This window comes from Mesorhizobium sp. BR-1-1-10 (genome assembly GCF_020165595.1).
Lineage (GTDB): Bacteria > Pseudomonadota > Alphaproteobacteria > Rhizobiales > Rhizobiaceae > Mesorhizobium > Mesorhizobium australicum.
In genome coordinates, this window is record NZ_JAIUIL010000007.1 from 395880 (window position 1) to 453134 (window position 57255).

The following is a 57255-nucleotide window of genomic DNA, read 5'->3' on the forward strand; positions in this document are numbered from 1 at the left end:
CCGTCCCGGCGTCGAACAGAACCTGCAATGGCTTGCCCAGAAACACGGTGGCCGCCTTACGGTCGAGACCATCGATGTGCGGGACGCCAATGCCTTGGCGCCGGCCCTGATGAGATGCAAGGCGATTTTCCATCTGGCCGCGCAGACGGCCGTCACCACGAGCCTGGTCCGGCCGGACGAGGATTTCGACATCAATCTTCGCGGAACGTTCAACGTGCTGGAAGCGGCGCGGCTGAGCGGCGAGCGCATCCCGGTGATTTTCGCCAGCACCAACAAGGTTTACGGCAGCCTCCCCGACGTCGCGGTTCGCGCGGACGACGACCGCTACATACCTTGCGATAGCGCGATCCAGGCCGGCGGGATCGACGAGGCTCGCGGCCTCGATTTCTGCACACCCTATGGCTGCTCCAAGGGCGCGGCGGACCAATATGTGCTCGATTATGCCAAGTCCTACGGCATGCCGACGGCGGTGCTGCGGATGAGCTGCATCTACGGACCGCGCCAGTTTGGAACCGAGGACCAGGGTTGGGTAGCGCACTTCCTGCTCAGCGCCCTGACGGGACGGGAAATCACCATCTACGGCGACGGCAGGCAGGTGCGCGACATCCTGCACGTCTCCGATGCGGTCGCCGCCTACAGGGCCGTGCTGGACGAGATCGAGATCACCAAGGGCCAGGCATTCAATCTTGGCGGCGGACCTGAAAACGCGCTCAGCCTGCGTATGCTGTTGAGCGAGATCGGCGGCCTGACCGGTCGCGAGCTCTCGGTCCGCCATGATGGGGAACGGACCGGCGACCAGCCCTTCTTCGTCGCCGATACCCGCAAGATCGAAACCGCGCTTGGCTGGAAGGCGCAGGTTGCGTGGCGTGAGGGCATTCGCGATCTCGCCGACTGGCTGCAGCGCCACCGGCTCGAGCCCCGCCCCGAAGCCGTGAGGTACGTCGCATGAGAATAGCCCTGGTCAACCCGTCCTGGACATATGACGACAGCATCTATTTCGGCTGCCGCCAACCGCATCTGCCCCTGGAACTCGGCTATTCGAAAGCCCTGCTCGAGGCGGCCGGCCATGAGGTGCTCATGCTGGACGGACAATTGCAGAAACTCGATAATTCCGGGCTCTGCGAACGCGTGGTTGATTTCGCGCCGGCAATGACGGTTGTCAGCACCGCGCCAACCTATCTGTTCTGGCGCTGCGCACCGCCGGAATTGCGGGTGCCGGCCGATTTCCTCAATCGCCTGGCCGGGCGTGGCGGACGCACGGTCGCGGTCGGGCCACATGGTTCGGCGACGCCGGCGCCGACCTTGCGCAAGCTGGGCGTCGACATTGTCGTGCGCGGCGAATGCGAGGAAGTCGTCGCGGAACTTGCACGACGCGACGATTGGAGCGCGGTACCCTCAACCGCCTATCTGCGGGATGCCAAGCTGGTTTCGAACGGCGGCGTCCATTCCAGTTCGTTTGTCGATCACCCGCCGCTGGAATGGCCATCCGACTGGATTGCCGCCCATTCACACCACCATCACCGGTTCGATGACCAACAGCTTGGATTCGGCGCCGAGGTCGAGGCGTCGCGCGGCTGTCCCTACAATTGCAGCTTCTGCGCCAAGATCGATTTCCGCGATGCCTATCGCCGCCGCAACCACGAAGCGGTGGTGACTGAAATCGATGGGCTGATCGCCCAAGGTGTCGGCTACATCTACTTCATCGACGAAATCTTCCTGCCCCAAAAAGCGTTGCTGGAGGCGTTGGTCGGCCGCGATGTGAAATTCGGCGTCCAGACCCGCATCGATCTCTGGAAACCCGAGCTGCTGGAACTGCTGGGCGCGGCTGGCTGCGTATCCATCGAAGCCGGCCTCGAAAGCCTGACGGTGGAAGGGCGGGCCATGCTGGCGAAGCGCTGCCGGCTGGGCACCGAGGAGCTTGCCGCGCTGCTGGTCAAGGCCAGACGCCACGTTCCCTTCGTCCAGGCCAATCTGATCGGCGTCGTCGAGGACGATCCTGCCCTTGTCGATCACTGGCGCGCCCACCTGATCGACAATGGCGTGTGGGCCAATGAACCCGTACCGCTTTATCCATATCCGAGTTCGCCCAGCTATCGCGAGCTTTGGGGCGAACCCGACGACCTCGCCTGGGAGCGCGCCCATGATCATTACCTCGCATCGTTCCAGAAGTTCAGCGACATCCAGGAAAAGCGCCCGCGCCCGCTGGCGGAACTGGAGGCGGCATGTTGCGGACACTGACGCCACGCAAGCGCCGCATCCTGATGACCGTCGACGCCATGGGCGGAGTATGGCGCTATGCGCTTGATCTCGGCCGGGAACTGGTCAATGGCGGCGACAGCGTTGTGTTCGCCGGCCTGGGGCCGCAACCATCAAGGCAACAGGCCGAAGAGGCACGCTCCTTCGCGACGCTCATCTGGCTGAATACGCCACTGGACTGGATGACCCGCAGCGCCGGCGAGCTCGACCGTCTGCCGCTGGAATTGCGTGCGCCGATACGCGACTACGCCATCGACCTTGTCCATCTCAACGGACCGACGCAGGCGGTGGGGTTGGACGCGCCTTGCCCAGTCATAGTCGTCTCGCATTCATGCGTGACGACATGGTTCCATTCCGTCAAGGGACAGGCGTTGGATAGCGCATGGAGCTGGCAGAAAGAGCGCAACAGGCGCGGCTTCGACAGGGCCGACGCAGTCATCGCCCCAAGCCGCAGCCATGCCGAGATGCTCGAGACCTGCTATGGCCCGATCGCACGCCTTCACGTCGTCGGAAATGCCGCACGCCCCGTCCCGACAGCAGAAACCCGCCAGCCGCTCGTCTTCGCCGCCGCCCGCTGGTGGGACGAGGGAAAGAATGTGGTGGTGGTCGACCAGGCCGCCTCGTTGACGCAATGGCCTCTCTTTACAGCCGGTTCGCTTCACGGCCCGAACGGCGAGCGCGCCACCGTCAACCATGCCGTTCCTCTCGGAGCACTGCCGCATGGCGAGGTGCGCTCCCTGATGGCCCGCGCCGGTATTTTCGTGTCTCCGTCGCTCTACGAACCGTTCGGTCTGGCGGCTCTGGAAGCGGCCATGTCGGCAACGCCCCTGGTGCTCTCGGACATCCCGACCTATCGCGAGTTATGGGACGGGGCCGCGATGTTCTTTGACGGTCGCGACCCGCATGATCTCGCTGCCTGCATCAATCGTCTTTCCAGCGATGCGGGGCATAGGCGGGAGCTCGGCCACGCCGCCCTCCGCCGAAGCCGCAGGTTCACCCTGGGGAGACAGGCAGCGGCCATGCGCGATGTCTACGAAAAGGCGGCGCTGGCCGTGGCGGAGCGCTGATCATGCGCTTCTTGTTCTACACCCACTCGCTCGTCTCCGACTGGAACCACGGCAATGCCCATTTCCTTCGCGGCGTCATGCGCGAACTGGTGGCGCGCCGGCATCAGGCCATCGCTCTGGAGCCGGCGGACGGCTGGAGCCGATCGAACCTACTGGCCGAGAGGGGATCCTTCGCGATCGAACGTTTTCGCAAGGATTTCCCCGAATTGATGCCGGTGACCTACGATGCCGGGTTCGACCATGAAGCCTGGATCGCCGAGGCCGACGTGGTGATCGTCCACGAATGGACCGACCCGGAGCTTGTCGCTCGCATCGGCCGTGCCCGGGCCGATGGCGGCAAATTCACCTTGCTGTTTCACGACACCCATCACCGCGCCGTGTCGGCCACCGAGGCAATCTCGGCGCTCCGCCTGGAACATTATGATGGCGTTCTCGCCTTTGGCGAAGCGCTGCGCGAGAGCTATCTGCGCGCCGGGTGGGGCAAGCGTGTCTTCACCTGGCATGAAGCGGCGGACGATCGGCTGTTCAAACCGCACCCGGAAATCCACGCGACGTCCGACCTGGTCTGGATCGGAAACTGGGGCGATGACGAGCGGACGGCCGAAATCCAGGAATTCCTGATCGAACCCGTGCGCGATCTCGGTCTTCAGGCCACTGTTCACGGGGTTCGCTATCCCGAGCCGGCACTTGCCGATCTGGCAGCCGCCGGTCTGCGCTACGAAGGGTGGATCGCCAATGCCGACGTGCCGAAGGTGTTCGCCGCGCATCGTGTCACCGTGCACATCCCGCGGCGTCCTTATCGTGAAGGCTTGCCCGGAATTCCGACGATCCGCATGTTCGAGGCACTTGCCTGCGGCATCCCGCTGATTTCAGCGCCTTGGTCCGACGTCGAGCAGCTTTTCAGGCCCGGCATCGACTTCCTGTTTGCCGAGGATGGATCGCAAATGCGGCAACACCTCCAGGCGGTGTTGGCCGATCCCGATTTTGCGGCCTCCCTGGTGACCTCGGGTCTTGAGACCATCCGCTCGCGGCACACCTGCCGTCACCGCGTCGACGAGTTGTTCGACGTGCTCTGGCAATGCACGACCCTGCACACCGCCGAGCTGACCGCCGCAAAGGAAGCCGCAGCATGAAGATCGCATTCTATGGATCGAGCCTCTTGTCGTCCTACTGGAACGGCGCCGCGACCTATTACCGAGGATTGCTGAAGGCGCTTTCGCAACTGGGCTACGAAATCACCTTCTACGAACCTGACGTTTATGACCGGCAGAAGAACCGTGACATCGAGGCGCCGGACTGGTGCTCTGTCGTCGTCTACGAGGCAACCCACCATGCCCTGATGCAGGTGGCGGCGCGTGCCGCCGAGGCCGATATCGTCGTCAAGGCGAGTGGCGTCGGCTTCGAGGACGAGGCGCTGCTTCGCGCCGTGCTCGACCACGCCCGCAGTGATGCGCTCATCGTATTCTGGGATGTCGACGCGCCGGCGACGCTCGCCCAGCTGCGCGACGAGCCGGACCACCCGCTGCATCGTGCGCTGCAAGAAATCGACCTTGTGCTGACCTATGGCGGCGGCGATCCCGTAGTCTGGGCCTATCGTGCCATGGGCGCGAACGAGTGCGTGCCAATCTACAATGCGCTCGATCCCGAAACGCACCACCCGGTCGCCAGCAATGCGCGTTTTGCCTGCGATCTGGCGTTTCTCGGAAACAGGCTGCCGGATCGTGAAGCGCGTGTGGGATCGTTCTTCCTCGATCCTGCGAGCCAGCTGCCGGAACAACGTTTTCTGCTCGGCGGATCTGGGTGGGGCGACAAGCCGCTCCCCGCCAATGTCGGCTGGCTCGGCCATGTCGGCACCCGCGATCACAACGCCTTCAATGTCACGCCGAAGGCGGTGCTGAACATCAGCCGCGACAGCATGGCCGCGAACGGTTTTTCACCCGCCACGCGTGTCTTCGAGGCGGCCGGCGCCGGCGCTTGCCTGATCACCGATGCCTGGCTCGGCGTCGAGCTGTTCCTGAAGCCCGACGAGGAGATCCTTGTGGCGCGCGACGGCGGCGATGTCGCCGAAATCATGCAGGCGCTGACCCCAGTTCGGGCAAAGGCGATCGGCCAGGCCGCACTTCGACGCGTTCTCGCCGATCATACCTACGCATTGCGGGCGGCCGTGGCTGATGCGGTCTTCAAACGGCATTTGACGCACGGGACCGTGGAGGCAGCCGAATGACCAGGCAGTTGGACATCGTCTTTCTCGGCCTGTCGCTTTCCTCGTCCTGGGGAAACGGCCATGCCACCACTTTTCGAGGTCTGTTGAAAGGCCTCCACCAACTCGGCCATCGCGTAACTTTTCTGGAGCGCGATGTGCCATGGTACGCCAATCACCGCGATTTGCGCGATCCGGATTTCTGCGCCTTGCGCTACTACGAAACCGTGCAGGAACTGCAACGCGACTACGCGCGGTGTCTGCAACAGGCCGATGTCGTGGTGATCGGCTCCTTCGTACCGGAAGGGCGCGCGGTGATCGACACCGTCGCTTCACTTTGCAAAGGACAACTCTGCTTTTACGACATCGACACGCCGGTGACCCTGGCGAAGCTGTCGGCGGACGATTGCGACTATCTGAGCTGGCGCCAAATCCCCTACTTCGACATCTATTTCTCTTTTGCCGGCGGCCCGATGCTTGCCGATCTGACGCAGACCTTCGGCGCACGCCGCGCCGAGCCGCTCTACTGTTCGGTCGATCCGGAACGGCATCACCGCACCGCCGATCCGATCGGCTGGGATCTCGGTTATCTCGGCACCTACAGCGCCGACCGGCAAGCCACACTCAACGCGCTTCTGCTCGAGCCTGCACGGCGCATGCCGGATCGGCGTTTCGTCGTGGCCGGCTCGCAATATCCGTCCGACATCGACTGGCCCGACAATGTCGAGCGCATCGAACACTTGCCGCCGGCCGATCATGCCGCATTCTATAGCCGTCAGCGCTACACCCTGAACGTCACACGCAGTTCCATGATTGCCGCGGGATGGTCCCCCAGCGTGCGCCTTTTCGAAGCCGCGGCTTGCGGCACGCCGATCATCAGCGACCGCTGGCCAGGCCTCGACAGCTTCTTTCCCGCATCGACGATCCACACGGCCAGGATGGCGGACGAGGTCGTCGCGATCCTGTCCCGGGAATCGGCTCGTACACGTCTCGCGATGGCCGACCGGGCACGCGAACTCGTCCTTGCCTCCCACACCGGTGCGGCCAGGGCTCGCGAATTCATCACGGCGCTTACGCAAAAGGGGGCGGTGGTCCTCGATCTCGATATCGGAAGTGCAGCATGACTGGCAGACAGGAGAAAATCGCGATGCGACAAACAAAAAAAGCGCAAAGGGCAAAGACGGTGCTCGTCGCCGGTGGCGCGGGCTTCCTCGGTTCGCATCTTTGCGAAGCATTGTTACGCGATGGCTGGCGTGTGATCTGCGCCGACAATTTTCTTACCGGTCGCATGGAGAACATCAACGCGATCATGGACCAGCCGGGTTTCCGGTTGATCGAGCAGGATATCTGCCGTCCATTGGAGCTTGGCGAGCCGGTGGATCGCATTTTCAACATGGCCTGCGCCGCCTCGCCGCCGCGTTACCAGGCCGATCCGATCCACACCACGCGAACCTGCGTCATCGGAACGTTGAACCTGCTCGAACTCGCCGCCCGCAACGACGCGCGATTGCTGCAGGCCTCCACGAGTGAAGTGTATGGCGATCCGGAGCAACATCCGCAGAGGGAAGATTATGTCGGCCATGTGAACTGCACCGGCCCACGCGCCTGCTACGACGAAGGCAAACGCACCGCCGAAACACTTTGCTTCGACTATCTGCGAGCCGGCAAGGCCGACGTTCGTGTCGCGCGTATCTTCAACACCTACGGGCCGAGAATGGATCCGGCGGACGGCCGCATCGTCTCGAACCTGATCATGCAGGCGCTCGAGAAGCGCCCGCTGACGATTTTCGGCGACGGCATGCAGACGCGATCCTTCTGCTACGTCTCCGATCTGATCGATGGGTTGATGGGCCTTATGGATATCAATCCCAATCCGGGCAAGCCCGTCAATCTGGGCAACCCCGGCGAATTCACCATCGTGCGACTGGCGGCATTGGTGAAGGCCATGACCGGCACCAAATCGGACATGACGTTCCTGCCGCTGCCGCAGGACGATCCTCGACGCCGGCAGCCCGACATCTCGCGCGCAAAAGCGCTGCTCGGCTGGACGCCAAGAGTGCCTCTCAACGAGGGGCTCGCGCGGACGATCAGCTATTTCGCCATGCTTGAAGGCGGCTCGATCGGCGCTCAAATGGCAGGACGGTCCACAAGGGCGAGACCCACGTCAGGCGGGCTGCAGAACCTCCCTGCCTGATGCCGGACCGCGGTCACATCTTCGCATCGATTCCCGCGGGAACATCCAGGCAAGCTTTTGGTTTGACAGGAGGACCACATATGGAGGACCTCCTCATGCACCCCAAGCGATCTCGGACCGATATCGACAAGATGGCGGAACGAGAGACGGCTGCGTATTTGCGGCGAGCCTCAATCACCTATCTGGAGTGCTGTGTCAGCCTGATGATGACGCATCTGCAGCGGGAGGAGGTGGCCAGTATTCTCGAGCAGGAAGCAGACATGCTGCGCAGGCTGGATTGACGCAGACTAATCGGCCCTGGCCTGGCCCAGGAACCGTGTCAGCCCTGCCTCATATCGGTTTGCCGTCTCCTCCAGCCTTGCTCTTTCCCAGCCATTCTCGGATTGGGCGGCCATGCTCCACAGCCCGAGCTGAAACGCCAAATAGCAAGGTTTGAAATAATCGATGAGCCTGGCGTCGATGCGGCTATCCATGCCGCCGATCAACGTCGTCGCCTCGGCTTCGGACAAGTCATGTTCTACGCAGGCGCCGGCAATATCCCATTCTATCGGCTGGCAGCCGATCAGATCGTGTCCTCGGCAATGGTCGACTGCATCCGTCTTAATCAGCGTACCATCGGAACCGACCAGAAACTCCCAGGGGTGAAGCCTGCCGTCGATCTCGACCCGTTCCAACACCTTTGCGGGCGTCTGCTTCGAGAACCAGGTCCGCAGTCTAGCCGCCTGGCTTTCGCCCAAAGCTTCGGAAGCATTGTGAACCGCCATCTCCGCGAGGGCGAGCAATGATGCGCCGGCTTCGCAGGTCCGCAGATTGGTCGCACGCCAGGCCAGATAGCGTGTGAACGCCGCGACAAGTCTCTGCCTGGACAGCGGCAGCTGATCCATCGTGGTTCCGTCGGTCCACCGTTCGACCAGAAAACCGTGGCAGACCCCGATGACTTGCGGTCCGAATCCGGCTTGATGCAACATCCTGGCGGCTTGCATCTTGCGCAGCCCGGTTTCGCCGAGGCCGACAAATTTGACAAGCCAGCGGTCTTGACCCGCGGAGGCCAGGAACTTTCGCCGTTCGGTGCCGCGTGTGCTCGGTGGCCAGCGCTTTTCGTCGGCGTAGTGAAGAGAGCGCCACGCGCCCCCGGATATTTCGGTCAAGCGCAATTTCGGACTGCCGACCGCCTCGGCTACCCAATCGCGCAGCGTTGGACTTTGCGAGCTTTCGGGAAAGGTGCGTTCGAACGTTATCGCCACATGTTTGCGGCAGCGCACCCATGTCTCCCGAATATCCGGCGACGCTTCGGCGCCCGGATCGCCCGAATGGCTGGGGAACAGGTGAATGCGGTCCGTATCGATGCCCTGTTTTCTCAGCCACGCGACGACGGCGTGGACCGAACTTCCCGACAGGCCGGGACCTTCGTCGACGACCGCGAAACGAGCCGACGGCTCGTTCCTCCAGGCCGCGACCAAACGCGGATCGGCATTGAGGCGCCGATCGAAAGGATGCCCGATCGGGCGCACGCTAATGGGCGCCGGCGCACCGATCGCGGCCGCCACCATGGCCGCGAGCCCCAGGCCGATGCTGCGGATGCCGATCACGCATGTGTTCGCATCGAGACCTGATACCTGCGCCGCGCCGAGATAACTCTCTGGATAAAGCGCATAATGCGCGTAGCCCTCGGACGAGCCGGTCAAAACCTCTGCCTTGCAATCGAGTGCGGTCAGCATTTGGAGAAGTCGCGGGTCGATGCCACCGTCCACAGCGAACCCGCTTCGCCACGACCTCGCCACCTCTGCCGCAAGCCCGACCAGTAGCCTGGCGCCTTGCCGTTGCGAAGGCGAATTGGTGTCGACGCCCCGGGCCTTGAAGTCGACATCCGCGAGCCCTTGGACCAGTTCCGACACGCTGACGAACAGCCCGACCAATGCGGCATGGCGCCGGATGCCGCAAGGCATGCGATCGAGGCCTTGGGCCATTTCGATCGCCGCCTCCTGAAGCTGTCGTGCATTCTCGGTCCGCTTGTGGTCGCCGTAGACGATCATTGGTCGATTTCCGGTGCTTGCCGTGCGGGCAACGCGGCGCGCGCGGCTTCGATCCATGCTGCTTCGCGCAATTTTTGACCAAGCCAAGGAACATTCCGGCACGGTGGCGGTTCGGCGCAAGGAACTTACCTTTGAACAGCATAGGGCGGCAGTTTCGTGGGATCGAAAAAAGTTCGTGTTGGTATCGTTGGAGTGGGCAATTGCGCGTCCTCCCTGGTGCAGGGCCTCGCCTATTATCGTCATGCCAAAAGCAACGAACCGATCCCGGGGCTCATGCATGCCGATCTCGGTGGCTATCACGTCGACGACATCGAAATTGTCTGTGCGTTCGATGTCGCCAGAAGCAAGGTCGGCCGTGACGTCGCGGATGCGATCTACGCTCCCCCCAACAACACGTTCCGCTTTGCCGACGCGCCGACGACCGGCGTTCTCGTCGAACGCGGGCCGACGCTTGACGGGATCGGCAAATATCTGCGCGACGAAATCGAAGAAGCGCCCGGACCGGTTGCCAATGTCAGCGAGATCCTGCGCGACAGCGGAGCCGATGTGTTGGTCTCCTACCTGCCGGTGGGTTCGGAAGAGGCGACGCACTTCTACGCTGAATGCGCGCTCGAGGCCGGCTGTGCCTTCGTCAATTGCATACCGGTCTTCATCGCCTCGCGTCCGGAATGGCGCCGGCGCTTCGAGCAACGCGGGCTGCCGCTGGTCGGCGACGACATCAAGAGCCAGGTCGGCGCCACCATCGTGCACCGGTTGCTGGCCAATCTCTTTCGCGAGCGCGGCGTGCGCATCGATCGCACCTATCAGCTGAATTTCGGCGGCAACACCGATTTTCTCAACATGCTCGAACGCGAGCGGCTGGAATCGAAGAAGATCTCCAAGACGCAATCGGTAACCAGCCAGCTCGATGTTCCCCTGGAGCCGGGCAACATCCATGTCGGCCCCAGCGACCACGTGCCTTGGCTCACCGACCGCAAATGGGCCTACATCCGCGTCGAAGGCACGACCTTCGGCGGCGTGCCGCTGAATGCCGAGCTCAAGCTGGAAGTGTGGGATTCGCCCAATTCAGCCGGCGTGGTGATCGATGCGGTGCGCTGCGCCAAGCTCGCGCTCGACCGCGGCATTGCCGGGGCGCTGACGGGTCCTTGCAGCTATTTCATGAAATCGCCACCCGAACAGTTCACCGACGCCGAAGCGCGCCAGCGCACGCTCGCTTTCATCGCCGGTAAGGACGAGCCATTGCTGGATGCCGCGGAATGACGACGACGTTCTTTTTGATCCGCCATGCGGCGCACGACAATGTCGGCTCGTACCTTGCGGGCCGCATGGCCGGCGTATGTCTCGGCGAGGCCGGCAAGGCTCAAGCCGAGCAGCTTGGCGGCCGCATGGCCCGTGAGACGATTGCAGCCATTCTATGCAGCCCGCGCGAGCGCACGCAGGAGACGGCGGTTCCGATCGCTCTCGCTTGCGGTGTCGGCGAAATCGCGATCCGCGCCGAACTCGACGAGATCGACTTCGGCGACTGGTCGGGGAAGACTTTCGACGAATTGAACGGCGATGCCAGTTGGCGCGCGTGGAACGATCAGCGGCAGGAGGCCAGGACACCGAGCGGCGAAACCATGCTGGATGTCCAGCAGCGCATCGTCTCGCTGATGAACGGCGTCCGCGAGCAGCATCAGAACCAATGTGTCGCCCTGATCAGCCACGCCGATGTGATCAAGGCCGCCGTCTGCAAGGTGCTTGGCTTGCCGGTAGGCGACTGCTTTCGCTTCGACATCGATCCCGCCTCGATCACGACGATCGTATCGGGCGACTGGGGCTCGAAGCTCCTGCGATTGAACGAAGCTGCCTGACGAGGAAATTCCCCATGCGGATGGTCATTTTCGGTCTTACCGTCACGTCTTCATGGGGAAACGGCCATGCCACGCTGTGGCGTGGGCTGATCCGCGCCCTCGCCCGGCTGGGCTGGTCGATCACCTTTTTCGAACGCGACACCCCCTATTATGCCGGGACCCGCGATCTGGATCAGCTCGATGGAGGCAACGTCGTCATCTATCCGGACTGGGAGGACATCCGCCGCGTCGCGGAACGGGCGATGAAGCAAGCGGATGTCGTGGTCGTCACCTCTTATTGTCCGGACGCCGTCGAGGCTTCGCGCCTCGCGCAGCAGGCATGCCGCGGACTGCGTGTCTTTTACGATCTCGATACTCCAGTCACGCTTGCCCGCGTCGAACAAGGTGAGCGTCCGCCCTATTTCGGACCTGAAGGCCTTGCCGACTACGATCTCGTCCTGAGCTACACCGGCGGCCCGGCGATCGAGGCGCTGAAGGCGGTGCTGGGCGCGCGCCAGGTGATGCCGCTCTATGGGCATGTCGATCCGGATCAGCACCGGCCGGCAGAGAAGCGGGCCGAATTCGCCGGTGATCTGTCCTATCTCGGAACCTACGCGGCGGATCGCCAGGCCGGCGTCGAAAAGCTTCTGGTTCGCCCGGCCGCGCGCCTGCCCGACCAGCGCTTTATCATCGGCGGCGCACAATATCCGCAGGAATTCCCATGGAGCGACAACATCTTCTTCGTCAGGCATCTGCCACCCGCCGACCATCCGGCGTTCTTCTCCTCGTCGCGGCTGACACTGAACGTCACCCGCGAAGCGATGGCGCAAAAGGGCTGGTGCCCCTCGGGACGGCTCTTCGAAGCGGCCGCGTGTGGAGCTGCCATCGTCACCGACGCATGGCCAGGCCTCGCGGAATTTTTCGAACCCGGCCGCGAAGTGCTGTTGGCGCGCGATACGGAAGATGTGGTCGCGGCACTGCAATTGCCGGAGTTCGAACTCGACGGCATTCGAAGGCGAGCCCGCGAGCGGGTCTTGGGCGAGCACACTTCCGCCAAACGCGCAGCGGAACTGGACAAAATCCTGGCCGATGCCTTGCGAAACCCAGTCGGCGAACCGATGAAGGAAGCAGTCTGATGTTGGGCATCGTGCCCGCTGCCGGACGCGGCAGCCGCATTCAACCGCTCGGCTTCTCGAAGGAGTTGCTGCCGGTCGGCAGCAGGATCGACGGACAGACCGAACGTCCCTGCGCCGTGAGCGAGTATCTGGTACGGCGCATGGTCCAGGCCGGCGTCGACAAGATTTGCTTCATCATCGGATCGGGCAAATCCGACATCCTCGAATATTATGCCGCCGGCTACGGTGAGGCGGCAGCGCTCTTCGTGGTGCAGCCTCAACCCGTCGGTCTCTGCGATGCGATTTTCCGGGCAGCGCCCCTCGTCGCGCCCGACGAGGTCGTCCTCGTCGGGCTTCCAGATACGATCTGGTTTCCCGAGGACGGCTTCTGTCGCTTGCCTGACGATCAGCTTTCTTTTCTGCTCTTCCCGGTGGATAGCCCGGAATTCTTCGACGCCGTCGTTACCGATGATGAGGAGCGGGTGATCGAAATCCAGGTCAAGCGGCAGGACGCCGCCACGAACTGGGTTTGGGGTGCGTTCAAGATGCCCGGCCATATCCTGCATCGGCTTGCGGCACTCTGGCGCGAGCGGGATGGTCGTGACGAATATATCGGCACGTTGATCAACGCCTACCTTGCGGGCGGGGGTGTGGCCTATGGTGTCAAGGCAGGGTCCGCTTATGTCGATGTCGGTACATTCAATGGGTATCGCACAGCTCTGCGGTTGCTTGAAAACGGCGTCCCGTCAGCTCATCACCAGCCCGCAACGATCATGCCCGGCGCGCATTCGCATGTGCCTGTCGTTCCGGGTGAAGGAGCCTGAACATGTTGCATTCCCATGCCGAAATCCGCCGGCGCATCGACGCGCTCGGCCCGTGGTTCCACAATATGGACCTGGCCGGCGTCGAAACCGCGCCCGACCACTTTCTCGGCAACTACCCGCTGATCAAATGGCGCAAATTCGCCGATGCCATACCCGCTGATCTGACCGGCAAGACCGTGCTGGATATTGGCTGCAATGCCGGCTTCTACTCGATCGAGATGAAACGGCGAGGCGCCGCCCGTGTCCTCGGGATCGATTTCGACGAGGCCTATCTGGCCCAGGCCCGCTTTGCCGCCGAGATCGCGGACTGTGATATCGAATTCCAGAAGCTGTCGGTCTACGACGTCGGTGCCCTGCGCGAGACATTCGATGTCGTGCTCTTCATGGGAGTGCTTTACCATCTGCGCCACCCCTTGCTCGCGCTCGACCTGATCCGTGAGCACGTCGCCGTCGACCTGATGATCTTTCAGTCCATGCAGCGCGGCAGCAAGGACCTGCCCGCATTGGAAGAGAACTATCATTTCTGGACGCATGATTTGTTCGACCAGCCGGAATTTCCCAAGCTGCATTTCATCGAACACCGCTATGCCGACGATCCGACCAACTGGTGGATACCGAACCGGGCCTGCACCGAAGCGATGCTGCGCAGCGCCGGTTTCGAGATCGTTCTGCATCCCGAGCAGGAGGTCTATTTCTGCCGCGCTGCCGGCGATCCGGCCGGCGGCGGCGCGATATATCCGTCGAAAGGAAAGCTCCATGATTGAAGCCGCGATGATCTGGAACGAGCCCAACAACAAATCGCATTGGGACCCCGAGCTCGACCCCGATTGGAGCCGCTTTGCCAGGATGGCAGTCCTGTCGGCGGACGCGATCGCATCCGAGAACCCGGCTCTGACAAAAGTGCTTGGCGGCATCTCGCCGATAGACCCCGGCTTTATCACGCGCATGAAGGAATTCGGCGTGCTGGACCATGTCGACGCCGTCGCTGTTCACGGCTTTCCCCTCGACTGGAACCTGTGGCAAATTCAGGAATGGCCGCAGAAGATCGGTGAGATCGCGACCGTCACCGACCTCCCCATCTGGGTCAGCGAGGTCGGCGTATCGACCTTCGGGGCCGAGGAAATACAGGTCTGGGGGCTCAAGCGCACCGCCGAATTGCTGCTCGGCAACGCACCGCGAATCCAGTGGTACAGCCTCTATGACCTTCCGCGCGAATGGGAAGCAACGACGCGGCATCGCGAGGCGGAGGGATCGTCCTATTACCGCCATTTCCACATGGGGCTGCTGCGCCAGGACGGTACGCCAAAACCGGCGTTGGAAGAATTCCTACGCTACACACCCGCAATGGGCCTGGTGCAGTGGTTTCATTTCGAGGACCCGCGGCTGGACGATGCCGTCGCCTGGATGAAGCGGCTCGGCGTGACCAATATGCGCACGGGGCTTTCCTGGGCCGATAGCTTCAGGCCGAATGCGTTGGACTGGTTCGACCGACAGATGGAAGCACTCGCCGCTTTCGACGTCACGGTCACCTTCTGCTTCACGCCCGAGCATCGCGGAATGATGCCTCACCACACCAGCCCTCCGCTGGTGCCCGAGGAATTCGCCGAGTTCTGTGCAACGATGATCCGCCGCTACGCGCCCGGCATGATGTCCGCCTCGCTCCCGACGCAGCGGGCCTCGGCTGCGTGAGGCTCTCATGCGACCCGGTCCGCGATCATCGGAGGCACTGACCGAAGTCAAGGCTCTCGGCCCCTTCGAGATCGGCGCCAGGTCGTGCGCAACCGCCCTCGTCCACCCCGCACCATGGCTCGGCCGGCCATGACGCTCACCGTCCTCAATGTCGCCTATCCCCTCGCGCCTGTCGGACCGGATGCGGTCGGGGGTGCCGAACAGGTCCTGTCGATGCTCGATCGGGCACTGGTCGGCGCGGGTCATCGGTCTATCGTCGTCGGCTGCCGGGGCTCCAGCGCGAGCGGCACGCTTGTGGAAACACCGGCGGAAGGCGGCGTGCTCGACGAGGCGGCGAAGAGCCGCGCGCAGCAGGCTCATCGGACCGCGATCGCGGCTGCCCGCGCCAGGTGGCCGATCGATTTGGTTCATCTGCATGGCATCGATTTCGATGCCTATCTGCCCGACGATGGCCCGACCTTGGTGACCCTTCACCTGCCGCTGGACTGGTATCCGGCCAGGGCCTTGCAGCCGACGCGCGACGACCTGTGGCTTCATGCAGTCTCGGCCGCCCAGCAGAAAACCGCGCCACCCGGCGCCAGACTGGCGCCGCCAATTCCGAATGGAGTTGACATAGAGGCGCTCAGCCTGCCGCAGCCGAAGCGCGACTTCGCACTGGTCCTGAGCCGTATCTGCCCGGAAAAGGGCATCCACCTGGCGCTGGACGCGGCCAAGCAGGCAGGTGTACCGCTGGTTGTCGGCGGTAAGGTCTATCCCTATGAAACGCACACGCGGTACTTTCGCGACGAGGTCCAACCTCGCCTCGATGGCCGCCGCCGCTTTCTTGGTCCGCTCGGTTTCACCGCCAAGCGGCGCTTTCTCAACGCAGCACGCTGTCTGGTCATCCCGAGCCTTGCCGCCGAGACCAGTTCCCTTGTCGCCATGGAGGCGCTGGCCTGCGGCACACCGGTGATCGCCTTTCCGAATGGTGCGCTTCCGGACGTGATCGAGCACGGCAAGACCGGTTTTCTCGTCAATACGGTCGACGAGATGGCACAAGCCATCGTTGCGGCGTCAAGCCTGGACGCCGAGACATGCCGCGCCGAGGCGCGACGGCGGTTCTCGCTGGAGCGAATGATCTCGTCTTACATGGATGCCTATCAAGCATTGGCACGACTTGGCACCGATGCCGGGCGCCTCGCCGTCACACCGTGAGCGAGTCTGTGTTGCGCGGCGAGATCATCGATGATCCGGCGCAATTCGATACGCTTGCGGCGGATTGGTGGGGACTGTGGGAGCAGAGTTCCTCGGCGACGCCGTTTCAATCTCCTGCGTGGCTGGTGCCATGGTGGCGCACATTCGGGCCCGGCGACCTGGCGACGGTCGCGGTCTGGCGCGGAAGCGAACTGATAGGGCTGGCGCCGCTTTATCTGGAGCACGGGACCGCCGGCTCGAAACTTCTTCCGGTCGGCATTTCGCTCAGCGACTATCTGGATATCCTGTGTGTTCCCGGTGTCGAAAACCAGGTCGCGGCCATTGTTGCCGAAAAGATCCTCTCGGTCGGCTGGTCGCAGTGGATCCTGTCGGATTTGCCGGAAGGCGGCGCCGGTCTTGCGATTGCGCATCCCGATCTGAAGGCGGGGCAGCCAGCCACTCATGGTGCTTGCCCCGTGCTCGCCATCGCCGGAGACGATACCCTTGCAGGCTGTGTACCCTCCCGGCGCCGGCGCCAGTTGCGACGGGCGCGGCAGGCCGCATCCAGACGCGGCCGGATCGCGTTGTCGTCGGCACGAGGCGATCCTCAAACCTTCCTCGATCAGTTGATCCGCCTGCACGACGCGCGCTGGGCCGGACACGGAGGTGGCGTGTTGGCCGACGCGGCTGCAGAGGAATTTCACAGGCGCTCACTTCCCTTGCTCGACGCTCGCGGCCTGGTCCGATGCTGGCTTTTGGCAATCGATGGCAGGACGGTCGGGGCCTATTACGGCTTCCACCATCGCGGTCGTGCCTATGCTTATCTCGGGGGCTTCGACCCCGCCTATGCCGAAGAGAGCCCAGGGGCGATCCTGATCGGCCACGCGATCGCGGAATCGATCCGCGAAGGTGCGCGCGAGTTCGATTTCCTGCGCGGCCAGGAAGCCTACAAATATGGCTGGGGCGCCATCGACAGGTGGACGATGCGCCGGGTCTGGACGCGGAGTTGATGACATGCCTGCAACCAAGCCAAAATCCGCTCCGCGCCGCACTACGATCAGATCGGCTGTTGAAGACTGCATGGCGGATGGTGTCTGCGCCGAAGCAGTCGTCGCCAGGCTGGCGCTTCACCTGCAGACGGGGATCAGGGCGGCGGACCTGGCAAAGATCGTGCTGGATATCGTTCCGTCGAATGCGCGAGACGCGGAAAGGCTGCAAGAGGTAGCCGGGTTGCTTCGCCGCAAGCCAGATATCTTTGCCACATTGCGAGCGACGGGAGCGGCCGTTCGGCACACACGCGACGACGGGGAGACCGGTGCCGCCGTCGTCACGCGGCTGGCCTCGAGCTTCGATGCGGCGGCAGCGATTTCGGAGACAGCAAGTGTCCAGCTCGCATCCCTAGGGGATGAGGAAAGGCTCTCGGCCACGACCGACGAAGTCGTCGCCTGGCTCAAGCAGCAGGACTTCTCCGGAACCCGCCGGGATATTCTGGACATTGGTTGTGGCATCGGCCGTTTCGAGCATGCGCTTTCCAACTCTTTCAACCGCATGATCGGCATCGATATATCCTCGCGGATGATCTCCATCGCCTCCGAACGGTGCGCCGCGCTGGGCAATGTCGAGTTGCGGCAAACCTCCGGTCTCGATTTGAGCGAATTCGACGACGGCAGTTTCGATTGCGTGCTGGCGGTCGACAGCTTTCCTTATCTGGTTCTGGCGGGCATGGCCGAGGGGCATTTCGATGAGATCGCACGCGTTCTGAAACGGCCTGGCTGGCTCGCCTTGCTGAACTATTCCTATCGCGGATCGCTTTCGTGGGACCGCGCTGATGTCGGCCGCCTGGCGGAAGCTCACCAAATGCGGGTCGTCATCAATGGCGAGAAGCCGTTTCGGTCATGGGATGGCGAGGCTTTCCTACTTGCTCGAGGCGGCGGAACATTACTGCGCGCCGCCAGTTCGGACGTCGAACCAGAGGCGCCGAAGATCGGCACCGACCCGAAGGAGGAAATCATGGCACCCGGCGCCAAGAAACATCGGCCGCGTGAAGCAGCACGGCGATGAGCGCGGGCTGGACCGCAATCTCGTCAAGTCCGATCAATATCAGGATCATGCCGCCGACCAGGCGCCGAAGAACGCCGTCACCCCATGTCCTTTGCCTGCAGCGTAAGCCAAGGAAATAAAGCTGTGCAAGGATTGGCGGCAACCCTGCCGGCGACGGACATCGCCTTGTAATGTCCGGCGTTTGTCACCACACTAAAGTCAGGGACTGCTGGTTATCAAGAGAATATGGATGTCTCATTCGAGCGACGATACCGCGGACCCGCAATTCGGTCTGGCCATGGATCAGGAGATCACTTCTCTCCTGGACGCCATAGAACAGGAAAAAATTCCAGACCGGCTAACCAGGCTGGCCATGGAGTTGCAAAACGCGCTGGTTGAGAAACGTCGACGTGACGTGCAGAACTGATTATCTGCGGCTGTCACCCTCCATATCGAGTTGACCATCCGATAGATGATTTCGTCTTTCAATCAGTGTCTGCAACGAACTCTCCCCAAGCAACTCAAGAATATTGGCGCGGGCACGGTTCAGCCGACTTTTTACCGTCCCCACCGCGCAGCCGCATATCTCGGCCGTTTCTTCATAACTCACCCCCAGAACGCCAATCAGCATCAGAACCTCGCGTTGGTGTTCCGGTAACTTTTGTATGGCGGCGTGGACTTCCTTGCTTTGAACGCTCCATTCCTGGGTGGCTTCCGAAATCGGTCGGGACGACGCGCAGTCGAGCAGGCCTGGCGCTTCCCGGGCAGCGATCTTGACCCGGGTGTAGTACGTGTTGCGCATGATGGTGAAGAGCCACGACTTCATGCGTGTGCCGGGTTCGAACTTGTCGATGTTGGCGAGACCCTTGGTCAGTGTCTCCTGTACCAGATCGTCGGCATCGTCGGGGACGCGGCAGAAGGTACGCGCGAAAGCCCGCATGGCGGGTATGAGCTCAACGATGGAAACTTCATTGGTTTCTTGGTCGGCCAAAATGTAGCCTCCGGATGACAATGGTCCAGCTCCCAGAAGAAGAGTGTATGAACGCAGCCCCTGCTAAATGCATGGAAGTTTGGTTCGTTCCTCGCGCTGAAGACAACTCTTCAGAAATTCCGCGCAGCGGGGGCATCTTACCCAATCGGCCCATGCCGTCGCCGCGATAGGGATGGCGCCTTGGGCGATGCACGCGCGCGCAGCGGTTCTTTCACGGGAACAAAGCCGCGCACCGGCAGTTTGACCTCCTGAGTACTTCCACCCCCCTCCGGCATCAAAACGAGGTATGTCATGGCCAAATCCGCCCGTCGCTCCGCTCGCCAATCGGCAAGTGGACAGGAACCGGATAGCGCGCGCGGAAACGGCGGGGAATTGCACCAGATCGCCGGGGGTGAGACGCCCACTCTGACCACGGCGCTCGGAACACCCGTCTCCGACGATCAAAACACATTGCGGATCGGCGAACGCGGACCAGCGCTGATCGAGGACTCTCATTTTCGGGAGAAGATTTTCCACTTCGACCACGAACGCATTCCCGAGAGGGTCGTCCATGCCCGCGGCTACGGCGCGCATGGTTACTTCGAAACCTACGAGTCTCTGGCCAAATACACGCGTGCCGATATTTTCCAGAGGGCCGGCGAAAAGACACCGGCTTTCGTGCGCTTCTCGACGGTTGCCGGTAACAAGGGCTCGTTCGATCTCGCCCGCGACGTCCGCGGCTTCGCGGTCAAGCTCTACACCAGGGAAGGCAATTGGGATCTGGTCGGCAACAATATCCCGGTCTTCTTCATCCAGGACGCGATCAAGTTTCCCGACCTGATCCATGCCGCCAAACAGGAGCCGGACCGGGCCTTTCCTCAAGCCCAGACCGCTCACGATAATTTCTGGGACTTCATCAGCCTGATGCCGGAATCGATGCACATGGTGATGTGGATCATGTCGGATCGCGCGATCCCGCGCTCCTTCCGCTTCATGCAGGGCTTTGGCGTCCACACGTTCCGCCTGGTCAACGCGAAAGACGAATCCACCTTCGTCAAATTCATTTGGAAGCCAAAGCTCGGCATGCAATCGGTGGTCTGGAATGAGGCGGTCAAGATCAATGGCGCCGATCCAGACTTTCACCGTCGCGATCTATGGGACGCCATCCAGTCCGGCAATTTCCCGGAATGGGAGTTGACGGTGCAATTGTTCGATCAGGCGTTTGCCGACAGCTTCGACTTCGACATTCTGGACGCAACCAAGATCATTCCTGAAGAGGTGCTCGAACCAATCCCGGTCGGGCGGCTGGTGCTTGACCGGATGCCGGATAATTTCTTCGCGGAGACCGAGCAGGTTGCCTTCATGACGCAGAATGTGCCGCCCGGAATTGACTTCTCCAACGATCCGCTTCTGCAGGGCCGCAACTTCTCCTATCTCGATACCCAGTTGAAACGGCTGGGCAGCCCGAACTTTACCCATCTCCCGATCAATGCGCCGAAGTGCCCGTTCGCCCATTTCCAACAGGACGGACACATGGCTATGCGCAATCCGGTCGGTCGCGCCAACTATGAACCGAATTCATGGGGGCTGGGACCGCGCGAGGATCCGCAACGCGGCTTTCGTTCCTTCGCTGATGCCGAGGAAGGGCAGAAGGTGCGTCTGCGCGCGGAAAGCTTCGCCGATCACTACAGCCAGGCCCGGCAATTCTTCAACAGCCAGACACCGCCGGAGCAGCGCCACATCGCCATGGCGCTGACCTTCGAATTGAGCAAGGTCCAGGCACCGGCGATCCGCGAACGCATGGTTTCGCATCTGCTGAACATCGACGAAACCTTGGCGACCACCGTCGCCGACAAGCTCGGCATTCGGAATATGCCCGACCCTGCGGAGGCAGCCGTTCCGACGCGCGACGACCTGCCGCCTTCGCCGGCGCTCAGCATCATCGAGAACGGGCCTGACAGTTTCAAGGGCCGCAAAGTCGGCGTCTTGCTTAGCAATGGAACCGACACCGCGCTGTTCGAAGAGCTCCGTTCCGCCATCGAAACGGAGGGCGCGGTGATGGAGGTGATCGCGCCCAAGGTGGGCGGCGTCGACGCGGCTGACGGCAGCCACATCGAGGCCAGGCACATGATCGACGGCGGCCCGTCTGTGTTGTTCGACGCCGTGGTGCTGCTCCTTTCCGAGGAGGGTGCCGAGATGCTGCTCGACGAGGCGGCCGCGAGGGACTTCGTGTCAGATGCCTTCGCCCATTGCAAATTCATCGGCTTCACAGCGGCAGCCCAACCTCTCCTGGCCAAGGCGGGCGTGGCGCCCGATGCCGATGAGGGACTGATCGGGCTTGATACCGCAGGTTCCGTGAAGACGTTTATAGAGGCGTGCCGCAAACTGCGGCTGTGGGCACGGGAGACCGCCGTCAAGCTTTGATGCGGAGAGCCATGCGCTGTCACACCGGCGCATGGCTGCAAGGCCGGTATGCAGCATGCCAAGGCCCTATGGTTGGCGGGCCTCTCTGGCGGCCTGTTCTCGCTGCTGTTTCAGGACCTCGTCGGTCCCGACCAGCTTCTTTGCTCCGCCTGGAATTGCCGTGGACACCACCGCCGGAGGGTCGCTTGCCGGAAAAGAATCCTCCAACCCGGCCTGCAGTTGATCCTCGAGCGTCTGCGGTTCTTCGGAGCGGCCAGGCGTCCTGCGTGTATCCATCTTCTCCAGCGACTGTTTCTTCTTTGGTGACTCATTGGCTTCGCGGATCAAGGCATAAAGCTGCTCGATCGCGAATTCCTTGATCGTTTCGAAATCGGGCCGATCGTCCTTCGTCGCCTCTATCTGATCGACCATGGCCTTCTCGAACCGCCCAAGGCTTTCACCGCCGCAGGCATGGGAAAGGCGCAGCAATGCCTCGTGCAGCATCATCGGGGTGAAGTAAGCCGACGCTTCAAGCTTGAGTTGCCGCAGACGATCCGGAGTGGCAGCCTGGAATTTTGACATGGACGGTGTCCTTTCTCTCACGAGCGTGTCAACGACAGTTGATCGCCGATGTTCCACCACGCCTGAACATACTTCATGTCCAGCGACCTACCGGAACCAGCTTGCCGGCCTCCGGAACCGTCCATAATCTTGCGTGACTGGTCTTGATGAGCCGGTTCTCCCGCAAGGCGCCGGCGGCCGTTTTCCAACATGTCACGATTTCTTGTGATGAAGGATGCAGGTCCGGCACGCGCCTGCCAACCCGATCGAGCGGACGGCGTTGCCTGACGCCATCGCGGCTCATCGGCGCCCCCGCAGCAAGAACACCGCCCGATCAGTCGCCCCCAGGGAGAAGAACGACTTCGGGCGGCGCTCCGAGCCGGTGGCTCATTTGTTGCAGTTCTGCATGTTCGACGTCGTGTTGCCGCTGGCGGTGTTGTTGTCGATGTCGTTGCCCGCGGCATCCTTGCAGCGGTCGGTCATGCCGTTCGACTTGGTTGTCGAGTTTGTCGTGCTCGGGTCGGCGGGCGTGGTCGTCGCACCGGAGCCTGTGCCGACGCCAGTGCCGGTCGTGGTCCCATTGCCGCCACTGGTGGCGCCGGACGTCGAGCCTGAACCGGTGCCGTTCGACTGTGCCATTGCCGACGTGGCCAGAGCGACCGTAAGCACGGTGGCGGAGAGAAGTTTGGTGATCATCGGAGCATCTCCTTTGGTTGTGTACTGCTTCCACCAAACCTGTCTTTCCCGGATATGTTCCGAGTGAAACGCTCTTCAGCAAAATTCTCATGGATGGGTTCTTGTGCCGATGCGAACGCTTTCGGCCCGCCTGGGTTTGCTTGCAGGGGTCGGCGATGGATCTGTCAGCTGACGGGAACGGCAGGGTCCGTTCGGACGGGATCACCAGCCCCAAACGATCTTCCCATGCACATGGCGACGATGGATTAGTTGAGCTGGCCGAGGATACCAGAGCTGTTGGCCAGGACAAAACTCCAGTAGATCTGGAGCGCTATCGTGCAGATCGCGGCCGCCGAAATCGGCACGCCGAAAGGCACCACACCCCTCTGATCGAGATGCTGGACGTAGACGCGGAAGGCACTTTGAGGCAGCAGGAGCGGGTTTTTCACGACCAGGGCCGTGGCGAGCGCGAATACCAGCAGCAGCAGCGAAAATACCGTCAGGCCACTACCGCCGATCAGAAGCGGCACGACCGCCAGCAGCTTGACGTCGCCGGCGCCGATCTTGCGCAGCAACCAGAATGGGAAGAGCGCCAGAAACAGCAACAGGGCGGCCACCGCGCTTAAGCCCATATCCCACCAGGAGCGGGATTGAAGCGACAAAAGCAGGAGCGATCCAAGCCCCAGGCAGAGCAGCAGCAGCACGTCGCGGTTGGATATTTTCTGGGTGGTGAAGTCGAGCCAGGCAATCCGTGCGAGCAGGGCCGCGGCCAGGATCTTGAGCACTATCGCTTCGGTCAGCAGCACGTTCAGCGCTCGATGTTCTGCACGCTGGACGAGAGCAGCTTCAGATTGTTGGCGACGGTCGGATCGTTGGGCGCCAACTCGTAGGCTTTCAGGAAATTGCCGCGCGCGTCCTGCAGCTTGCCGCGCAGCAGATCGGAATAGCCGACATTGTTGTAATATTCAGGCGACGGCCCCATCAGCTTGAACGCGCGGCCATAGGCGCGGTCGGCAAGGTCGAAGCGGTGGATGCGGTCGCATGAAGCGGCCAAACCCATCCAGGCGCCGCCGTCATTGGGCGCCAGCTGCGTCGCTTTGAAGAACAACGCGCCGGAATTGCCGTAGTTCTCGGCGCGGAACTGGTTCTTGGCCTCCGCGACGGCCTGGTCCGAGGCATAATATTCGACGTCGCTGACGGTCTTCAATCCGTCGAAGGCGTCGCCAAACGACGTCACATCGCCTTTCGAGGGTTCGTTGGTGCGCACGACCCCACCAGTGGTGTCCGCACCGTTTGTCTGGCAGCCGGCAAGCGCCGCCAACAACATACTGGCAGCGACGACGGTTGCGAGGCGCGTTGGCCCTGTCATTTTTATCCCCCAAGAGTCCTGCGACTCTATTTTAGAATCAAAGCATATACCCATTTAGAAGAAAATGCCCTTCATCCGAATTATCACCGGCAACATGATGACCATCATGACGACCGGGAAGATGCACAATCCCAACGGGATCATCATTTTGACGGGAAGAGAATTGGCCCGTTCCTCGGCACTCAGGATTCGTTGCCCACGCATCTCCGCACTATAAACACGCAAAGCGTCGGTGAGGCTGGTGCCAAGTTCCTCAGACTGCCGGAACAGCACGGCCAGCGCCCTCGCCTCATCGAGGCCAATGCGGTCCGAGAGTTCGCGCAACGCCTCTCGCAGCGGCTTGCCAGCGCGCAGTTGCAAATTCATGATCGACAGCTGTATTCCCAGCCATTTGTGGGTCGCGGCCATTTCATGGCTGACACGTTCGACTGCCCCCTCCAGGCTCATGCCGGCATCGGCGCAAGTGATCATCATGTCCATGAAGTCGGGGAAGGCTCGACGATAGATCTGTTTCTGGCTGTTTTCGAAACGGTCGAGCAGAATGGAGGGAACCACCATGCAGGCGAGGCCGAAAAGGGCAGAACCGGCAAGAGTGATGAAACCTGACAGGTGCGGCGGCAGAACCCGCGACAGGATTGCATACATCGCCAGAAAACCAACGCATACCGCGACAAGGCGGGACAGCGTATAAATCAGCGGTGCGCTCGATTTGTAGAAGCCGGCGCGAAACAGCTTCGCTTCCAAGGCATTTGGCTCTTTCCGCTCCTTCTCGACCGACTTGAAGTAGGCATCGACCGGCCGTTGCGCGGCAAGCTTGGCAAGCTGGTCTTGTCCGAGCATCGACCGGCGGTCTGTAATCCCTTCGCCCATCAGGCTCTGCGCGACGAGCTTTCGTGTCTGCAGAGCCGGCAGGAAGACAAGCGCACCAAACAGGAAGAAGGACACCGCCGCCACAAAGACGGCAATGGACACCAACAAGCCCAGGTCCTGAATGTTCGAAAACAATTTCTTTCGTCGCCCCCAGTCAAAAATCGAAAGTAACCATCCGGTACATGATGAAGTCGCCGAGCAACGCCCACAACCCAAAAAGCAGGAATATCGGGAAGACGAGCGGGTTGCCCCAGACGCCGCCGTAATAGGCCGGAGCAAGGATTTGGAGTGTGAAGAACATCGCAATAGGAAACAAGGAGATGATCCACGCCGAGACGCGACCTTCGGCCGAAAGCGCCTTGATTTTCATTCGCAATTTCTGCCGTTCACGCATAACCGAGGAAAGATTGGCCAGAATTTCGGTCAAATTGCCGCCCGTCTTGGCCTGGATCGACAGCGATACCGACAGCAGCTGAAGACCCTCGAAGCCGACACGCTGCGAAAGCTTTCGCACCGCCTGCTCGATGCTGAGACCAAAGGTAATTTCGTCGGAGACGATGCCGAACTCGGTGCCGAGCGGATCGGGCATTTCGCGCGCGACCAGACCGATCGCGACCGAAGCCGGGTGACCGGCGCGCAGCGAACGAACGATCATGTCGAGCGCATCCGGCAGCTGTTTGGCAAATTTCCGGATTCGTTTGTTGCGGGCGCGCCTTAGGACGAGAAGCGGCAGGACAAGCCCCAAGACCAGAAAGACGAGAAACGACGCCAAAGTGGAAAAATTGAAGAACGCCAGCAGCAACGCGACCGCCAGCCCTGCAAGCAGAAATGTTGCGGCGAAGGTCAACGGATTTCCGGTGATACCGGACTGGGTATAGAGCCTGTTCAACCAGACCATACCGAAAAGAAAATCGCCCGAGTCCGTGAGCCCGCGCTCTCGCAGCAATCCCTGTAACGTCTGTTCGGCCGGGACGTCGCCAGCGAGCCGCTTCAATCGGCGGTTAACTGCTAGGGACCGGGAGCGGCGGCCGGCAAATGAAAGATACAGGGCTTCGCCGGCGAGAATGACCGAAGCTGCCGCCAGCATGTAGATGAAGTACAGCAGAGCTTCACCGGTCGGCATCAGAGGGCGACCTGCGGGTTGAAGGCGTCCTTGGCAAAATGATGGCCAAGCGTCGCGGCCTCCGGAGCGAAACGCGGACGGACACCCGTTGCGCGGAAGTCTCCGACGACCTTGCCCTCGGCTGTGACCTCACGGCGAACGAAATGATAGATTTCCTGTAGCTGCACGACATTGCCCTCCATGCCGGTCAGTTCCGATATGGAGGTGACACGCCGGCCGCCGTCGGAAAGACGCTGTGTCTGCACGATGATGTCGATGGCGGAGGCAATCTGCGCGCGGATTGAATCATGCGTCATCGGCATGCCGGCCATGCCGACCATCTGCTCGAGCCGCGAGATCGCGTCGCGCGGCGTATTGGCATGAATTGTGGTCATCGAGCCCTCATGGCCGGTGTTCATCGCCTGCAGCATGTCGAAAGCTTCCTCGCCGCGCACCTCGCCGACGATGATGCGGTCCGGCCGCATGCGCAGCGCGTTCTTCAGCAATTCGCGCTGGCGCACTTCGCCCCTCCCCTCGACGTTGGGTGGCCGCGTCTCCAGCCGGCCGACATGCGGCTGCTGCAATTGCAGTTCGGCCGCATCCTCTATGGTGATCAGTCGTTCTTTCGAGGGTATGTAGCTCGACAAGGCATTGAGCAAGGTCGTCTTGCCGCTGCCCGTGCCGCCCGAAACCAGGATCGATTTGCGCGCCTGGACGGCGATCCGCAGCAGCTCGATCATCGGCGGCCGGATCGAATTGAATGCCATCAGGCGTTCCAGCGAATAAGGATTCTTGGAGAATTTGCGGATCGACACCAGCGGGCCATCGACCGAGATCGGCCGCACCGCGATGTTGACGCGCGAGCCGTCATCCAGGCGGGCATCGACCATAGGCGAGGATTCATCGACCCGACGCCCAATATTCGAGACTATCTTGTTGATGACGCGCAGCAGATGCGCCTCGTCACGAAACCTGATTGCTGTTTCTTCAACGATGCCATGCCTCTCGATGAATACCCGCTTGTGGGTATTGATCATGATGTCTGTGATCGAATCATCCTTGAGCAGCGGTTCGATCGGCCCAAGCCCCAGCATCTCATCTGCCGTGTCGCTGGTCAGTTGATCGAGTTCGCGTGCATTCAACGGCACATTTCGATTTCGAACGAACTCGCGCACGATGGGGCGGATCTCATTCAGGATCTCGTCCTTGGAAGCATTTTCCAGAGCGGTCAGATTGAATCGATCGATAAGATGCCGATGAAGATCAACCTTGAGCGTCAGAAAATCGTTGCCATGCGATTTGATTTCGACTGTCGGAGAAAGGGCCGAAGCGGCAGGTGGTGCAGTCAGCGGCTCGGCCTTTGTCGCAACCTGCTGCTCGCTTGGTCCCTTGATAAACCGCCCCAGCATAATCCCTTATACCCCCCTCTAGCGCACATTAGCGGAAACTAAACGTTAACCAAGGGACGCACAAGCGCCGGGGCGCCTCACATGCCGCCAATACTTTCAACATAGTTAAGGAGCGCATCGAAAAAATATCGTTTTTATTTATGGTCCCCACGCTGCCAACCATCACCGAGTGAATAAGCTTCCAGAACGTAGTGTGGCCCTTGGGTGCTCTAACATCGGAATCGCTCCATATCTGGCTATAACCCCTTAGATATAAAGGAATATGTCATGGTGCTAAATTAGCTACCGTTCTATTAGAACCCACGCATAATTGTGAACGAATGGTTAAGGGCGCTTGAAAAATTAGACGAATCAAGCTCTTGCTGAAAATTAGGGCCACTCTCACTTCGAAATTTCATGTATTGGGAAGTTAAGGAACCGTTAATCCCGTTTGACTCTGCAATTTCTCGGGACCTAGGATCGAGATGACGGGGGATGCTTGGGTATGGAGTTCATCCTTGGCTCTGTCTCGTCGGGTTCAAACCTCCAAAGGGAGAAATTGACATGAAGAAGCTCATGACGATGACCCGGCAGTTCCGCGACGATGAAAACGGCGCTGCCATGGTCGAATATTCTATCCTGATCGGCATTATCGCCGTTGCATCGATTCTGACTGTCCTCGCCATCGGCGGCTGGGTAAACGGTCGTTTCTCGGCACTCTGCACAGCCCTCGACGCACACCCGACTGGCACCTGCAACGCGGCGGGCGGCGTCGGCAGCTGATCGCCTGACCACCTCAGGCCCGGCTCGTCCGAGCCGGGCCTGAATTCGATCGCAGCGGGCGAATCCCGCATTGGGCTTGGGGCTTGGGCATGCGCGCCAATACGCTTATCATGATCGTCCTCGCCGGCGTGTTCGGCGTTCTGGCTGTTGTGCTGGTAAATATCTGGCTGGCCGGCCAGCGTAGCGCCATGGCGCAAACGGGCCTCGTCCAAGGCAGCACAGTCGTCGTAGCGGCAATGCCGCTGAAGTTCGGCGATACGCTAAGCGCCGACAAATTGCGCGAGGTCGCGTGGCCGGCCGGCGCAGTTCCAACGGGCGCCTTCAAGACCACGAAGGAGGCTCTAGCGGGCGAAGGTACGAGGCAGGCGCTGCAGGCAATCAGCACCAACGAACCTGTCCTCGCCAGCAAGATCACGGGACCTGGTCAGCGCGCCACGCTTTCGGCAGTGCTCGGCGAGGGAATGAAGGCCGTTTCCATTAGGGTGAACGACGTGCTCGGCGTTGCAGGTTTCGTCTTTCCCGGTGACCGGGTCGATGTCTTGCTGACCCGAACGGTTCGCGGCGACGATGGCGCGGATAAAAGTTTTGTCGATGTGCTGCTGCAGAGCATGAAAGTGCTCGCCATCGACCAGGTCGCCGATGTGAGCAAGGACAGTCCTACAGTGGTTAAGTCCGTCACGCTCGAGGCCAGCACCAAGGATGCACAAAAGTTGACCCTGGCGGCTGGCGCGGGCCAGTTATCGCTCGCGCTTCGTCAGGCAGCCGCCAGCAAGGGCGAGACGACCGAACGCGTAACGCTTTCCGACCTGACCGGCGAGACGCCGGCCGATGTCGCCGCCAGGCAGGCGGAGCTCGACAAGAAGGCTGCAGCAGAAGCCTTGGCGGAGGCTGAGCGCAAGCGGGCCGAAGAAAGGCTGGCCGGACTGACACAGGCGGTGGAGCGGGTGGGAAGCCGGCTTGACCAACTCGGGAAGGTGAGCCCGGCGCCTGCAGTGATAGCGCCGGCTCCTGCACCAGAAGTCGTCAAGGAAGTGATAAAATATGTGCAGCCGGAGCCGCCGGCACGCGCCACCATCGGGGTTTTCCGGGGCGTGAAGCTCGAAACCTATGACGTGCCGCGACAACCGTAGCAAAAGTGCGAAATCAGGCTGCCGCCGGCAGCATTGGGGAGATGGGGAATGAAGGGGTTTTGGTTAGGGATGGCGACGGCCGCGCTGGAGGCGCTGTTGTCGAGCGTCGGGGCCGATGCCGCCGACCGCTTCATCGACGTGTCTACCCCCAGCGTGCACCGGATTTTCCTGCCTATGTCACAATCGGTGACGATCCAGGTGAGTGCCAATCTGGGCGATATCGTCGTCGGCGACGAGAAGATCGCCGATGCGCAGCCGATGACCGACCGGACGCTCTATGTCATCGGCAAGGGCGCCGGGACCACCACGGTCAATCTGTTCTCCACCGATAAGCGCTCGCTCGGCGCCCTGCAGATCGAGGTCGGCGTCGATGTCAGCGACATGGCGGAGGCGATCCGACAGGTGGCGCCAAAGTCGCGCATCGAAGTCGGCTCGGTCAACGGCAGGGTCAGGCTTGGTGGCCATGTGAAAGACGGTGCCACGCTGGCGGCGATCATGGCCGTTGCGCAGCAATATGGACCCGACGCCGTCATCAACTCCGTCATCGTCGACGACAGCCAGCAGGTCAATTTGGAAGTGCGCGTGCTCGAAGCCAAGCGCAACACCGGCCGCGATCTCGGCGTGTCGATCAAGAGCAGGAACGGCGATGGCACAACCCGTACCGGTACCGGTGTTGCTGCCGTCGACGAGGACGGTGTCGTGCTCGGACCCGGCGGTCTGCTCAGCGGCCTCCTGTCCAACTCGGCTCCCTTCGGAGCGCTGATCACGCGCGTCATCGACAGCAACATCAAGGTCGATCTGATCATCGAGGCGCTCGAGTCCAAAGGCGCGGTGCGCACGCTCGCGAACCCCAACCTCACCACGCTTTCCGGCGAGCAGGCCAGCTTCAACGCCGGCGGGGAAGTGCCTATCCGCACTCTCGACAAAGACGGCGAGATAAGTATCGTGTACAAGCAATTCGGCGTCAATCTGCTGTTCACGCCGGTCGTACTCGACGACGGCAAGATCCATATGCAGCTAGCGCCGGAGGTGAGCGACCTGACCGGCTTCACCACCGCCGGCGACCCGATCTTCACCAACCGCAAACTGTCGACCGTCGTCGAGTTGCGCGACGGCCAGAGCTTCGCGGTCGGCGGGCTTCTGTCGAGCAAGACCACCAAGCTCCAGGACCAGGTGCCTTGGCTCGGCCAGGTGCCTGTTATCGGGACGCTGTTTCGCAGTTCGAGCAACCAGAAGGAAGAGACCGAACTGGTGGTTATCGTGACGCCGCACATCGTGCGGCCAGTGAAACCCGGCGAGCAACTGGCGACGCCGTTCGACAAGACACGGCCTGCCAACGATCCCGAATTCTTCGTGCTCGGCCAGCTTGAGGTGACCAAGGATATGGTCCGCAAATATGAGCTGGGCGAAGGCGTCACCGGCCCCTATGGCCACATGCTCGACTTCAAATCGAAGGACAAGATGCTCTATGTCAAGAAATAGCGCCTTGATCCTCCTCCTGTCTGCCGGTGCGCTGTCGGGCTGCGCCGCGGACTATCTGAATCACTATGATTCGGTGACCCTGGCTGCCGGCGACACACAGAAATTCAATTCGATGCTGCAGACGGTCGACCCGCTCAATCCTAACGCAAGGAATACCAAGATCGAGGGTGACGGCGCGCGCGCCGCTGCCGTTGCCCAGGCCTACAAATATCCACCGCCGCCGCCGCCGCCGCCGGCCATCACGGTCAATGTCGGCGGGTCGGGCGTGACGCCGTGAACTGAACCGAAGGATGCGGAGGGCGCCGGGCATGCGAGGAGCCCTGGCGCGAGGTGAAAGAGAGTAGGTCATGTTGGGGACCATTCGAGCCTTCTGGAACGATCAACGCGGCGTCGCGATGATCCTCGTGGCGATCATGCTGCCGGTGCTTATCGGCTTCGCCCTGCTGGCTATCGATATGAGCCGGGCCAACGGACTGCATAACGATCTGCAGAAAGGTGTAGATGCGCTTGCGCTTGCGACGGCTGCGGAACTGGATGGCAGATCGGATTCGATCATCCGAGCCAACCTGGCCAAGACGACCCTTCTCACCAACAAGACCAAGTTCTCGACGTCCGGTGACCACACACTCGCCCTAGCTGACGTGACCGTTACATATTTGACCGGGATACCGGCCGACGACAGCATCAAGTTGAGTGCCGCCGGTGTCGACGCCGATGGTGTGAACTGGGCTAGCACCGACCCCAAAGCCGTGTCTTTCTCCTTGATCACTGTGAATCCGTCCGGCTTGGCGGATGGTGCCGGGGCCTTTGAAGCGATTTTTCCGGCAAGCTTTCTCGGCGGCAACAACACCTTCGATATTCAACCACAGGCTGTGGCCGGATTTGTCCAGTCGATCTGCGAAACCGTGCCGATCTTCATGTGCAATCCGTTCGAGACCAACGACCCGTTGACCAGCAAAACGATCCAGCAAGCCTTCGCGTCGGGGGATACCTACAGCCGCGAATTTCGCATTCTGAAAGTCGATAGCAACCCCGGCCCGGGCAACTTTGGCCTGCTGGAAAACGGCCTTACCTCGATACAAGAGGGAATGGCCAAGGGAACCGCCGGCACCTGCTACAGCCGCACTTCGCTGACTACGAAAACGGGTGTCACCTTGGGTCAGGTCAATACTGGCCTCAATGTCCGGTTCGATCTCTATCAGGGCAATCTGAAAAATAACACTGACCTTGGCTACCGCCCGGCGAGCAATGTCCGCAAGGGGGCCAGCAAGAACAGCAATTGCAACAAGTTTGATGTCGCGACGGATGGTTCCGCGTTGCCTCTCCCGGATGGCACCGGCTATGACTCAGCTAAGGGCATGACGCTGCCGATCGCGGCGAATTCCTTCTGGACCGCCTACTGGGCTGCCAATCACAAGAATGCCGGGTATCCGAACCTGCCGGCGAAGACTGACCCGCTAAAGCGTAGCGTCCCGGCATCCAGGTATGACGTCTACATGCACGAAATCACCGCCGGCATCGTGGGCGACAAATCGAAAGGGCCTTCGAACGAAGTTGGAACGCCTTCTTGCTACAAGGGGGACCTCACCAAGGCGGATCCGAGCCGCCGGCTCATTAACATGGCCATTATCGATTGCAACGCAAACCAGGCGAAGCTGAACGGCCACACCGCAGTCCGGCCGGATGGCTATGCAAGCGTCTTCATAAACAACCCCATCCAGAAGGTGAATCCCAACGACGAGGACAATCCGGACGGCACAGGCGCCGAGAAGGCGATCAGCCTAGAGATCGTCGATGTCGATGGCGGATTTGCAAATAACACCCTTGTAGACAAAGCATTCCGCAACGAAGCCCAGTTGTATCGGTAGAGTCGACATGACCAGGTTCGGCAAAATCATCCGGCGGTTCCAAGGCGACGAAAATGGCGTTGCTTTGGTGGAAGCCGCGATCACCATACCACTCGTGTTGCTGTTGTCGGCCGGTGTGTTTGAGTTCTCCAACATCCTGAACACGCGCCTGCTTCTCGAAGCCGGCGTTGAGGATGCGGGTCGCTACATGGCACGATGCAGCAGCGATTGGGCGACTTGCAAGGGCCGAGCCCAAAACCTTGCCGCCAATGGGGCGGTCGCTAACGGCAGCGCCAGAGTGACCGGCTGGCTGCCGGCGACAGTTGACATCACCAAGGCGGTCTCACTGGACGCGGTTGATGTGGCCACGGGCACGCAGCTTTATCTTAGCAGCACGACCACTGTTGACGTCGTGGACGTCACTACCTCCTATTCTTATTCAGGCTTCGGATTCCTGTCATATCTTGGCTTTAGCCCACTGACCCTCAGGGTTTCTCATCAGGAGCGAGTCATTGGATGGTGACGGAGCGTACCAAGTTTTGGGCTAGCCAGTCCGGAACGGCAATGGTCGAAATGGCCATAGTGATGCCACTCCTGTTGACGCTTCTGCTTGGCTTCGTCGATTTCGGCTACGCCTTTTACCAATGGAATGCCGGGAATAAAGCGGTGCAAGCCGGTGCAAGGCTGGCGCAGATTTCCACACCTGTCGCCAGCGGGCTTCTGGCCGAGACGATAACGCAGAGCGACCTAACCAAAGTCGGCACTGCGGTACCCGCAAATACCTACAACTATATCTGCACCGCCAACACCGCTGGAAGCGTCTCTTGCGTTTGCGGCACAGGCGCTACATGCCAGAACCTCAATGTAAGCCAAGATGCCTTTAATTTCATTTTTAGTGGCAACAGCAGCCGGGCCGGAATGCAGACATTCCTGCCGATGCTGGCTAAGTCCGAGGTGCGGATACAATATCAAGCATCCGGCCTCGGTTACTGGACGCGCCCCAACGGGCCGGTGCCGACCATCACCGTCAGCATCACCAATCATCCTTTCCAGTTCTTCTTCCTGGGCGGACTGCTCGGGTTCGGCAACATCACCATGCCCTCCATGCTCAGCACGGTTACGGGCGAAGACATGAAGAGCACCTGGCCATGAACGCCATCAGCACCAAGGTTACCCCCACCAAGCGAAAGCTGGTTGCGCTGTTTTCCTCCGACGCGAATTTCAAGCGCGATGTGGCGACGCGGCTCGATGCGCTGGCGATCTATGATGTGCGGGTTGCCGAGACGGGCGATTTTCTCAAGGGGCCGCCTGCCGACACGCGCCCGGGCATCGTCATCCTCGATCTCGGCAATGGCGAATTGCTCGGCAATCCAGGCATCGTCGAGGCGCGCGCGCTGTGGGCTGGCGTGCCGCTGATCGCGGTTTCCGACGAATTGACTTCGGAGCAGACGCGCGTCCTGGTGCGCATGAATGCCTCGGACTGGCTGCACAAGCCGCTCGACGGCAAGGAACTGCTCAACGCCGTGACCTTCCACGACAGCGGCAACCAGGGCGCCAAGAGCCGCATCATCACCTTCATCAGCGCCAGCGGCGGTGCCGGCGCCACGACGCTGGCGCTGTCGGCGGCCGAATTCCTGGCCTCGAAATCGACCGAGCGCGCGGCCTCGACCTGCCTGGTCGACCTCGACTTCCAGAGCGCCAATTGCGGCGCCTATCTCAACCTGTTCAACCAGTTCGACCTCGCCGGCATCATCGGCCAGCCTGAACGGCTCGACGTCGAATTGATGGACGTCATCAAGCTGTCGCGGCCTTCCGGCCTGACGCTCTATGCCTTCGAGCGGCCGCAACTGCCGTTCGAGCCGCAGGGCGCCGATTTCGTCTTCCGGCTGCTCGATCTCGTCGCCTACCGTTTCGACGACATCGTCATCGACCTGCCGAACATCGAAACGCCCTGGCACAATTCCGTGCTGTCGACGAGCGACGAGATCTTCATCGTCTTCGAGCTCAATGTCGCTTCGCTGCGGCAAGGCAAACGGCTCTACAAGAAGATCCGCGAGCTGCGCGGCAATGCCGTCTCAATCACACTGGTCGCCAACAAGCACAAGCGCAAATGGTTCGGCAACCACTTCTCGCGCAGCGAGCTGGAGAAGATCTTCAAGGCGCCGCATATCAAGTCGGTCGGCCTCGACAACGCCCTGCTGGCCGACGCGCTGAACCGCGCCATGCTGCCGTCCGAAGTGGATGGGCGGGCGCGCTTCAACAAGGACCTGAAGAAGATGTTCCGCGAGCGGCTCGACGATGCGGCCCGCTAGCGGCCATCGCTTGCGGCTGACAGCCGCCTGCCTGCTTGGCCTGGCGCTGACGCCAGCGCCCGGACAGATCGCGTTGGCGGACAGCCGCCCGCCTCTGCCGGCCATGGGCCCCAGCCTGCGCAAGACTGTGGCGTTTTCCACCCAGGAGAAGACCGGGACCATCATCATCCGCAAGCAGGAAAAAGCACTCTATCTGGTGACCGGCAAGGGCGAGGCCCTGCGCTACCGGATCAGTGTCGGACGCGATGGATTTGGCTGGACGGGTACGGTCCAGGTGGGAGCCAAGACCGAGTGGCCGGCGTGGCGGCCGCCCAGGGAAATGCGCGCCCGCCAGCCGGAATTGCCTGACATGGTGCCCTCGGGGCCGTACAATCCACTCGGCGCAAGGGCGCTCTATCTGCTTCGCGATGGCCGCGACACGCTCTATCGCATCCATGGCACCAATGACCCTTCGGGCGTGGGTTTCGACGGCACGTCGGGCTGTTTTCGCCTGACCAACACCGATGTCATCGATCTTTTCAGGCGCGTGCCTGTCGGCACCAAGGTGGTGGTCCAATGACGACGATCAGCGATCCCGACGACCTTGTGCTAGCGGTCGAACCGCTGTTGCTCGACAGGGAGAAGAGCCGGTCCAGGCTCGCCATTGCCGTCTCTGTCGGCCTGGCGCTGTTTGCCCTGCTGAACGCCACCACGGCCGTCTATCTCTACCGCGGCATCAACGATCTGCGCGCAATCGAGGCGCGGCTGGAGGACCTCGGCCAGTTCGAGCAGCGCATGAGCGCGCGGCTCGACACCGTCAACAATGGATTTCAAAGCCGGTTCGAGGCGCTGGACGACCGGCTGCGGGCGAGCTTCGGCGAGGTCAACGCCAACATCGCCCGGCAGCCACCGGAGATGTCGGGAAATCACGGTGGCGAGGAGCCGCGCGTGGTCGAACTCCCCTCGCCCGTCGAAGACATGGCGGCGGTCGCCAGCGCCGCCGACGCGGAGCCTGCCATCGGGGATATGCCGCGGGTAACGCGAAGGCGGTCGGCTCCGGCAGCGCCTCCCGCGCCGAGCTCCAACTACCAGCGGAGCGTATCCCCGGAAGGCAAGGTCACCTATCACAAGATAAACTAGGTCGGGACCTGGGCGCGGCCCGTAGCGCTGCGCTGGTCTAGAAATCCCGCTGCAGTGCCATGATCCGGACGCGCCGCGATTCAACGCGCATGCCGAGTTCACGGATATAGGCAAGGTGGCAATAGGCGCAGGCGGTGACCCCGATGACCGCCAGCAGGCAGTTCAGCCAGGTGAAGTCCATCATCAGCGAGAACCGAAAGCCACTCGGCGCCGTGAACGCGGCAATGGTGCTGGCGGTCTGCGAACGGCCACCGATGAAAATCATCGACGCCGCGAGGATCAAGATGCCGTGATTGGCAAGAAAGAATGCGGCCGACTTTCTGGCCCGGCTTGCCATCCAGCAGACCACCAGGGCCGCGCCCAGCAGAGCGAAATCCAGGACCATCGACCCTCCCAGATAGACATCGACCTGCTGCCAGACCATGCCCGACGAGGGATGCAGGGCGAGCCAGATCTTCCACATGTCGGGGCTTGCGGGGTAGGTTCCGAGCAGGAGCGTGGCCATTCGCTCCGCCGCCAGGATCAGCAGGACACAGGCAGGAAAGGCGAAAAGCAATAGTGGTTGGCGCTTCATGGTGCCTCGCAATCTGGCAGGCAGATTACGCGCCATGAGTTGCGCAAGGCTTAACGGGGGAAGGTTTCGGCTGAGACAGGATCGATCAAGCGGCTCGGATCATGTCGTACAGCCAAGTGCCCGCTTTTGTATGCCTGACACCCAAATCCCGGACACTGTCCATGTGATTGCGCCCCTCGACGATGCCGCTCGAAGCCGTCAGGCGCTGCTCCGTCAGGCGATCGGCAAACAATTTGGCCTGTAGGTGAAACGGTTCGGTTTCCCGCTCGCCGACCAGCAGCGTGACCTTTGTCCGCGACGAGTGGGATTTGCCCATCGGCGAATACGCCTCAACTTCCGTGTCGGTCAGGCCTATCAAGGGCTCAAGGAAGGATTGCTGGAGGGGCTTCAAATCGTAGAGCCCGCCGAGCAGGAGTGCCGCCGACGGCGGATGTGCCGCCCCCTCGTCGAACAAAAAAGTCGCCAGATGCGCCCCGGCGGAATGACCGCTGACGCTTAGCCGACCGGCATCGCCGCCATGGCTGGCGATATTATCCAGCACCCATTGCCTCGCGCGCCGGACCTGGTCGACGATTGCCGCCATCCTGACGGCGGGCATGAGTGCATAGTCGATCACGACCGCGATTGCCCCGGCGCTCGTCACCGTTTCGGCGATATAGGAATAGTCGCTCTTGGCGAACATGCGCCAATAGCCGCCATGGATGAAGATGTGCACCGGGAGGTTCCTGCGCGGTCCCTCCGGAAAGAACAGGTCGAGGCGTTCGGCCTCGTGCGGGCCATAGGCGATGTCCGCCAGCATCGGCAGCGAAGCCCGCGTCGCGGTGCTGCGGGCGACGATGTCGGCCACGATGTCATCGAAATCGGCAACGTGGTCACGGGTGCGAAAAGGGTCCTTCGACATGGTGTCCGCTCAGAAGGTTACAGCGATGTATTTGGCCTCCATGAACTCGGCGATGCCGTGATGCTGGCCCCCTTCCCGCCCGAGGCCGCTCTGCTTGACTCCGCCGAAGGGCGCGGCGGGATCCGACATCAGGCCGCGGTTGAGGCCGATCATGCCGGCCTCGATCTCGGCGGCCACCCGCATGCCGCGCGCCACATCGCGGGTGTAGAGATAGGCGGCGAGGCCGTATTCGGTGTTGTTGGCGTGGAGAATGGCCTGCGCCTCGCTCTCGAAGCGGGTGATGGGCGCTACCGGGCCGAAGATCTCCTCATGCGCCATATCGGCGTCCGGCGAGACTTCGGACAGGACCGTCGGCGGATAGAAAGAGCCATCCCCTTCAGGCACCGAGCCGCCGCACAGTACCTTGGCACCCCGGCTGACCGCGTCCTTGACCAGCCGGTCGATCTTGTCGACCGCCTTCTTGGTGATCATGGGTCCACATTCGGTGTCCGCCTTGGTGCCGGCGCCGATCTTGAGCGCAGCCATGCGCTGCGCAAGGCCGTCGGCGAACGCATCGTGGATACCCGACTGGACGTAAATGCGGTTGGCCGCCGTACAGGCTTCGCCGGCATTGCGCATTTTGGCGATCATGGCGCCGTCGAGGGCCGCGTCGAGATCGGCATCGTCGAAAACGATGAAGGGCGCATTGCCGCCAAGCTCCATGGAACAGGAAATCACATGTTTGGCGGCCTCGGCGAGCAAGGCCCGGCCGATCCCGGTCGAACCGGTGAAGGAGAGCTTCCTGACGCGCGGATCGGCCAGCATGGCCGACGTCAGGGGGCCGGGTGTCGACGTCGTCAGCACGTTCACGACACCGTCCGGTACGCCGGCGTCGCTGTAGAGCGCGGCCAGCGCATAGGCGGTCAGCGGCGTCTCGCTGGCCGGTTTCAGAATGACCGTGCAGCCTGCCGCGAGTGCCGGTGCGATCTTGCGCGTCGCCATCGCGGCGGGGAAATTCCACGGCGTGATGAGGACGCAGATGCCGATCGGCTGGTAATCGACGACGATGCGGTTGGCGCCGGACGGGGCGGTGCCGAACTCGCCGGTGATACGAACAGCCTCCTCGGCGTTCCAGCGGAAGAATTCAGCTGCATAGGCGACCTCGCCGCGCGCGTCGCGCAGGGCCTTGCCGTTCTCCAGCGAGATCAGCATGGCAAGCGTCTCCGACCGCTCGACCATCAGCTCGAAACAGCGCCTGAGAATCTCCGAGCGCTTGCGCGGCGCTGTCTCGCGCCACCCCTTGGCCGCCTTGGCCGCCGCCTCGACCGCGGCGGCGGCATCCTCCAGGGTCGCATCGGGGACCGCCGCGATCACCGCGCCGGAGGATGGATCGGTGACCTCGATGAGCCCGCCGTCGGACGACGGCAGCCATTGTCCGCCAATATAGAGCCGGTGCGGAAAGCCCCGAACGTCGTACGGATCCTGATCGAGAGGGAAGGCATTGTAGGGAAGGTTCATCGTCTTGTTCCTGACGTTCACATGGCGCAGGCGGTGAGATCGCCGTCATAGGCCGCCTGGACAAGGCGGCGCATGGCGGCGAGGTCGAATGGGCGCGGATTGTTCTTGATCAGGCGATCGATGCCGAGCGCCTGCTCGGCGGTCCAGTCGAGCTTCTCGGCCGGGAGCCCCAAACCGGCCAGCGTCGGGGTGATGCCGATCGCCGCAAACAAGCGCCTGATCTCCTCGATGGTCGCGTCCGCCATTTCGTCGACGCCACGACCGTTCGGCTCCAGGCCAAGAGCAATCCCTATCTCGGCGATCTCAGCCGCGGCCACGCGGCTGTTGTAGCTCATGACGTAAGGCATCATTGTCGCCACTCCCAGCCCATGCGGCGTATGTGTGAGCGCGCCGGCCGGGTATTGCACCGCGTGCGCTGCCGCCGTGCCGGCGGTGCCGAACGCGCAACCCGCAGCCAGCGCTCCCATCATCACGTCGGAGCGCGCCTCGGCGTCGCCGCCGTCAATGCACGCCTTCTCCAGGCTGCGGCCGAGAAGTTTGACGGCCAGCAGCGCGAAATGGTCGGTCAGCGGCGTCTTGCCGATGAACACGTGGCGCTGCGGCAGGCTGAAGTCCCCGTCCCGGCGCATGGCCGTAAAGGCCTCGATCGCATGCGTGAGCGCGTCGGCACCGGCAACCGCGGTCAGGCCCGGCGGACAAGTCATTGTCAGTTCGGGGTCGCAGACGGCAACGGCAGCAATGAGATAGGGGCTCGATATGCCGACTTTGAGCGTCCGGTCCGGATCCGATATCACTGCAACGGGCGTCACCTCCGATCCTGTGCCAGCCGTGGTCGGCACGGCGATCAGCGGCAGCATCGGCCCCGGGACCTTGAACTCGCCGTAGTAGTCCCGCAGCTCGCCGCCATGGCTGATCAACAAGGCGGCACATTTGGCGAAATCGAGACAGCTGCCGCCGCCGATGCCGATCACCATATCTGGCCGGAAGCCCCTCGCTTCCTCGACGCAGACCGCCACCGAATCGCGCGGCACGTCCGGAAGGACACCGTCGTGAACCAGCACGTCGATCGACGCCGACCGCAGGGATTCCATCATTTCGGCGAACACGCCGGTGCCGGCGAAACGCTCGTCGGTGCAGACCAGGGCGCGGCGGCCATGGCGGCCGGCCACGGCTGGCAGCGCATGACGTTGTCCCTTTCCGAATAGAATTTCGCGTGGGAGCCGGAGGGCTGTGAGAAGGCTCATGACAGGCTGCATCCTTGGGGAGTTTCGGAGAAACACATTGCAAAAATCCGCACCGAAAATCCTCAATTGAGCGGCGCCGATAAAATCGTATAGGATATAGTATTGCATCGGTCAAACCCTCGTGTTAGCAGTCTCCCCAGTCGAGAGGCGAGAAATGCAATCTGTCAGTTTGAGCAATAATGGTGAAGCGCCCACGGGAGCGGGCCGCATTCAGCGGGCCGGCAGCCTGGCCGAGGACGTCTACGAGGCCATCTTCGCCCAGCTGATGTCGCTGAAGATCGCGCCCGGTTCGCGCATCACCGTCGACAATCTGGTCAAGGAGTTCGACGTTTCCCATACGCCGATCCGCGAGGCGCTGGGGCGTCTCGAAGGCGAAGGACTGGTTCTGAAGACGCACCTGATCGGATATCGCGCCGCGCCGCAGATCACGCGGCGTCGTTTCGACGAATTGTACGAAATGCGTCTCCTGCTCGAACCGCACGGCGCGGCGAAAGCCGCTGCCACGATGGACGAAGCCAAACTCGGCACGCTGCTGGAGGCCGCAGGCGTGATGTCGCGCCGCGAGGGCAAGGACGAGCGCCTGCGTTATTCGAACTTCGCCAGGCAGGACGCGATCTTCCACGACAAGATCATGGAATACGCCGAAAACGAGCTCATCCGCGAGACGCTGGGTTTTCAACACACCCACTTCCACATTTTCCGCCTGATGTACCATTCCCGCGTGACCGAGGAGGCGCTGGACGAGCATGAGGCGATCCTCGCCGCGTTCGGCTCTGCCGATCCGGATGCCGCCGCGAAAGCAATGCGCGCCCACATCGAGCACTCGCGCGATCGCCTGCTGCCGGCCTTCGATTGAGGCCTGAACGAATGTCCGTTACCGCCAATATTGCCGGAGAGGGAGGATGTGCGCTGCCCGGCGGCAGTGCGCCCGGGGCCGTGGAGCCGGTGCTGCGCGCTCAGGGTCTCTCGAAGCAATATGGGCCGGTGACCGTGCTCTCCGACGTCACGCTCGACATCCTGCCGGGCGAAATCCACGCCATCATCGGCGAGAACGGTGCCGGAAAATCCACTTTGATGCGGCTGCTGTCCGGCTATGCCGAGCCAACCCGCGGCACCTTGTCCATGGCCGGTCGGCCGGTGACGTTCGCCAAGCCGGACCAGGCCCAGAAAGCCGGCATCGCCCTCGTGCACCAGGAGATCCTGCTCGCCGAAGCGCTTACGGTGACGGACAACCTATTTCTCGGCCGCGAGCTTTCGCGCCGCCATGTGATGGACGACCGCGCCATGCGGCGCCTTGCAGCCGAGAAGCTGGCACGGATCGGCTGCGCGGTCTCGCCGACCGCGCTGGTGCGCGACATCTCGCTGGCCGACCGCCAGTTGGTCCAGATCGCCCGCGCGCTGCTCGACGACTACAAGGTCGTGATCTTCGACGAGCCGACCGCCGTGCTGACCGGCGAGGAAGTGGATCGGCTCCTCGAAATCGTCCGGCAGCTAAAGGCCCACGGCACGGCCGTCCTCTATATAAGCCATCGGCTGGATGAGGTGCAGCAGCTTGCCGACAAGGTGACCGTGCTGCGCGACGGCAGGATGATCGGCACCTATCCGGGCACGGCCCTGACGCAGATGGACATGGCACGCCTGATGGTCGGCCGCGAGCTTGCAACGCTCTACCCGCAGAAGAGCGCACCGTCCAATGAGCCGATGCTGAGCGTGAAAAACGCCACCGTCCCGGGCTACGCCGAAGACGTCTCTTTCACCGTTCACAGGGGCGAAATTCTTGGCTTTGCCGGCATGATCGGCGCGGGCCGCACGGAATTGTTCGAAGGGCTGGTGGGCCTGCGTCCGGCCCACGCCGTGATCGAACTCGAGGGACGACCCGTCCGGATCCGCTCGCAACGCGAAGCGATCGACGCAGGCATCGGCTACCTGACCGAGGACCGAAAGAGCAAGGGCCTGCTCCTCGAGGAACGGCTGGCGCCCAACCTCACGCTTTCCGCACTTGAACGGTTCCATCCCGCATTGGCTCTCAGCAGACGCCGCGAGTCGGCCGCGCTGACAGAGGCCGTCCGGAGCTACGATATCCGGCTCAAGAGCCCTGGCGTGAAGGCGGGACAGCTTTCCGGCGGCAATCAGCAGAAGCTGCTGCTCGCCAAGGTGCTGCTCACCAACCCCTCTGTGGTCGTCATCGATGAACCGACCCGTGGCATCGACATCGCCAACAAGGCTCAGATCTACGCCTTCATCCACGCCATCGTCGGCAGCGGCAAAGCCTGCATCGTCATCTCGTCGGAAATGCAGGAGCTGATCGGCATCTGCGACCGCATCCTCGTCATGCGGGAAGGCCGCCTGACGGGCGAGGTCCAAGGCGCCGAGATGACCGAAAGCAATGTGGCGCTGCTGGCGACAAGCGGCCCGAAACCGAGACCGAAGGCCGAGGGAGGAACAGAATGGCTGTCATGACCGGATCCCCATCCACACATCGCGTCGGTGATTTGAACATCACCTGGACCGACGTGGGTCCCTTCCTGGCATTGGCCGCCCTGCTGGTGGTCGGCTTCCTCATCAATCCAGACTTCCTCTCCGCGACCAACCTTGCCAACGTCATCACCCGCAGCGCCTTCATCGCCATCATCGCTGTCGGCGCGACGTTCGTTATCTCGTCGGGAGGGCTCGATCTTTCCGTCGGCTCGATGGCCGCCTTCGTCACCGGCATCACCATCATGTTCATGAACGCGGTGGCGCCGCACGCCGGCCTGTGGGCGATACCGGCTGGAATGCTCGTGGCGACCCTGGTCGGTCTTATGTGTGGCCTCGCCAACGGCCTGATCGTCACCATAGGCCGGATCGAACCGTTCATTGCGACGCTCGGCACAATGGGCATTTTCCGTGCGTTGATCACCTATCTGACCGACGGCGGCACGATACCGATCGACCGGTCGCTGCGCGAAGCCTATCGGCCGGTCTATTTCGGCACCGTCGGCGGTGTCCCGATCCCGATCCTGATATCCGTCGCCGTCGCCGCGGTCGCATCGTTCGTCCTCTACAAGATGAAGTATGGGCGCAAATGTGCGGCGGTCGGCGCAAACGAGGACGTCGCGCGCTATTCCGGCATCTCCGTTATCAAGACGCGCACCATCGCTTACATCGTCCAAGGCGTCTGCGTGGCCATCGCCGCAATCTGCTACGTACCGCGACTGGGTGCGGCAACGCCGACCACCGGGCAGCTCTGGGAACTGCAGGTGATCACTGCCGTGGTGATCGGCGGCACGGCGCTGCGTGGCGGCAAGGGTCATGTCTGGGGAACCGTCGCCGGCGCCGTCATTCTGGAGCTGATCGCCAATCTCATGGTGCTGTCGGACTTCGTCTCCGAGTATCTGGTCGCCGCGGTTCAGGGCGTCATCATCATCATCGCGATGCTCATTCAGAGGTTCTCGAATTCGAAATAGCCCCGTGTCCGGACCACACGGGTGCGTCTTTGCAGGTCCAATCTGGGAGAAGAAAATGTTCAGTAAAAAATGGATGGCTGCGGCCGCGCTCGGCACGCTGCTGCTCACGGGCCATGCCATGGCCGAGGACAAGAAAGTCATCGCCGTTTCGATACCGGCCGCCGACCACGGCTGGACCGCCGGCGTCGTCTATCACGCGCAGACGGCCGCCAAGGAAATCAACGCGGCTTTCCCCGGCGTCGAGGTCATCGTAAAGACGTCGCCGTCGGCGGCCGATCAGGTGTCGGCGATCGAGGATCTCTCCGCCTCACGCAAGATCGATGCGCTGGTGATCCTGCCTTACTCCTCGGAAGAATTGACTGAGCCGGTCAAGGCCATCAAGGAGAAGGGCACCTTCATCACGGTCGTCGACCGTGGCCTGACCGACCCGACCATCCAGGGCCTCTACGTCGCCGGCGACAACATCGCCGTCGGGCGCAACACCGCGAAATACATGATCGACAAGCTTGGCGGCAAGGGCGACCTGGTTGTCCTGCGCGGCATCCCGACCGTGATCGACGACGAGCGCATCAAGGGCTTCCAGGACGCCATCGCCGGGACCGGCCTCAAGGTTCTCGACATCCAGTACGCTCATTGGAACAGCGACGAAGCCTTCAAGCTGATGCAGGACTACCTCGCCAAATATCCGCACATCGACGCGGTGTGGGCGAACGACGACGACATGCTGCTGGGGGTGCTCGAGGCGGTCAAGCAGTCGGGCCGCACCGATATCAAGCTGGCGCTTGGCGGCAACGGCATGAAGGACATCGTCAAGAAGGTCATCGACGGCGACACCATGACCCCCGTCGAGACTCCCTACCCGCCGTCCATGATCAAGACGGCCATATACATGACCATGGCCAATTTGGTTGGCCAGGCCCCGGTTCGCGGCGCCGTCAAGCTGGACGCGCCGCTGATCACCAAGGACAACGCCAAGGAATACTTCTTCCCCGACTCTCCGTTCTGAAGAACGCAATCAATGCGGGGCGCAGCATGACTCGCCCCGCCCCTTTCACACGACAGAGGACATGATCATGTCAGGCAAGAAAATATTGATGCTCACCGGCGAGTTCACCGAGGAGTACGAGATCTTCGTCTACCAGCAAGCAATGGAAGCCGTCGGTCACACGGTCCACGTGGTCTGCCCGGACAAGAAGGCAGGAGACCTCATCAAGACCTCCCTGCACGACTTCGAGGGCGACCAGACCTACACCGAAAAGCTCGGCCATTTTCAGGTGATCAACAAGACGTTTGCCGAGGCGGAAAAGCAGCTCGATCAATACCACGCCGTATATTGCGCCGGCGGCCGCGGCCCGGAATACATCCGCACCGACAAACGGGTGCAAGCCATGGTGCGCCACTTCCACGATACCCAGAAGCCGATCTTCACGATCTGCCATGGGGTCCAGATTCTGATTGCCGTGGACGGTGTCGTGCGCGGCAAGAAGGTCGGCGCGCTCGCCGCTTGCGAACCGGAAGTGACGCTGGCCGGCGGCACCTACATCGACCTCTCGCCGACGGAGGCGTATGTCGACGGAACCATGGTGTCGGCCAAGGGATGGACAGCCCTCGCTGCCTTCATCCGCGAATGCCTGAAGGTGCTCGGGACCGAGATCCGCCATAATTAAGCAAGGTCGGCGCGCGTCAACAATGCGCCGGCTTCTGTTGTGATGGGATGTGCATCCACGTGTCTTTGAAGCGGGCCCTCGGTCGGTGAGATCGAGGGCCACCGTCGCCGGTCAATCGAAGAATCCGGCATCCTCCGCCAGCAAATACTTCCTGGCGCTTTCGGCGTCGATGTCGAGGCCTAGCCCCGGTGCTTCCAGCAGATCCACCATGCTGTCCCTCACGATCTGCTTGGGCAGGCCGATGACGATGTCGTTCCACCAGGGGTCCGAGGCACTGGGGTATTCGAACGCCACGTAATTGGCGGGCAAGGTGGCGCAGACGTTGATCAGCGCGCCGAGGCCCAGCAGGCCATTCGCCGTGCCATGCGGCGCCATCAGAATCGAGTGCATATAGGCGTGCTCGGCGACCCATTTGAGCTCGGCAATGCCGCCGATGTCGGCAGGATCGGGGCCGATGACGCGCACCGCCTGTGTCTCGATCAGCTCCTTGAAATTGTGCCTGAGGTAAATCTGCTCGCCGGTATGGATCGGCGTCGAGGTGGAGGTGGTCAGTTCCCGGTAGGCCTGCGGATTGACCCACGGCACATAGTCGCCGGTCAGCATGTCCTCCAGCCACATCAGATTGTACCTCTCGACCGCGCGGGCGAACTTGATCGCATCGGGCAGCATCCAGCCCGGGCCGCAATCGAGTGCCAGGCTGACCTTATCGCCCAGCACTTCCTTCATCGCGATCACGCAGTCGAGCATGTGGTTGAAACCGCGTTCGCTGATCACGCCCTGATCCATGGCACCGTGATAGCCGGCCTTCTTCTGCGTCACGCCGTAATGGAAGTCCTCGATGCTGTCCTTCATGTTGGAATGGAACGAGATGCCTTGCTTAACCATGAAGAAATTCTGCGGCTGCTCCATCATCCATTTGACGTCTGCGGCATAGTCCTCCGGCCGGTCACCTGTGCGCTTCTGGCGGATCGAGCCGTTATAGACGCGTACCTTGTCGCGCACCTTGCCGCCGAGCAGCTTATAGGCCGGCACGCCCGCGGCCTTGCCGGCAATGTCCCAAAGCGCATGTTCGATAGCGCTGACCGCCGCGCCGTAGGGCTTGAAAGAACCGCGTTGGCGGATCTTCAACATGACCCGCTCGACATCGGTCGGATCCTCGCCGATCAGCGCCTCGCGGAAATGCAGCACAAAGGGCTTGAGGTAGGTCTTGGTGAACTCGACTTCTCCCAGTCCATAGAGGCCCTCGTCGGTCACGACGCGAACGATGGGGTGCTTGCCGATAACGGCACAGCGAAGGTCGGTGATCTTCATCGCGCGGTCCTATCTCACGGACGAGAAAGCTGTCGGCGTGAGCAGCTGGCTGCTGATATTGGCAACGATCTGCCCGTCGCGCTCGGACTCGTCCCGGGCCCTGTGCCATGCCGGATCGGTGACGAAAGCCGTCCATTTCGCCTCACGCTCGGCCAGTGATTCCCAGGCTAGGAAATAGGTGAGGCGGTTGCTGTTTTCGCCGATTGCCGTGGTGAAAAACCCGGCTTGGCGGATGCCATGCCTCTCCCAGATGGCCAGCGTTTGGTCGGAAAAGCGCTTGAGCAAAGCCGGCAGCCTGCCCGGCAGGCAGTCATAGATGCGCAGTTCGTAGATCATGGTTTCGTCCGTTTCTTTCTTCGCCTCTCCCTTGGGAGAGGTCGACAAGAATGGTCAGTCGTCGGCCCTGTGAGCCAAGGAGAGTGAGGGCAGGAGTCTGGGCTAACTCCAGGTCCGGTCCCAGCTATATTCATTGTCCCAATGCTCGGTGGATTGCCATATCCCGGTGACACCGGGCTGCAGGTGCTGGCTGATCACCTCGTCGACCACATCGTCTATGCCCAGCCCCGGCTTGTCGGGCACGGTGATGAAGCCGTCCTTGACGAGCGGCTTGGGCAGGCCGGTGACGATATCGTCCCACCACTCGACATCGGCGGAGTGGTATTCGAGGGCCATGAAGTTTTCGGTAGCGGTCGCGACATGCGCGGCGGCCATCGCGGCGATCGGGCTTTCGGCCATATGGATGGCCATGGCGACACCGTGATCCTGCGCCATGTCGCCGATCTTCTTGGTCTCGAGAATACCCCCACTGGTGAGCAGGTCCGGGTGGATGACGGAGAGGCCGCCGCTCTTGAGCAGCGGCTCGAAGCCTTCCTTGAGGTAGATGTCTTCGCCGGTGCACATCGGCACCGTGGTGGCCCCCTGCAATTGCCGGTACTGCTCGGTGTGTTGCCAGGGGATCACATCCTCCAGCCAGGCCGGGGCGTATTTCTCGATGCGACGCGACAGGCGTATGCCGTCCTGCAGCGAGATGTGGCCGACATGGTCGATGGCGAGCGGGATCTCGTATCCGATCACCTCGCGAACCTCGTGGATGTACTGCTCGAGCAGGTCGATCCCCTTTTCGGTGAAATGCAGGCCGGTGAACGGGTGCTGCACGTTCTGCGCGTCGTAGGCGAGATTGCGGGCCTTGCGCTCCTCAAGCGTGCCGCCACGGCCGCGCGGATTGGCATGAAACCCTTCGAGCGCGCCGGCGGGCGCGGATACGGCGCCCGGGACATGGGCGATCTGCATCAAGCCCAGGTCCATCTTGAGGAAGGTGAAACCACGGTCCATGCGCTGCTTGAGGCGCTTTCCGGTTTCGGTGCCGCTCGGTTTCTCGGCATCGGTATCGCAATAGACGCGCACCTGATCGCGGAACTTGCCGCCGAGCATCTGGTAGATGGGAACGCCATAGGCCTTGCCGGCGAGATCCCAGAGCGCGATCTCGACCGCCGAGACGCCGCCGCCCTGCCGACCGTGCCCGCCGAATTGCTTGATGCGGCGAAACAGGCGATCGATGTCGCAGGGGTTCTCGCCAAGCAGCCGGCTCTTCAGCATCAGCGCGTAGGTGGCGCTGGCGCCGTCGCGCACCTCGCCAAGCCCGACGATGCCTTGGTTGGTATAGATCTTGAGCAGCGCCGAGGTGAACGGCGCACCGACGATCTCGGCCACCCGCATGTCGGTGATGCGAAGCTCGGACGGCTTCGAGTCGGTGTTGACCCGGTTGAGGGCCTCGTCGGCTCCATCGGTCCTTGGCATGACTTATCCTCGTTCTGATTTGCGGGTTGTCGCCCGCATGCTGCCGATTGCGTTGCTAGCCCAGTTCGATCTCATGGGCTTGCAGGTAATCGCGGTTCATCTCGATGCCGAGACCCGGCCTCAACGAGAGCTTGAGGCTACCGTTCGAAACATCGAGCGGCTTGTCGATAAGATGATCGTACTTGCCCAAATTCCACTCCGACGTTTCGAGCTTGTAGAAGTTCGGAACGGTCATCATCACCTGCGCTCCCGCAACCACGTTGATCGGTCCCGCGGCGTCATGCGGCGAGACTGGGATGTAGTAGGCTTCGCACAGGGCGGAAATCTTCTTGAGTTCGGTAATTCCGCCGGTCCAGGTGACGTCAGGCATGATGTAGTCGGCGAGCTTGTTCTCAAGAACCGGCACGAAATCCCACTTTGTGTGGCCACGCTCGCCCCAAGAGATAGCGGCACTGACCTTCTCGCGAACCTGCTTGAGGGCGTTAAGGCTCTCGGGCGGGCATGGCTCCTCGAACCAGTCGATCTGGCCGGCTTCCTCGAGGCTGCGACAGAGGCGAATGGCGGTCGGAACATCGAAGCGGCCGTGCGCATCGATGAGGATGTCGATGTCGGGGCCTGCCGTTTCTCGGATCAGAGCCGTGAGTTCGGCAGCCTCGCGCTCGTCCTTGCGGGTCATGCCGCCGTCGAGATAGCCGTCCCGCTGTTCGCGCGACACACCGTCGGCATCGCGACCCTGGTGGGGGAAGGGGTCGAACTTTAGAGCAGTATGTCCGGACTCGACGATGTCCAGGATTTCGCGCACCACAGCGTCCTTGCTGGTGAATTTGGCCTGGTTGGGATGGGTGTAGAGCGCGATCTCATCGCGGACCGGCCCGCCCAACAGCTCGTAGATCGGCTTGCCGAGGACTTTGCCCCTGATGTCCCAGAGGGCTATGTCGATCGCGCTCACGCATTCGACCGCGGCGCCACGGCTACCCATATAGGTGAAGCCGCGGAAGATCTTGTGCCAGAGGCATTCGATACGCGCCGGATCTTCGCCTGTCACGGCGGCTCCGATCTGTCGAAGGATCGTGCAGAGGGCGCGGTTGGCGAGCTTCGTGGTGGTGGTGATCTCTCCCCAGCCGCTCACTCCCTCGTCTGTCGTTACCTCGACGAACAGGAATTCCCCCCAATAGGAAGCACCAGACTTGATCAGCCACGGCCGAACGCTCGTGATTTTCATTTCAACTGCCTTTTCACTAGTGGTCAACCACGCTGTTCCAGACCTGACCCCTCGTCCTATCCGGCCCGAGCGGCGTTGCGTGCACGCATCTGTTCGAGAACATGCCGGCCGGAACCCTCGACGTGGCGGGAGATGAGTTCGGCCGCCTTGTCGGCCTCCCCGGCCTTGATGAGCGCAATGAGTTCGCGATGCTCACGAATGATCGCGGCACGCCGCGCGAGCGTGAAATTGAAACGCCGGCTCACCGCTCGCAGCACTTCGCGATGCTTCCACCAGAGCTCGGCGGCATGGCGGTTATAGTGCCGCTGGTACATCACCGTGTGAAATGCGGTATCCAGTTCACTGTGCCTGAACGTGTCGGCGAAATTGTTCTCTTCGATCAGGCCTTGGATGCGTTCGAGTTCGGCGATGTCCTCGCCGGTGGCCATACCTACAAACCATCGCGTCAGGGCTGGCTCGATCAGAACTCCGATCTCGTAGATATCGCGGACGAAATCCTGATCGATGGGCCTTACACGCGCCCCGCGGTTGGGAGAAAAGATGACGAACCCCTCGCCCCGCAACAGTTGCAGGGCCTCGCGCACGGGATTGGTCGACGTGCCGTGGCGGCGGGCGAGATCGGTCACAACAAGCCGTTCGTTGGCGGCGAGCCGTCCCTCGATGATGTCTTCCCTGATCAGTTCGTAAAGCGAGGCACCCTCGCTGGAGGCTCCGGTGGCGTCGATCCCCGGGGGTGGCTTGGCTTTGAAATCGTCTGTTTCGGCCAAGGGCCGGCTCCCCAAATTAATACACAGTCTGTCCGATATCACGCACGGTTCCCATAAACAATGTACGATCTCGTGCGTTGACAGGCAATCCATGTTCTGAAAACGTACCAAGTGGTCGAGAGGATACACCGTACTGCAATAACCATCCTCGCGATCGCAGGGCGGAGAACCAGGGAGGATACCTATGACGAGGATCATGCTCGGCAGTGCGGTCCTGCGCGGCACTGTCGTCGGTATTTTGACGGCATCACTTATGTCCACATCGGCGTTGGGTGCGCCACCGGTCGACCTCAGCAAATGGTCGCCCGAATATGTGCGCTCCATCGCGGGAACACAGGATTTCGACACGGCCGGCGATTGCGCCAAGGTCACGCCGCTGGATTACAAGGGGCGACTGACTTTCTGGTATCAGGGCGTGTTCGAGGGCGATCCCGACCTGCTGCGCCAGTACTACAAGGATTTCTTCGAGACTTTCCGCAAGACCTATCCGAACATCAAGCTCGAGGAACAGGCCCTCACCTATAACGACCTTCTCGACAAGTTCCGCACCGCGCTCCTGGGCAATGCCGCGCCGATGGCGGTGCGCCTGCAAATCCTGGGCGGTACCGAATTCGCCTCGAAAGGCTATCTACAGCCGCTCAAACCGGAGGATGTGGGCTATTCGACCGAGGATTTCTGGCCCGGCGCCATGAAGGCCGTGACCTGGGATGGGGTCACATACGGCGTTCCAACGAACAACGAGACGATGGCGTTCATCTGGAATGCCGACATCTTCAAGCGTGCGGGTCTCGATCCGGACAAGGCTCCCGCAACCTGGGACGACGTCGTCAAATATTCCAAGCAGATCCACGACAAGCTCGGCATTGCCGGTTACGGCCTCGTGGCTCGCAAGAATGCCGGCAATACGCCCTATCGCTTCATGCCACAGCTGTGGGCCTATGGCGGCGGCGTCTTCGACGAAGCCACCGCGAACCCGACTTACAAGGAGGTGGAACTCGACAGCCCGCAGAGCAAGGCGGCGCTGCAAGCCTCATACGACATGTATGTCCGCGACAAGTCGGTTCCGGTTTCGGCACTTACCAACCAGCAGGCCGACAACCAGCCTCTGTTCGTCGCCGGCCAGTTGGGCATGATGGTTTCCCACCCGTCCGACTACAACGTCATGCTCGACCTGCAGGCCAAGGCGACCGGGACCGACAAGGACAAGGCGCAGACCGTCATCGACAATATGCGCTACGGCCTGATCCCGACCGGTCCTGACGGCAAGCGCGCCGTCGTGTTCGGCGGCTCGAACATTCACATCCTGAAGCCCGAGTATGTAGAGGGTGGCAAGGTGGACGAGCCGGCCGCGAAGGCGATGATCTGCATGTGGGCGAGCCCCGAATGGTCGCTGAAGATGGCCTATGCCGGCTCGAACCCGGGCAATCTTAACGGCTTCAAGACCAAATGGATGAAGGAACGTCTGGACCATATCAAGTTCCTCGATGTCACGACTTCGATGCTGCCCTATGGCATCCCCTTCCCGGCGCTGCCGGAATCCCCCGAGATCATGAATATCATCGTCCCGGACATGCTGCAGAATGCGCTGACCGGCGCGATGACCGTCGACCAGGCAGCGGACGATGCGGCCAAGAAGGTGAAAGACCTAATGGGCGGGCTCTAGTCCCAACCTGACCTGCGAACCGGGGGCGCCAAGAGCGCAGCCGGTTCTTTTCGAAAAACAAGGGCACGCCACAGTGACGATCGTGACCGGCAAGGCCGAGGCTCGCCGAAAATCGCAACCCGGCGGGTCAGGCGCATTGCGGAACGTCTGGGCCCATCGCGCCGACTACGCATACGTGCTCCCGGCGATCGCCGTGATGCTCGTCGTCATCGCCTATCCGATCTACTACACGATCGAGCTGTCGTTCTATAAGACGCCGCCCGGTCTGCAGCTCCGCGACAAGACCTTCATCGGCTTCGACAATTACACCACCATCCTCACCAGCGATGTGTTCTGGAAAGTAACCTGGAACACCCTGATCTGGACATTCGGATCCACTTTGATCTCCTTTGTCCTGGGGTTTGCCACGGCGCTGGCGCTGCACCGAGACTTTGTCGGCCGCGGCGTCCTGCGCGCCATCCTGATCATTCCCTGGGTGATCAGCGCCGTTGCCGCCTCCTATATCTGGAAGTGGATCTACCATTCGGATTTCGGCATCATCGGCGCGGTGCTGGTCGGCCTCGGATTGACTGACCGGCCACCCAATTTCATCGACAACGTCAGCACGGTGCTGCCCTCTCTGATCGTCGTCAATATCTGGCGCGAGTTTCCGTTTGCCATGATCATGATGATGGCCGGCCTGCAGACAGTCCCCGAGCAATTGTTGCGGGCCGCCAAGGTCGACGGGGCCAATGCATGGCAGCGCTTCTGGCACGTCACTTTCCCGCACTTGCGCAACGTCTCGGTGGTGACGATCCTGCTGCTCGCGGTGGCCAACTTCAATTCCTTCATCATCCCCTGGATCATGACCGCAGGCGGGCCGTCGAACGCATCGCATATCTGGATAACCCACATCTATGAGCTCGCCTTCGGCCGCCAGCGCTGGGGCGTGGCATCGGCTTATTCGGTGCTCCTGTTCCTCATCCTGATGACGCTGGGCTATTTCTACGTCCGGGCGCTGAGCGGCAACGAGCGGAAAGAGGGGAGCACATGAGCACGCTTGCAGAGACAGCCTCCCGAGGCCGGCCCCATCGCCGCATGCGCGTCGACGGATGGCGCTGGGCCGGGCGCATCTTCCTCTTGTTCATGCTGATTTACACCGCGGTGCCGATGATCTGGATGCTGATCACCTCGATCAAGTCCGGCTTCGCGGCGACGCAGTTCCCGCCGCAATGGTGGCCAAACGAGCCTACGCTTGCCAGCTACAAGAAGCTGCTCGATCCGCAGAACAGCGTCGGCCAGGACTTCCTGCGCTTCTTCTGGAACAGCCTGTTCGTGTCGACCGTCACGACAATCCTTTCGGTGATCGTTGCCGTCCCCGCGGCCTACGCGTTTTCGCGCTTCACCTTCCCCGGCCGGAACTTCCTGTTCTTCGCCGTGCTGCTGCGCAACATGTTCCCAGCGGTGATCTTTCTCGTGCCGCTCTTCATCCTGATGCGTGCGATCGGGCTGGTGAACACGCATGGCTCGCTGATCCTGACCTATCTCACCTTCGGCCTGCCCCTGGCGATCTGGCTGCTCAAGGGTTTTTACGACAACATCCCGGTGCAGCTCGAGCAGGCGGCGCGTATCGATGGGGCAACACGGTTCCAGGCCTTCATCATGATCGTGATGCCGCTCTCGACGCCGGGGATCATCGCCACCGCGATCTATTCCTTCATCGGCGCGTGGAACGAGTACATCTACGCCTACACGTTCCTCTCCAAAAATGAACAGTTGACCCTGCCGGTCGGCATCCAGCGCTTCTTCTCGGAAAACACGACGGACTTTCCGGGACTGATGGCGGCGAGCTTCATGATGAGCGTGCCTGTCGTGGTGCTGTTCCTCGTCCTGCAGCGATACTTCGTACGCGCCCTGACAGAAGGCGCGGTCAAGCATTAGGGAGTTGCCGATGGCCCACGTGGTCCTCAAAGATCTCGTCAAGACCTATGGCGGCTTCAAGGCCGTCAACGACGTTTCACTGACGGTCAACGACGGCGAGTTCGTTGCGCTTGTCGGCCCTTCAGGCTGCGGAAAGACGACCACGCTCAATCTCGTTGCCGGGCTGACCCCGATCACATCGGGCGACATCCTCATTGGCGACCAGGTGGTCAACGATCTCGACCCCAAGGACCGGGACATCGCAATGGTGTTCCAGAACTACGCACTCTATCCGCAAAAGTCGGTCTACATGAACCTCGCGTTCCCGCTACAGATGCGCAAACTGCCCAGGGACGAGATCGACAAGAAGGTCAAGGAAGCGGCGCGCGTGCTCGACATGACGCACCTGCTCGAGCGCAAGCCGCGCGAACTTTCGGGCGGGCAGCAGCAGCGTGTGGCGCTGGGCCGTGCGCTCGTGCGCGATCCCGCGGTGTTTCTCATGGACGAGCCGCTCTCCAACCTCGACGCGAAACTGCGCGTACAGATGCGGTCGGAGATCAAGCGCTTCCACCAGGACCTCAAGGCGACGATCATCTATGTGACGCACGACCAGCTCGAAGCCGTCACCATGGCCGACAAGATGGCGGTGATGAACGGCGGCTTCCTGCAGCAATACGATTCACCGGCGCAGGTCTTTGCCCATCCGGTGAACATGTTCGTCGCCAGCTTCATCGGCAGCCCGGCAATGAGCCTCATTCCGCTGGAGACATCGACGGCGAACGGCAACACCGTGCTGACCAGCGCGGAGGGCTGGAGCCTCGGGCTCTCGCCGCGCAACGTCCAGAAGGTCACGGGGGCAACGACCAGGAAAATCGTGCTCGGCGCACGCCACTCGACGATCAAGCTGCACAAGAGCGCCGTGCAAGGCAGCATCCCGGCCAAGGTCTACACGGTGGAACCAACCGGAGACGTCACCTTCGTGCAGGCGTTCCTGTCCGGTGCCATCGTCAACGTCAGCGTGCCGCCCAACATTGCCGTCGCGCCCGACGAGCGTATCTGGCTCGAGTTCGACCAGGAGCGGATGCATCTGTTCGACGGTGAAACCGAGATGGCTCTCGAGGCCAACTGAGACAGGGCGGATGCGTGTGGGACATGGGCGTGGATGACTACGAAACTTAAGATCACGGCGATCAAACCCTATCCGGCATGGGTGGGAACGCGCAATCAGATGCTGGTCAAGGTCGAGACCGACCAGGGCATCTTCGGCTGGGGCGAGAGCGGCCTGAGCGGCCGCGAGAAGGCCGTGGCCGGCGCGGTCGAGCACTATCGCGAGTTTCTTGTCGGCCGCGATCCCATGCAGATCGGGCGGATTTGGCAGGAGGTTTATCGCAGCCAGTATTTCGAAGGCGGGCGGGTTCTGCAGGCGGCTATTTCGGCCATCGATATCGCCCTCCACGATATCAAGGGCAAGGCGCTGGGGGTGCCGGTCTACGAGCTGCTGGGCGGCAAGCAGCGCGACCGGATCCCCACCTTCGCCTCGACCGGAGACGAAGCCGAGGGCGATGTTGCCATCGAGCGGGCCCGTGAACTGCGCGCACAAGGCTGGCAGGCGATCCGCTTCTTTCCCGTCGGGCAAAACAGCAGGGAAGTCTTCGAGCCACGCGAGTCGATCGGCGCTACCGCGACCATGCTGAACAAGGCGCGCCGGGCGCTGGGTAACGACGTCGTCATCGGCATCGACTATCATCATCGGCTGTCGGTGGCGGAGGCGGCGAGCTTCTGCAACAAGCTCGACCGCGGCGTGCTCGATTTTCTCGAGGAGCCGATACGCGACGAGACGCCGGAAGCGTACGAATCCCTCCGCACGATGACCGACATCCCCTTCGCCATTGGCGAGGAATTTGCCAGCAAGTGGCAGTTCCTGCCCTATATCGAGCGCGGCATCCACCAGTTCAACCGGCTCGATATCTGCAATGCCGGCGGGTTCACCGAGGCAATGAAAATCGCTGGCTGGAGCGAGGCGCACTATGTGGACCTGATGCCGCACAATCCGCTTGGTCCAGTGTGCACGGCCGCGACCGTGCATCTGGCCGCCGCGGTCCCCAACTTCGCATGGCTCGAGACCAGGGCCCCCGAAGCAAGGCTTGGCTTCGACAATTCCGAATTTTTCCCGGTGCAACCACGGCTCGACGGCCCCGACTACCCGGTGCGCGATCTGCCGGGGCTCGGCGTCGAGGTCAACGAAGAGGCCGTCCAGGCGCAGAGCTTCCGTTTCTGGGAAGCGCCCCACCTCAAGCGCCGCGATGGTTCTGTCACGAACTGGTAGTTCCCTTTCAATCGGAGTCCACAATGACGCATACTTCCGACATCACGCGGCCGCCCAAGAATCTGATCGACGCGCTAAAGGAGATCGGCGCCGCGACGGTTGCCGGCACGCTTGGCCATATGGGCTTCCGCAATCCGCATATGGTCGGCCCGGTGGCGCAGAACCACGGCAGATCGATCGTCGGACCGGCGCTGACGCTGCAGTTCCTGCCGCAGCGGCCCGATCTTTTCAACGAGGGAGAATATGCCGATCCGGAAACACAGCTGCACCGGCATGTGCTGTACCACGCACAGGAAGGGGATGTGGTCGTAGTCGATGCGCGCGGCGACATGAGTTCGGGCGTCTTCGGCGATATGATGTCGACGTATTTCAAGGGCAGAGGCGGCGCGGGCATCGTCATCGACGGCTGCATGCGCGACCGGCCCAATGTCGAAAAGCTCGATCTGGCCCTATGGCTGCGCGGCTGGACGCCCAACTACCATGTGCAAACCAGCATTTATCCCAATG

The 57255-nt window shown here is 61.8% G+C and carries 58 protein-coding genes (2 of these 58 running past the window's edge); 40 read left to right on the top strand and 18 right to left on the bottom strand.

Going from position 1 to position 57255, the window contains the following annotated elements; all coding sequences use genetic code 11:
- The 8 genes from LB555_RS18180 to LB555_RS18215 all read left to right on the top strand — a co-directional run.
- A protein-coding gene (locus LB555_RS18180) for an NAD-dependent epimerase/dehydratase family protein (protein WP_224683408.1) crosses the window boundary here: on the top strand, window positions 1-949 show its 3' portion. 131 nt of this gene lie to the left of the window's left edge; the window shows 949 of its 1080 coding nt (coding positions 132-1080); the start codon falls outside the window, past its left edge; it ends in the stop codon at window positions 947-949.
- Entirely contained in the window at window positions 946-2238 is a 1293-nt protein-coding gene (locus tag LB555_RS18185) for a TIGR04295 family B12-binding domain-containing radical SAM protein (RefSeq protein WP_224683409.1), read from the top strand. Before LB555_RS18180 ends, LB555_RS18185 begins: the two co-directional genes overlap by 4 nt.
- Complete coding sequence (locus LB555_RS18190; RefSeq protein ID WP_224683410.1) at window positions 2223-3323, top strand: glycosyltransferase family 4 protein; 1101 nt, start codon at window positions 2223-2225, stop codon at window positions 3321-3323. The genes LB555_RS18185 and LB555_RS18190 overlap by 16 nt, the downstream gene beginning before the upstream one ends.
- Before the next feature lie 2 nt (window positions 3324-3325).
- Window positions 3326-4456, top strand: a complete 1131-nt coding sequence (locus LB555_RS18195; RefSeq protein ID WP_015319148.1) for a glycosyltransferase — start codon at window positions 3326-3328, stop codon at window positions 4454-4456.
- Entirely contained in the window at window positions 4453-5547 is a 1095-nt protein-coding gene (locus tag LB555_RS18200; RefSeq protein ID WP_140724269.1) for a glycosyltransferase, read from the top strand. Before LB555_RS18195 ends, LB555_RS18200 begins: the two co-directional genes overlap by 4 nt.
- Window positions 5544-6647, top strand: coding sequence for a glycosyltransferase (locus tag LB555_RS18205; protein ID WP_140715380.1), 1104 nt, complete (start codon window positions 5544-5546; stop codon window positions 6645-6647). Before LB555_RS18200 ends, LB555_RS18205 begins: the two co-directional genes overlap by 4 nt.
- Window positions 6648-6670: 23 nt before the next feature.
- Complete coding sequence (locus tag LB555_RS18210) at window positions 6671-7717, top strand: UDP-glucuronic acid decarboxylase family protein (protein WP_140715382.1); 1047 nt, start codon at window positions 6671-6673, stop codon at window positions 7715-7717.
- A gap of 80 nt (window positions 7718-7797) precedes the next feature.
- On the top strand, window positions 7798-7998 hold the full coding sequence (locus tag LB555_RS18215) for a hypothetical protein (RefSeq protein WP_015319152.1): 201 nt from the start codon (window positions 7798-7800) through the stop codon (window positions 7996-7998).
- Between the two features lie 6 nt (window positions 7999-8004).
- Here the strand turns inward: LB555_RS18215 and LB555_RS18220 are convergent, their stop codons facing one another.
- The gene (locus tag LB555_RS18220) at window positions 8005-9306 is read right to left on the bottom strand and encodes a hypothetical protein (protein ID WP_224683411.1); all 1302 of its coding nucleotides are present in this window, start codon (window positions 9304-9306) and stop codon (window positions 8005-8007) included.
- A 600-nt stretch (window positions 9307-9906) separates the two neighbouring features.
- Between LB555_RS18220 and LB555_RS18225 the strand changes: the two genes are divergently transcribed.
- The 10 genes from LB555_RS18225 (at window position 9907) to LB555_RS18270 (ending at window position 18850) form a co-directional block, all read left to right on the top strand.
- Complete coding sequence (locus LB555_RS18225; RefSeq protein ID WP_140715386.1) at window positions 9907-11010, top strand: inositol-3-phosphate synthase; 1104 nt, start codon at window positions 9907-9909, stop codon at window positions 11008-11010.
- Window positions 11007-11603, top strand: coding sequence for a histidine phosphatase family protein (locus tag LB555_RS18230; protein WP_140715387.1), 597 nt, complete (start codon window positions 11007-11009; stop codon window positions 11601-11603). The genes LB555_RS18225 and LB555_RS18230 overlap by 4 nt, the downstream gene beginning before the upstream one ends.
- 14 nt (window positions 11604-11617) lie before the next feature.
- Window positions 11618-12718, top strand: coding sequence for a glycosyltransferase (locus tag LB555_RS18235; protein ID WP_015319156.1), 1101 nt, complete (start codon window positions 11618-11620; stop codon window positions 12716-12718).
- Window positions 12718-13521 carry a sugar phosphate nucleotidyltransferase gene (locus LB555_RS18240; protein ID WP_140715389.1) on the top strand — a complete coding sequence of 268 codons (804 nt, stop codon included), beginning with the start codon at window positions 12718-12720 and terminating at the stop codon, window positions 13519-13521. Before LB555_RS18235 ends, LB555_RS18240 begins: the two co-directional genes overlap by 1 nt.
- A gap of 2 nt (window positions 13522-13523) precedes the next feature.
- Window positions 13524-14285, top strand: coding sequence for a TIGR04290 family methyltransferase (locus LB555_RS18245; RefSeq protein ID WP_140715391.1), 762 nt, complete (start codon window positions 13524-13526; stop codon window positions 14283-14285).
- The gene (locus LB555_RS18250; RefSeq protein ID WP_224683412.1) at window positions 14278-15210 is read left to right on the top strand and encodes a beta-xylosidase; all 933 of its coding nucleotides are present in this window, start codon (window positions 14278-14280) and stop codon (window positions 15208-15210) included. The genes LB555_RS18245 and LB555_RS18250 overlap by 8 nt, the downstream gene beginning before the upstream one ends.
- A 129-nt stretch (window positions 15211-15339) precedes the next feature.
- The gene (locus LB555_RS18255) at window positions 15340-16404 is read left to right on the top strand and encodes a glycosyltransferase family 4 protein (RefSeq protein WP_224683413.1); all 1065 of its coding nucleotides are present in this window, start codon (window positions 15340-15342) and stop codon (window positions 16402-16404) included.
- Window positions 16401-17393 (top strand): GNAT family N-acetyltransferase, encoded by a 993-nt coding sequence (locus tag LB555_RS18260; RefSeq protein WP_224683414.1) that lies wholly within the window; start codon window positions 16401-16403, stop codon window positions 17391-17393. The genes LB555_RS18255 and LB555_RS18260 overlap by 4 nt, the downstream gene beginning before the upstream one ends.
- Window positions 17394-17463: 70 nt before the next feature.
- Window positions 17464-18444, top strand: coding sequence for a class I SAM-dependent methyltransferase (locus tag LB555_RS18265; RefSeq protein ID WP_224683415.1), 981 nt, complete (start codon window positions 17464-17466; stop codon window positions 18442-18444).
- A gap of 229 nt (window positions 18445-18673) precedes the next feature.
- The gene (locus tag LB555_RS18270; protein WP_015319163.1) at window positions 18674-18850 is read left to right on the top strand and encodes a hypothetical protein; all 177 of its coding nucleotides are present in this window, start codon (window positions 18674-18676) and stop codon (window positions 18848-18850) included.
- Here LB555_RS18270 and LB555_RS18275 read toward each other — a convergent pair whose 3' ends face one another.
- Complete coding sequence (locus LB555_RS18275; protein ID WP_015319164.1) at window positions 18851-19414, bottom strand: sigma-70 family RNA polymerase sigma factor; 564 nt, start codon at window positions 19412-19414, stop codon at window positions 18851-18853.
- Window positions 19415-19705: 291 nt separating this feature from the next.
- Here LB555_RS18275 and LB555_RS18280 point away from each other — a divergent pair, with 291 nt between their 5' ends.
- The gene (locus LB555_RS18280; RefSeq protein WP_224523911.1) at window positions 19706-21817 is read left to right on the top strand and encodes a catalase; all 2112 of its coding nucleotides are present in this window, start codon (window positions 19706-19708) and stop codon (window positions 21815-21817) included.
- A 66-nt stretch (window positions 21818-21883) separates the two neighbouring features.
- Here the strand turns inward: LB555_RS18280 and LB555_RS18285 are convergent, their stop codons facing one another.
- The 7 genes from LB555_RS18285 to LB555_RS18315 form a co-directional block, all read right to left on the bottom strand.
- Window positions 21884-22378, bottom strand: a complete 495-nt coding sequence (locus LB555_RS18285; protein WP_140793116.1) for a hypothetical protein — start codon at window positions 22376-22378, stop codon at window positions 21884-21886.
- 366 nt (window positions 22379-22744) lie between these two features.
- A complete protein-coding gene (locus tag LB555_RS18290; RefSeq protein ID WP_140617552.1) occupies window positions 22745-23053 on the bottom strand; it encodes a hypothetical protein in 309 nt (102 codons plus the stop codon).
- A gap of 245 nt (window positions 23054-23298) precedes the next feature.
- Window positions 23299-23838 carry a prepilin peptidase gene (locus tag LB555_RS18295; protein WP_224683416.1) on the bottom strand — a complete coding sequence of 180 codons (540 nt, stop codon included), beginning with the start codon at window positions 23836-23838 and terminating at the stop codon, window positions 23299-23301.
- Window positions 23839-23840: 2 nt separating this feature from the next.
- Complete coding sequence (locus LB555_RS18300) at window positions 23841-24401, bottom strand: tetratricopeptide repeat protein (protein WP_224683417.1); 561 nt, start codon at window positions 24399-24401, stop codon at window positions 23841-23843.
- A gap of 54 nt (window positions 24402-24455) precedes the next feature.
- Entirely contained in the window at window positions 24456-25406 is a 951-nt protein-coding gene (locus LB555_RS18305) for a type II secretion system F family protein (protein WP_140617555.1), read from the bottom strand.
- A 19-nt stretch (window positions 25407-25425) separates the two neighbouring features.
- Window positions 25426-26394, bottom strand: a complete 969-nt coding sequence (locus LB555_RS18310; protein ID WP_224683418.1) for a type II secretion system F family protein — start codon at window positions 26392-26394, stop codon at window positions 25426-25428.
- Complete coding sequence (locus LB555_RS18315) at window positions 26394-27782, bottom strand: CpaF family protein (RefSeq protein WP_224683419.1); 1389 nt, start codon at window positions 27780-27782, stop codon at window positions 26394-26396. The genes LB555_RS18310 and LB555_RS18315 overlap by 1 nt, the downstream gene beginning before the upstream one ends.
- Window positions 27783-28325: 543 nt before the next feature.
- On the opposite strand from LB555_RS18315, the gene LB555_RS18320 reads away from it, so the two are divergent.
- The 10 genes from LB555_RS18320 (at window position 28326) to LB555_RS18365 (ending at window position 36434) form a co-directional block, all read left to right on the top strand.
- A complete protein-coding gene (locus tag LB555_RS18320; protein ID WP_224683420.1) occupies window positions 28326-28544 on the top strand; it encodes a Flp family type IVb pilin in 219 nt (72 codons plus the stop codon).
- A gap of 89 nt (window positions 28545-28633) precedes the next feature.
- The gene (cpaB, locus tag LB555_RS18325; protein WP_224683421.1) at window positions 28634-29674 is read left to right on the top strand and encodes a Flp pilus assembly protein CpaB; all 1041 of its coding nucleotides are present in this window, start codon (window positions 28634-28636) and stop codon (window positions 29672-29674) included.
- 48 nt (window positions 29675-29722) lie between these two features.
- On the top strand, window positions 29723-31156 hold the full coding sequence (locus LB555_RS18330) for a type II and III secretion system protein family protein (protein WP_224683422.1): 1434 nt from the start codon (window positions 29723-29725) through the stop codon (window positions 31154-31156).
- Window positions 31157-31160: 4 nt separating this feature from the next.
- Entirely contained in the window at window positions 31161-31433 is a 273-nt protein-coding gene (locus tag LB555_RS18335; protein ID WP_224683424.1) for a hypothetical protein, read from the top strand.
- A gap of 70 nt (window positions 31434-31503) precedes the next feature.
- Window positions 31504-33024, top strand: coding sequence for a TadE/TadG family type IV pilus assembly protein (locus tag LB555_RS18340; protein WP_224683425.1), 1521 nt, complete (start codon window positions 31504-31506; stop codon window positions 33022-33024).
- A gap of 7 nt (window positions 33025-33031) precedes the next feature.
- Complete coding sequence (locus tag LB555_RS18345; protein WP_224683426.1) at window positions 33032-33526, top strand: TadE/TadG family type IV pilus assembly protein; 495 nt, start codon at window positions 33032-33034, stop codon at window positions 33524-33526.
- A 41-nt stretch (window positions 33527-33567) separates the two neighbouring features.
- Window positions 33568-34155: a TadE/TadG family type IV pilus assembly protein gene (locus LB555_RS18350; protein WP_224683427.1), complete on the top strand. Its 588-nt coding sequence runs from the start codon at window positions 33568-33570 to the stop codon at window positions 34153-34155.
- Complete coding sequence (locus LB555_RS18355) at window positions 34152-35315, top strand: CpaE family protein (protein ID WP_224683428.1); 1164 nt, start codon at window positions 34152-34154, stop codon at window positions 35313-35315. The genes LB555_RS18350 and LB555_RS18355 overlap by 4 nt, the downstream gene beginning before the upstream one ends.
- Entirely contained in the window at window positions 35302-35874 is a 573-nt protein-coding gene (locus LB555_RS18360; protein ID WP_140823512.1) for a L,D-transpeptidase, read from the top strand. Before LB555_RS18355 ends, LB555_RS18360 begins: the two co-directional genes overlap by 14 nt.
- On the top strand, window positions 35871-36434 hold the full coding sequence (locus LB555_RS18365) for a hypothetical protein (protein WP_224683429.1): 564 nt from the start codon (window positions 35871-35873) through the stop codon (window positions 36432-36434). Before LB555_RS18360 ends, LB555_RS18365 begins: the two co-directional genes overlap by 4 nt.
- A 37-nt stretch (window positions 36435-36471) precedes the next feature.
- On the opposite strand, the gene LB555_RS18370 is transcribed toward LB555_RS18365, so the two are convergent.
- The 4 genes from LB555_RS18370 to LB555_RS18385 all read right to left on the bottom strand — a co-directional run bounded on the left by LB555_RS18370 (window position 36472) and on the right by LB555_RS18385 (window position 40650).
- Window positions 36472-36939 carry a hypothetical protein gene (locus LB555_RS18370; RefSeq protein ID WP_224683430.1) on the bottom strand — a complete coding sequence of 156 codons (468 nt, stop codon included), beginning with the start codon at window positions 36937-36939 and terminating at the stop codon, window positions 36472-36474.
- A gap of 154 nt (window positions 36940-37093) precedes the next feature.
- On the bottom strand, window positions 37094-37909 hold the full coding sequence (locus LB555_RS18375; RefSeq protein ID WP_224683431.1) for an alpha/beta hydrolase: 816 nt from the start codon (window positions 37907-37909) through the stop codon (window positions 37094-37096).
- A 9-nt stretch (window positions 37910-37918) separates the two neighbouring features.
- On the bottom strand, window positions 37919-39406 hold the full coding sequence (locus LB555_RS18380) for an NAD-dependent succinate-semialdehyde dehydrogenase (protein ID WP_224683432.1): 1488 nt from the start codon (window positions 39404-39406) through the stop codon (window positions 37919-37921).
- Window positions 39407-39423: 17 nt separating this feature from the next.
- On the bottom strand, window positions 39424-40650 hold the full coding sequence (locus LB555_RS18385) for an iron-containing alcohol dehydrogenase (RefSeq protein WP_224683433.1): 1227 nt from the start codon (window positions 40648-40650) through the stop codon (window positions 39424-39426).
- A gap of 154 nt (window positions 40651-40804) precedes the next feature.
- On the opposite strand from LB555_RS18385, the gene LB555_RS18390 reads away from it, so the two are divergent.
- From LB555_RS18390 to LB555_RS18410, 5 genes are all read left to right on the top strand, one after another.
- The gene (locus LB555_RS18390) at window positions 40805-41506 is read left to right on the top strand and encodes a GntR family transcriptional regulator (RefSeq protein WP_015319187.1); all 702 of its coding nucleotides are present in this window, start codon (window positions 40805-40807) and stop codon (window positions 41504-41506) included.
- 11 nt (window positions 41507-41517) lie between these two features.
- Window positions 41518-43110, top strand: a complete 1593-nt coding sequence (locus LB555_RS18395) for a sugar ABC transporter ATP-binding protein (protein WP_224683434.1) — start codon at window positions 41518-41520, stop codon at window positions 43108-43110.
- Window positions 43098-44096 (top strand): ABC transporter permease, encoded by a 999-nt coding sequence (locus LB555_RS18400; RefSeq protein WP_411909895.1) that lies wholly within the window; start codon window positions 43098-43100, stop codon window positions 44094-44096. Before LB555_RS18395 ends, LB555_RS18400 begins: the two co-directional genes overlap by 13 nt.
- A 55-nt stretch (window positions 44097-44151) precedes the next feature.
- Window positions 44152-45102 (top strand): substrate-binding domain-containing protein, encoded by a 951-nt coding sequence (locus tag LB555_RS18405; protein ID WP_224683435.1) that lies wholly within the window; start codon window positions 44152-44154, stop codon window positions 45100-45102.
- A gap of 67 nt (window positions 45103-45169) precedes the next feature.
- Window positions 45170-45763 (top strand): DJ-1/PfpI family protein, encoded by a 594-nt coding sequence (locus LB555_RS18410; RefSeq protein ID WP_015319191.1) that lies wholly within the window; start codon window positions 45170-45172, stop codon window positions 45761-45763.
- A gap of 111 nt (window positions 45764-45874) precedes the next feature.
- On the opposite strand, the gene LB555_RS18415 is transcribed toward LB555_RS18410, so the two are convergent.
- The 5 genes from LB555_RS18415 to LB555_RS18435 all read right to left on the bottom strand — a co-directional run bounded on the left by LB555_RS18415 (window position 45875) and on the right by LB555_RS18435 (window position 50860).
- A complete protein-coding gene (locus LB555_RS18415; protein WP_224683436.1) occupies window positions 45875-47074 on the bottom strand; it encodes a mandelate racemase/muconate lactonizing enzyme family protein in 1200 nt (399 codons plus the stop codon).
- Between the two features lie 9 nt (window positions 47075-47083).
- Window positions 47084-47410, bottom strand: a complete 327-nt coding sequence (locus tag LB555_RS18420; protein ID WP_140617572.1) for an NIPSNAP family protein — start codon at window positions 47408-47410, stop codon at window positions 47084-47086.
- Window positions 47411-47512: 102 nt separating this feature from the next.
- Complete coding sequence (locus tag LB555_RS18425) at window positions 47513-48871, bottom strand: mandelate racemase/muconate lactonizing enzyme family protein (RefSeq protein ID WP_224683437.1); 1359 nt, start codon at window positions 48869-48871, stop codon at window positions 47513-47515.
- 55 nt (window positions 48872-48926) lie between these two features.
- Window positions 48927-50093, bottom strand: a complete 1167-nt coding sequence (locus LB555_RS18430) for a mandelate racemase/muconate lactonizing enzyme family protein (protein ID WP_015319195.1) — start codon at window positions 50091-50093, stop codon at window positions 48927-48929.
- A gap of 56 nt (window positions 50094-50149) precedes the next feature.
- Window positions 50150-50860 carry a GntR family transcriptional regulator gene (locus LB555_RS18435; protein WP_140665610.1) on the bottom strand — a complete coding sequence of 237 codons (711 nt, stop codon included), beginning with the start codon at window positions 50858-50860 and terminating at the stop codon, window positions 50150-50152.
- 184 nt (window positions 50861-51044) lie between these two features.
- On the opposite strand from LB555_RS18435, the gene LB555_RS18440 reads away from it, so the two are divergent.
- The 6 genes from LB555_RS18440 to LB555_RS18465 form a co-directional block, all read left to right on the top strand.
- A complete protein-coding gene (locus LB555_RS18440; RefSeq protein ID WP_015319197.1) occupies window positions 51045-52523 on the top strand; it encodes an ABC transporter substrate-binding protein in 1479 nt (492 codons plus the stop codon).
- 73 nt (window positions 52524-52596) lie between these two features.
- A complete protein-coding gene (locus LB555_RS18445) occupies window positions 52597-53556 on the top strand; it encodes a carbohydrate ABC transporter permease (RefSeq protein ID WP_224683438.1) in 960 nt (319 codons plus the stop codon).
- Window positions 53553-54443: a carbohydrate ABC transporter permease gene (locus LB555_RS18450; RefSeq protein WP_015319199.1), complete on the top strand. Its 891-nt coding sequence runs from the start codon at window positions 53553-53555 to the stop codon at window positions 54441-54443. The genes LB555_RS18445 and LB555_RS18450 overlap by 4 nt, the downstream gene beginning before the upstream one ends.
- Window positions 54444-54453: 10 nt before the next feature.
- Window positions 54454-55551 (top strand): ABC transporter ATP-binding protein, encoded by a 1098-nt coding sequence (locus tag LB555_RS18455; RefSeq protein WP_224683439.1) that lies wholly within the window; start codon window positions 54454-54456, stop codon window positions 55549-55551.
- 33 nt (window positions 55552-55584) lie between these two features.
- Window positions 55585-56748, top strand: a complete 1164-nt coding sequence (locus LB555_RS18460) for a mandelate racemase/muconate lactonizing enzyme family protein (protein ID WP_224683440.1) — start codon at window positions 55585-55587, stop codon at window positions 56746-56748.
- Window positions 56749-56771: 23 nt separating this feature from the next.
- On the top strand, window positions 56772-57255 hold the 5' portion of the coding sequence (locus LB555_RS18465; protein ID WP_224683441.1) for a ribonuclease activity regulator RraA. The gene runs 257 nt beyond the window's last position; 484 of the gene's 741 nt are visible here — the first part of the coding sequence; the start codon lies at window positions 56772-56774; the stop codon falls past the right edge of the window.

Bases quoted from the DNA above. Each gene is read 5' to 3' on its own strand.
- LB555_RS18315 (WP_224683419.1), bottom strand. From the start codon at position 27,782: ATGCTGGGGCGGTTTATCAAGGGACCAAGCGAGCAGCAGGTTGCGACA.
- LB555_RS18190 (WP_224683410.1), top strand. From the start codon at position 2,223: ATGTTGCGGACACTGACGCCACGCAAGCGCCGCATCCTGATGACCGTC.
- LB555_RS18210 (WP_140715382.1), top strand. From the start codon at position 6,671: ATGCGACAAACAAAAAAAGCGCAAAGGGCAAAGACGGTGCTCGTCGCC.
- LB555_RS18425 (WP_224683437.1), bottom strand. From the start codon at position 48,871: ATGCCAAGGACCGATGGAGCCGACGAGGCCCTCAACCGGGTCAACACC.
- LB555_RS18230 (WP_140715387.1), top strand. From the start codon at position 11,007: ATGACGACGACGTTCTTTTTGATCCGCCATGCGGCGCACGACAATGTC.
- LB555_RS18410 (WP_015319191.1), top strand. From the start codon at position 45,170: ATGTCAGGCAAGAAAATATTGATGCTCACCGGCGAGTTCACCGAGGAG.
- LB555_RS18270 (WP_015319163.1), top strand. From the start codon at position 18,674: ATGTCTCATTCGAGCGACGATACCGCGGACCCGCAATTCGGTCTGGCC.
- LB555_RS18345 (WP_224683426.1), top strand. From the start codon at position 33,032: ATGACCAGGTTCGGCAAAATCATCCGGCGGTTCCAAGGCGACGAAAAT.
- LB555_RS18455 (WP_224683439.1), top strand. From the start codon at position 54,454: ATGGCCCACGTGGTCCTCAAAGATCTCGTCAAGACCTATGGCGGCTTC.
- LB555_RS18450 (WP_015319199.1), top strand. From the start codon at position 53,553: ATGAGCACGCTTGCAGAGACAGCCTCCCGAGGCCGGCCCCATCGCCGC.
- cpaB (WP_224683421.1), top strand. From the start codon at position 28,634: ATGCGCGCCAATACGCTTATCATGATCGTCCTCGCCGGCGTGTTCGGC.
- LB555_RS18350 (WP_224683427.1), top strand. From the start codon at position 33,568: ATGGTCGAAATGGCCATAGTGATGCCACTCCTGTTGACGCTTCTGCTT.
- LB555_RS18330 (WP_224683422.1), top strand. From the start codon at position 29,723: ATGAAGGGGTTTTGGTTAGGGATGGCGACGGCCGCGCTGGAGGCGCTG.
- LB555_RS18250 (WP_224683412.1), top strand. From the start codon at position 14,278: ATGATTGAAGCCGCGATGATCTGGAACGAGCCCAACAACAAATCGCAT.
- LB555_RS18385 (WP_224683433.1), bottom strand. From the start codon at position 40,650: ATGAGCCTTCTCACAGCCCTCCGGCTCCCACGCGAAATTCTATTCGGA.
- LB555_RS18205 (WP_140715380.1), top strand. From the start codon at position 5,544: ATGACCAGGCAGTTGGACATCGTCTTTCTCGGCCTGTCGCTTTCCTCG.
- LB555_RS18460 (WP_224683440.1), top strand. From the start codon at position 55,585: ATGACTACGAAACTTAAGATCACGGCGATCAAACCCTATCCGGCATGG.
- LB555_RS18340 (WP_224683425.1), top strand. From the start codon at position 31,504: ATGTTGGGGACCATTCGAGCCTTCTGGAACGATCAACGCGGCGTCGCG.
- LB555_RS18400 (WP_411909895.1), top strand. From the start codon at position 43,098: ATGGCTGTCATGACCGGATCCCCATCCACACATCGCGTCGGTGATTTG.
- LB555_RS18235 (WP_015319156.1), top strand. From the start codon at position 11,618: ATGCGGATGGTCATTTTCGGTCTTACCGTCACGTCTTCATGGGGAAAC.
- LB555_RS18430 (WP_015319195.1), bottom strand. From the start codon at position 50,093: ATGAAAATCACGAGCGTTCGGCCGTGGCTGATCAAGTCTGGTGCTTCC.
- LB555_RS18405 (WP_224683435.1), top strand. From the start codon at position 44,152: ATGTTCAGTAAAAAATGGATGGCTGCGGCCGCGCTCGGCACGCTGCTG.
- LB555_RS18365 (WP_224683429.1), top strand. From the start codon at position 35,871: ATGACGACGATCAGCGATCCCGACGACCTTGTGCTAGCGGTCGAACCG.
- LB555_RS18390 (WP_015319187.1), top strand. From the start codon at position 40,805: ATGCAATCTGTCAGTTTGAGCAATAATGGTGAAGCGCCCACGGGAGCG.
- LB555_RS18240 (WP_140715389.1), top strand. From the start codon at position 12,718: ATGTTGGGCATCGTGCCCGCTGCCGGACGCGGCAGCCGCATTCAACCG.
- LB555_RS18185 (WP_224683409.1), top strand. From the start codon at position 946: ATGAGAATAGCCCTGGTCAACCCGTCCTGGACATATGACGACAGCATC.
- LB555_RS18300 (WP_224683417.1), bottom strand. From the start codon at position 24,401: ATGACAGGGCCAACGCGCCTCGCAACCGTCGTCGCTGCCAGTATGTTG.
- LB555_RS18395 (WP_224683434.1), top strand. From the start codon at position 41,518: ATGTCCGTTACCGCCAATATTGCCGGAGAGGGAGGATGTGCGCTGCCC.
- LB555_RS18380 (WP_224683432.1), bottom strand. From the start codon at position 39,406: ATGAACCTTCCCTACAATGCCTTCCCTCTCGATCAGGATCCGTACGAC.
- LB555_RS18440 (WP_015319197.1), top strand. From the start codon at position 51,045: ATGACGAGGATCATGCTCGGCAGTGCGGTCCTGCGCGGCACTGTCGTC.
- LB555_RS18245 (WP_140715391.1), top strand. From the start codon at position 13,524: ATGTTGCATTCCCATGCCGAAATCCGCCGGCGCATCGACGCGCTCGGC.
- LB555_RS18415 (WP_224683436.1), bottom strand. From the start codon at position 47,074: ATGAAGATCACCGACCTTCGCTGTGCCGTTATCGGCAAGCACCCCATC.
- LB555_RS18370 (WP_224683430.1), bottom strand. From the start codon at position 36,939: ATGGCCACGCTCCTGCTCGGAACCTACCCCGCAAGCCCCGACATGTGG.
- LB555_RS18255 (WP_224683413.1), top strand. From the start codon at position 15,340: ATGACGCTCACCGTCCTCAATGTCGCCTATCCCCTCGCGCCTGTCGGA.
- LB555_RS18265 (WP_224683415.1), top strand. From the start codon at position 17,464: ATGGCGGATGGTGTCTGCGCCGAAGCAGTCGTCGCCAGGCTGGCGCTT.
- LB555_RS18195 (WP_015319148.1), top strand. From the start codon at position 3,326: ATGCGCTTCTTGTTCTACACCCACTCGCTCGTCTCCGACTGGAACCAC.
- LB555_RS18200 (WP_140724269.1), top strand. From the start codon at position 4,453: ATGAAGATCGCATTCTATGGATCGAGCCTCTTGTCGTCCTACTGGAAC.
- LB555_RS18310 (WP_224683418.1), bottom strand. From the start codon at position 26,394: ATGCCGACCGGTGAAGCTCTGCTGTACTTCATCTACATGCTGGCGGCA.
- LB555_RS18285 (WP_140793116.1), bottom strand. From the start codon at position 22,378: ATGTCAAAATTCCAGGCTGCCACTCCGGATCGTCTGCGGCAACTCAAG.
- LB555_RS18280 (WP_224523911.1), top strand. From the start codon at position 19,706: ATGGCCAAATCCGCCCGTCGCTCCGCTCGCCAATCGGCAAGTGGACAG.
- LB555_RS18215 (WP_015319152.1), top strand. From the start codon at position 7,798: ATGGAGGACCTCCTCATGCACCCCAAGCGATCTCGGACCGATATCGAC.
- LB555_RS18290 (WP_140617552.1), bottom strand. From the start codon at position 23,053: ATGATCACCAAACTTCTCTCCGCCACCGTGCTTACGGTCGCTCTGGCC.
- LB555_RS18355 (WP_224683428.1), top strand. From the start codon at position 34,152: ATGAACGCCATCAGCACCAAGGTTACCCCCACCAAGCGAAAGCTGGTT.
- LB555_RS18375 (WP_224683431.1), bottom strand. From the start codon at position 37,909: ATGTCGAAGGACCCTTTTCGCACCCGTGACCACGTTGCCGATTTCGAT.
- LB555_RS18420 (WP_140617572.1), bottom strand. From the start codon at position 47,410: ATGATCTACGAACTGCGCATCTATGACTGCCTGCCGGGCAGGCTGCCG.
- LB555_RS18360 (WP_140823512.1), top strand. From the start codon at position 35,302: ATGCGGCCCGCTAGCGGCCATCGCTTGCGGCTGACAGCCGCCTGCCTG.
- LB555_RS18320 (WP_224683420.1), top strand. From the start codon at position 28,326: ATGAAGAAGCTCATGACGATGACCCGGCAGTTCCGCGACGATGAAAAC.